Annotated in this window: 47 protein-coding genes and 3 pseudogenes (1 of these 50 running past the window's edge); 17 read left to right on the top strand and 33 right to left on the bottom strand. The window is 71.4% G+C overall.

What is annotated here, in order from left to right:
• Positions 1-113 precede the first annotated feature (113 nt).
• From ACGFNV_RS43485 to ACGFNV_RS43505, 5 genes are all read right to left on the bottom strand, one after another.
• Positions 114-512, bottom strand: coding sequence for a hypothetical protein (locus tag ACGFNV_RS43485; RefSeq protein ID WP_393630844.1), 399 nt, complete (start codon positions 510-512; stop codon positions 114-116).
• A 45-nt stretch (positions 513-557) separates the two neighbouring features.
• Positions 558-1,664, bottom strand: a complete 1,107-nt coding sequence (locus tag ACGFNV_RS43490) for a hypothetical protein (RefSeq protein ID WP_393630845.1) — start codon at positions 1,662-1,664, stop codon at positions 558-560.
• Between the two features lie 31 nt (positions 1,665-1,695).
• Positions 1,696-1,890 (bottom strand): hypothetical protein, encoded by a 195-nt coding sequence (locus ACGFNV_RS43495; RefSeq protein WP_393630847.1) that lies wholly within the window; start codon positions 1,888-1,890, stop codon positions 1,696-1,698.
• 104 nt (positions 1,891-1,994) lie between these two features.
• Positions 1,995-3,035: an alpha/beta fold hydrolase gene (locus ACGFNV_RS43500; RefSeq protein WP_393630848.1), complete on the bottom strand. Its 1,041-nt coding sequence runs from the start codon at positions 3,033-3,035 to the stop codon at positions 1,995-1,997.
• A 55-nt stretch (positions 3,036-3,090) separates the two neighbouring features.
• Positions 3,091-4,533 carry an aldehyde dehydrogenase gene (locus ACGFNV_RS43505; protein WP_393630850.1) on the bottom strand — a complete coding sequence of 481 codons (1,443 nt, stop codon included), beginning with the start codon at positions 4,531-4,533 and terminating at the stop codon, positions 3,091-3,093.
• Between the two features lie 192 nt (positions 4,534-4,725).
• Here ACGFNV_RS43505 and ACGFNV_RS43510 point away from each other — a divergent pair, with 192 nt between their 5' ends.
• A complete protein-coding gene (locus tag ACGFNV_RS43510; protein WP_393630852.1) occupies positions 4,726-5,793 on the top strand; it encodes an alpha/beta fold hydrolase in 1,068 nt (355 codons plus the stop codon).
• Positions 5,794-5,919: 126 nt separating this feature from the next.
• Entirely contained in the window at positions 5,920-6,780 is an 861-nt protein-coding gene (locus tag ACGFNV_RS43515; RefSeq protein ID WP_393630854.1) for an alpha/beta fold hydrolase, read from the top strand.
• Between the two features lie 123 nt (positions 6,781-6,903).
• Here the strand turns inward: ACGFNV_RS43515 and ACGFNV_RS43520 are convergent, their stop codons facing one another.
• On the bottom strand, positions 6,904-7,704 hold the full coding sequence (locus ACGFNV_RS43520; protein ID WP_393630856.1) for a GNAT family N-acetyltransferase: 801 nt from the start codon (positions 7,702-7,704) through the stop codon (positions 6,904-6,906).
• 211 nt (positions 7,705-7,915) lie between these two features.
• Between ACGFNV_RS43520 and ACGFNV_RS43525 the strand changes: the two genes are divergently transcribed.
• The 3 genes from ACGFNV_RS43525 to ACGFNV_RS43535 all read left to right on the top strand — a co-directional run bounded on the left by ACGFNV_RS43525 (position 7,916) and on the right by ACGFNV_RS43535 (position 14,179).
• A complete protein-coding gene (locus ACGFNV_RS43525) occupies positions 7,916-10,714 on the top strand; it encodes an ATP-binding protein (protein WP_393630858.1) in 2,799 nt (932 codons plus the stop codon).
• 123 nt (positions 10,715-10,837) lie between these two features.
• Positions 10,838-11,353 (top strand): SRPBCC family protein, encoded by a 516-nt coding sequence (locus ACGFNV_RS43530; RefSeq protein WP_393630860.1) that lies wholly within the window; start codon positions 10,838-10,840, stop codon positions 11,351-11,353.
• Between the two features lie 81 nt (positions 11,354-11,434).
• Complete coding sequence (locus tag ACGFNV_RS43535; RefSeq protein WP_393630948.1) at positions 11,435-14,179, top strand: AAA family ATPase; 2,745 nt, start codon at positions 11,435-11,437, stop codon at positions 14,177-14,179.
• Between the two features lie 11 nt (positions 14,180-14,190).
• On the opposite strand, the gene ACGFNV_RS43540 is transcribed toward ACGFNV_RS43535, so the two are convergent.
• Positions 14,191-14,997 (bottom strand): alpha/beta hydrolase, encoded by an 807-nt coding sequence (locus ACGFNV_RS43540; protein ID WP_393630861.1) that lies wholly within the window; start codon positions 14,995-14,997, stop codon positions 14,191-14,193.
• 302 nt (positions 14,998-15,299) lie between these two features.
• On the opposite strand from ACGFNV_RS43540, the gene ACGFNV_RS43545 reads away from it, so the two are divergent.
• From ACGFNV_RS43545 to ACGFNV_RS43555, 3 genes are all read left to right on the top strand, one after another.
• Positions 15,300-16,364 (top strand): LacI family DNA-binding transcriptional regulator, encoded by a 1,065-nt coding sequence (locus ACGFNV_RS43545; RefSeq protein ID WP_393630862.1) that lies wholly within the window; start codon positions 15,300-15,302, stop codon positions 16,362-16,364.
• Positions 16,365-16,589: 225 nt separating this feature from the next.
• Positions 16,590-18,647: an RICIN domain-containing protein gene (locus tag ACGFNV_RS43550; RefSeq protein ID WP_393630863.1), complete on the top strand. Its 2,058-nt coding sequence runs from the start codon at positions 16,590-16,592 to the stop codon at positions 18,645-18,647.
• Between the two features lie 290 nt (positions 18,648-18,937).
• Complete coding sequence (locus tag ACGFNV_RS43555; protein WP_393630864.1) at positions 18,938-21,655, top strand: BTAD domain-containing putative transcriptional regulator; 2,718 nt, start codon at positions 18,938-18,940, stop codon at positions 21,653-21,655.
• 74 nt (positions 21,656-21,729) lie between these two features.
• On the opposite strand, the gene ACGFNV_RS43560 is transcribed toward ACGFNV_RS43555, so the two are convergent.
• The 13 genes from ACGFNV_RS43560 to ACGFNV_RS43620 form a co-directional block, all read right to left on the bottom strand.
• Entirely contained in the window at positions 21,730-23,058 is a 1,329-nt protein-coding gene (locus ACGFNV_RS43560; RefSeq protein ID WP_393630866.1) for an NADase-type glycan-binding domain-containing protein, read from the bottom strand.
• Positions 23,055-23,612 (bottom strand): phage tail protein, encoded by a 558-nt coding sequence (locus ACGFNV_RS43565; protein WP_393630868.1) that lies wholly within the window; start codon positions 23,610-23,612, stop codon positions 23,055-23,057. The genes ACGFNV_RS43560 and ACGFNV_RS43565 overlap by 4 nt, the downstream gene beginning before the upstream one ends.
• Positions 23,613-25,559 carry a putative baseplate assembly protein gene (locus ACGFNV_RS43570; RefSeq protein WP_393630869.1) on the bottom strand — a complete coding sequence of 649 codons (1,947 nt, stop codon included), beginning with the start codon at positions 25,557-25,559 and terminating at the stop codon, positions 23,613-23,615.
• On the bottom strand, positions 25,556-25,969 hold the full coding sequence (locus ACGFNV_RS43575; RefSeq protein WP_133932537.1) for a GPW/gp25 family protein: 414 nt from the start codon (positions 25,967-25,969) through the stop codon (positions 25,556-25,558). The genes ACGFNV_RS43570 and ACGFNV_RS43575 overlap by 4 nt, the downstream gene beginning before the upstream one ends.
• 7 nt (positions 25,970-25,976) lie before the next feature.
• Positions 25,977-26,258 (bottom strand): PAAR domain-containing protein, encoded by a 282-nt coding sequence (locus tag ACGFNV_RS43580; RefSeq protein WP_393630871.1) that lies wholly within the window; start codon positions 26,256-26,258, stop codon positions 25,977-25,979.
• Between the two features lie 51 nt (positions 26,259-26,309).
• Positions 26,310-28,181 carry a VgrG-related protein gene (locus tag ACGFNV_RS43585; protein ID WP_393630873.1) on the bottom strand — a complete coding sequence of 624 codons (1,872 nt, stop codon included), beginning with the start codon at positions 28,179-28,181 and terminating at the stop codon, positions 26,310-26,312.
• A complete protein-coding gene (locus ACGFNV_RS43590; RefSeq protein WP_393630875.1) occupies positions 28,181-29,032 on the bottom strand; it encodes a peptidase M23 in 852 nt (283 codons plus the stop codon). Before ACGFNV_RS43590 ends, ACGFNV_RS43585 begins: the two co-directional genes overlap by 1 nt.
• Positions 29,029-29,466, bottom strand: a complete 438-nt coding sequence (locus ACGFNV_RS43595; RefSeq protein ID WP_393630877.1) for a phage tail protein — start codon at positions 29,464-29,466, stop codon at positions 29,029-29,031. The genes ACGFNV_RS43590 and ACGFNV_RS43595 overlap by 4 nt, the downstream gene beginning before the upstream one ends.
• 37 nt (positions 29,467-29,503) lie before the next feature.
• Positions 29,504-32,713 carry a hypothetical protein gene (locus tag ACGFNV_RS43600; protein WP_393630879.1) on the bottom strand — a complete coding sequence of 1,070 codons (3,210 nt, stop codon included), beginning with the start codon at positions 32,711-32,713 and terminating at the stop codon, positions 29,504-29,506.
• 12 nt (positions 32,714-32,725) lie between these two features.
• Positions 32,726-32,869, bottom strand: a complete 144-nt coding sequence (locus ACGFNV_RS43605) for a DUF6760 family protein (RefSeq protein ID WP_351917958.1) — start codon at positions 32,867-32,869, stop codon at positions 32,726-32,728.
• Entirely contained in the window at positions 32,866-33,351 is a 486-nt protein-coding gene (locus ACGFNV_RS43610; protein ID WP_393630881.1) for a hypothetical protein, read from the bottom strand. The genes ACGFNV_RS43605 and ACGFNV_RS43610 overlap by 4 nt, the downstream gene beginning before the upstream one ends.
• Positions 33,351-33,794 carry a phage tail protein gene (locus ACGFNV_RS43615; protein WP_133932543.1) on the bottom strand — a complete coding sequence of 148 codons (444 nt, stop codon included), beginning with the start codon at positions 33,792-33,794 and terminating at the stop codon, positions 33,351-33,353. The genes ACGFNV_RS43610 and ACGFNV_RS43615 overlap by 1 nt, the downstream gene beginning before the upstream one ends.
• 108 nt (positions 33,795-33,902) lie before the next feature.
• Positions 33,903-35,480, bottom strand: coding sequence for a phage tail sheath family protein (locus ACGFNV_RS43620; protein WP_393630883.1), 1,578 nt, complete (start codon positions 35,478-35,480; stop codon positions 33,903-33,905).
• 180 nt (positions 35,481-35,660) lie between these two features.
• Here ACGFNV_RS43620 and ACGFNV_RS43625 point away from each other — a divergent pair, with 180 nt between their 5' ends.
• Positions 35,661-39,575, top strand: coding sequence for a hypothetical protein (locus ACGFNV_RS43625; protein ID WP_393630884.1), 3,915 nt, complete (start codon positions 35,661-35,663; stop codon positions 39,573-39,575).
• Between the two features lie 11 nt (positions 39,576-39,586).
• Here the strand turns inward: ACGFNV_RS43625 and ACGFNV_RS43630 are convergent, their stop codons facing one another.
• The 5 genes from ACGFNV_RS43630 to ACGFNV_RS43650 all read right to left on the bottom strand — a co-directional run bounded on the left by ACGFNV_RS43630 (position 39,587) and on the right by ACGFNV_RS43650 (position 47,386).
• Complete coding sequence (locus tag ACGFNV_RS43630; RefSeq protein ID WP_393630886.1) at positions 39,587-40,171, bottom strand: SUKH-4 family immunity protein; 585 nt, start codon at positions 40,169-40,171, stop codon at positions 39,587-39,589.
• A gap of 250 nt (positions 40,172-40,421) precedes the next feature.
• A complete protein-coding gene (locus tag ACGFNV_RS43635) occupies positions 40,422-42,488 on the bottom strand; it encodes an ATP-binding protein (protein WP_393630950.1) in 2,067 nt (688 codons plus the stop codon).
• A 223-nt stretch (positions 42,489-42,711) separates the two neighbouring features.
• Positions 42,712-43,401, bottom strand: coding sequence for a DUF4255 domain-containing protein (locus ACGFNV_RS43640; RefSeq protein ID WP_393630887.1), 690 nt, complete (start codon positions 43,399-43,401; stop codon positions 42,712-42,714).
• A 19-nt stretch (positions 43,402-43,420) separates the two neighbouring features.
• Complete coding sequence (locus ACGFNV_RS43645; RefSeq protein WP_393630889.1) at positions 43,421-46,618, bottom strand: HYR domain-containing protein; 3,198 nt, start codon at positions 46,616-46,618, stop codon at positions 43,421-43,423.
• Between the two features lie 147 nt (positions 46,619-46,765).
• A complete protein-coding gene (locus ACGFNV_RS43650) occupies positions 46,766-47,386 on the bottom strand; it encodes a response regulator transcription factor (protein ID WP_393630890.1) in 621 nt (206 codons plus the stop codon).
• A 160-nt stretch (positions 47,387-47,546) separates the two neighbouring features.
• On the opposite strand from ACGFNV_RS43650, the gene ACGFNV_RS43655 reads away from it, so the two are divergent.
• Complete coding sequence (locus tag ACGFNV_RS43655; protein ID WP_393630891.1) at positions 47,547-48,959, top strand: hypothetical protein; 1,413 nt, start codon at positions 47,547-47,549, stop codon at positions 48,957-48,959.
• Between the two features lie 159 nt (positions 48,960-49,118).
• On the opposite strand, the gene ACGFNV_RS43660 is transcribed toward ACGFNV_RS43655, so the two are convergent.
• Both ACGFNV_RS43660 and ACGFNV_RS43665 read right to left on the bottom strand, forming a co-directional pair.
• The gene (locus tag ACGFNV_RS43660) at positions 49,119-49,892 is read right to left on the bottom strand and encodes a DUF4157 domain-containing protein (protein ID WP_393630893.1); all 774 of its coding nucleotides are present in this window, start codon (positions 49,890-49,892) and stop codon (positions 49,119-49,121) included.
• Positions 49,893-50,100: 208 nt separating this feature from the next.
• Positions 50,101-50,568: a winged helix-turn-helix transcriptional regulator gene (locus ACGFNV_RS43665; RefSeq protein WP_393630895.1), complete on the bottom strand. Its 468-nt coding sequence runs from the start codon at positions 50,566-50,568 to the stop codon at positions 50,101-50,103.
• 86 nt (positions 50,569-50,654) lie between these two features.
• Between ACGFNV_RS43665 and ACGFNV_RS43670 the strand changes: the two genes are divergently transcribed.
• Both ACGFNV_RS43670 and ACGFNV_RS43675 read left to right on the top strand, forming a co-directional pair.
• Positions 50,655-51,149 carry a PaaI family thioesterase gene (locus ACGFNV_RS43670; RefSeq protein ID WP_393630897.1) on the top strand — a complete coding sequence of 165 codons (495 nt, stop codon included), beginning with the start codon at positions 50,655-50,657 and terminating at the stop codon, positions 51,147-51,149.
• A gap of 110 nt (positions 51,150-51,259) precedes the next feature.
• Positions 51,260-51,445, top strand: a complete 186-nt coding sequence (locus tag ACGFNV_RS43675; RefSeq protein ID WP_393630898.1) for a hypothetical protein — start codon at positions 51,260-51,262, stop codon at positions 51,443-51,445.
• 297 nt (positions 51,446-51,742) lie between these two features.
• Here the strand turns inward: ACGFNV_RS43675 and ACGFNV_RS43680 are convergent.
• The 3 pseudogenes from ACGFNV_RS43680 to ACGFNV_RS43690 all read right to left on the bottom strand — a co-directional run.
• Positions 51,743-51,915 (bottom strand): annotated as a pseudogene (locus ACGFNV_RS43680) (PLP-dependent transferase); the annotation flags it as partial.
• 134 nt (positions 51,916-52,049) lie between these two features.
• Positions 52,050-52,262 (bottom strand): annotated as a pseudogene (locus ACGFNV_RS43685) (aminotransferase class V-fold PLP-dependent enzyme); the annotation flags it as partial.
• A gap of 100 nt (positions 52,263-52,362) precedes the next feature.
• Positions 52,363-52,593, bottom strand: a pseudogene (locus ACGFNV_RS43690) (SAM-dependent methyltransferase); the annotation flags it as partial.
• A 182-nt stretch (positions 52,594-52,775) separates the two neighbouring features.
• Here ACGFNV_RS43690 and ACGFNV_RS43695 point away from each other — a divergent pair.
• The 3 genes from ACGFNV_RS43695 (at position 52,776) to ACGFNV_RS43705 (ending at position 54,692) form a co-directional block, all read left to right on the top strand.
• Positions 52,776-53,111 (top strand): ArsR/SmtB family transcription factor, encoded by a 336-nt coding sequence (locus ACGFNV_RS43695; RefSeq protein WP_393630899.1) that lies wholly within the window; start codon positions 52,776-52,778, stop codon positions 53,109-53,111.
• Positions 53,111-53,830, top strand: coding sequence for a cation transporter (locus ACGFNV_RS43700; protein ID WP_393630901.1), 720 nt, complete (start codon positions 53,111-53,113; stop codon positions 53,828-53,830). The genes ACGFNV_RS43695 and ACGFNV_RS43700 overlap by 1 nt, the downstream gene beginning before the upstream one ends.
• Positions 53,831-53,909: 79 nt before the next feature.
• Entirely contained in the window at positions 53,910-54,692 is a 783-nt protein-coding gene (locus ACGFNV_RS43705) for a sulfite exporter TauE/SafE family protein (RefSeq protein WP_393630903.1), read from the top strand.
• A 192-nt stretch (positions 54,693-54,884) separates the two neighbouring features.
• On the opposite strand, the gene ACGFNV_RS43710 is transcribed toward ACGFNV_RS43705, so the two are convergent.
• From ACGFNV_RS43710 to ACGFNV_RS43720, 3 genes are all read right to left on the bottom strand, one after another.
• Positions 54,885-55,151: a hypothetical protein gene (locus ACGFNV_RS43710; RefSeq protein WP_393630905.1), complete on the bottom strand. Its 267-nt coding sequence runs from the start codon at positions 55,149-55,151 to the stop codon at positions 54,885-54,887.
• A gap of 112 nt (positions 55,152-55,263) precedes the next feature.
• Positions 55,264-56,280, bottom strand: a complete 1,017-nt coding sequence (locus ACGFNV_RS43715) for a zinc-binding dehydrogenase (RefSeq protein WP_393630907.1) — start codon at positions 56,278-56,280, stop codon at positions 55,264-55,266.
• A 47-nt stretch (positions 56,281-56,327) separates the two neighbouring features.
• Positions 56,328-56,711 carry a MerR family transcriptional regulator gene (locus ACGFNV_RS43720; RefSeq protein ID WP_393630909.1) on the bottom strand — a complete coding sequence of 128 codons (384 nt, stop codon included), beginning with the start codon at positions 56,709-56,711 and terminating at the stop codon, positions 56,328-56,330.
• Between the two features lie 179 nt (positions 56,712-56,890).
• Between ACGFNV_RS43720 and ACGFNV_RS43725 the strand changes: the two genes are divergently transcribed.
• Positions 56,891-57,451 carry an RNA polymerase sigma factor gene (locus tag ACGFNV_RS43725; RefSeq protein ID WP_393630910.1) on the top strand — a complete coding sequence of 187 codons (561 nt, stop codon included), beginning with the start codon at positions 56,891-56,893 and terminating at the stop codon, positions 57,449-57,451.
• Positions 57,448-57,671, top strand: the 5' end (the start) of a protein-coding gene (locus ACGFNV_RS43730) for a zf-HC2 domain-containing protein (RefSeq protein ID WP_393630912.1). 595 nt of this gene lie beyond the right edge of the window; 224 of the gene's 819 nt are visible here — the first part of the coding sequence; it begins with the start codon at positions 57,448-57,450; the stop codon falls past the right edge of the window. The genes ACGFNV_RS43725 and ACGFNV_RS43730 overlap by 4 nt, the downstream gene beginning before the upstream one ends.

Below are 57,671 nucleotides of genomic sequence, written 5' to 3' on the forward strand. Positions count from 1 at the left end.
CGCATACTGGATGTATGCGGACGTTCCGACAACGCGGCGAGGTGCCGTAGCTGTCGTCGCGCGCCCGCCAGGGATTACGGGACAGCCCTTAGGCGGGCGGCGCCTGCGGATCATCAGCTCCAGGTGCGAATCGACGAGATCGAGTCGTTGTACGGGTAATTGAGGACGTTCCAGGTGAAGTTGTTCTGGAACACTCCCTGAATCCCCTTGAAGTCGTTGTCATTCCACGTGTACAGAGTCCTGGCGCCGGAGATCTGGATCGAGGAGATCGTGTCCTGCATGCGCTGGTCGCCGGAGCTCGAACCCACTAACTTGCCGAGGTCGGCCGAGTAGGGGGCGTTGTCGACTGTCCAGTAGTCGCACTTGTTGAGGTAGTTGTCCACGCACAGCGACCAGCCATTGGCCGACGGCGCGGCCGACGCCGGTGTGGCGAGGGCGATCGCGGCCAAGCTCACGGCCGAGGTGATCACGGCCGTGGCGGCCAGGGACTTGGCTCGGTTCAGGTAACGCATGTTTGACTCCGATCGATGCATTGGTTGCGGTTTCTCGCCCGCGCACTACTCGTCGGCAGACGCGTCACGCCATGCTTCGGACAGCGCGATCCTCTTGAGCTGATCGACACCTAGCGCGGGTGTGCGACGTGTTCCCGGGAGCTTGTACGCCTTGGCATTGAGTTCGATCACGGCGATGCGCAGTCCGTCAGGCCGCCAGGTGTCGACCGACCATTCGACGGCTCCCTCACCCCCTTTCTCGGGGTGGCTCCGTGTGCTCTTCACACGCGTCCCGTCCGGGTTTCTGACGGCGCCCTCGAAGAGGCTCTCCAGGGCCGGGTCGTCCGGCTTCCACCGTTGGACCGTCACTGCGACCAGGCATTTCCCCGCTCCGTCGTCCACGGTGAGGTGGCCGTATCCCGGTGCTCCGCCTCTGTCGGCCGTGCGCAGGCCATGAGGTATCGACCGGCTGACGACTTCCGTGACCTTCTCGGCGGGCAGCGACTGGAAGGCGGCTGCCGGGGAGGGATCTCGCGGAGGTGCCGGCAGGGCGGCCACCACGGGCTTCCAGGCCGCCGAAACGGCGATGTCGGTGAGCTGCCGCTCGTCGAGAGGAGGAGTCGGCCGACTGGAAGCAGCATCCTTGTTGTTCCTGGTGTTGGACGCCGACACGGCGATCTGACTGCCGTCCTGATCGGTGCGTACCGCCGTCCACCGCTGACCCGCGGACGGTTGGGCCTCGTCGACAGGGGACGTGTCGAGGATGAGTGTGGCACCGTTCTCGAGGTGTGTCAGAGAGCAACGGCTGTAAGGGTGTTCAGAGGGGTCCGGACACCCTGACAAGTGCTCCGGGACGGGCACCGGCAACCGACCGACCGAGGCGGACACCAGACCGACACCTTTGGCGTCCTTGTAGGTGAGGATCACCGGAGCCAGTGGTTCGTTCTTCTCGACGCCGGTAGCACTGAACGTGCCCGCATCCCCCTGGGGGAGCAGTGTCCGCAGCGTGCGCGTCACCGAGTGCCCGTCTTCCCCGGCGGCGGACGATGAGGCACAACCCGCGGTGCAGGCGATTCCGGCCAGCGCCGTCGCCAGTGCCACATACGTCAGTGCCGCATGCCTGAAGGTACGCCGTAACGGCGGGTCATCGACCCGTCCGGCGGACACGCTCATGGAAGTCCCCTTCCGGAGTCGGGAGGCAGGCCTACAGACCGAGGTCGAGGGCCAGGCAGGAGTAGTACTTCCACGAGCCTTCGGGGGTGTACGCGGCGTTCGCCCCGACGCTCGGCGCGGCCTCCGTCTCTTCGGTCATGTCCTCGAAACCGATGCGCTCGGGGAGCTTGCCGAACCGTGTGTGCCGTGCCGCCGCGGCGGCATCCATCGTGAGTTCCTTGTCCATGACCAGTCTCCACTTCGTGGATCGCGTCCCGTTGTCGCCTTGGACGAGTATCAGAATGCATCCCCGATCGTCACCTGTCAAACCGGTGACGCAACACATGTGGGTCACCCCATGGCGTCGACCTCGAGGATCGCGTCGGTGAACGCCCCGGGCTTCTCCTGGGGGAGGTTGTGGCCGGCCCCCGGGACGACGTGGTGGGTCCAGGGGCCGGAGAAGTGCACCCCGTAGGAGCTTCCGTCGGTCGGCGGGGTGACACCGTCGGCCTGTCCGTCCAGGGTGACGGTGGGGACGCCGATCTTCGGTCGGCCCAACAGCCTCCGCTCCAGTGCGGCGTAACGCGGGTCGCCGGGGGCGGCGGCCAGGCGGTGACGGTAGCTGTGGATCACCACGTCGACGTAGTCCGGGTTGGTCCACAGCTCCGCCGCCTGCGCGAACTCGGCCTCGGTGAACTGCCATTCGGGCGAGTTGCGGTGCCAGACGACGCGCGCCAGCTCCTCCCGGTTGCGCTGGAGCCCCCGCCGTCCGCGCTCGGTGAGGAAGTAGAAGAAGTACCAGTAGCCCGACTCGACGGCGGGGGCCAGCGGCTCCTGGGCCACGGCGAGGTCCTGGACGAGGTAGCCGTTCACGGAGACCAGGCCGGTGCAGCGCTCCGGCCACAGCGCCGCGGCGACGTCACCGGCCCGTCCGCCCCAGTCGTATCCGGCGAACAGGGCCCGGGGAATGCGCAGTGCGTCCAGGAAGGCGACCAAGTCCGCGCCCAGCGCCGCCTGTTGACCGGAGCGGAAGGTGTCCGCATGGAGGAACCGGGTCTCTCCGTGCCCGCGCAGACAGGGGATGTAGCAGCGGTACCCGTGTCGGGCGAGTGCGGGTGCCACCTCGGCGTAGGAGCCGACCGGGCTGAAGGGCCAGCCGTGCAGGAGGAGCACCGGTTTGCCGTGGGCCGGACCCACGTCGTGGTAGGCGATCTCCAGCACGTCGGTGCGGATCCGGCGCAGCGGTCCCAGCTCGTGCGCGGGCCGGCCGGACGGGGTCTCGGCGGCCGCCGTCCCCGGGAGCGCCGACGCCGTGCCGGCCCCGGTGAGTCCGGCCGTTCCGACGACCGCTGTCGCGGTCATGGCCTGGGCCAGTCTCCGTCTGCTGATCATGTCGTTACCCCGCACTCAAACATGGATGCGTGTGACACATGTGCACACACCCGCCTCACACGGTGATGGTCTTGTACTCGGTGTAGGTGCCGAGGCCGACCGCTCCGTACTCGCGGCCGACGCCGCTGGCCTTGAAGCCGCCGAACGGGCCGTCGAAGGCGACGTAGGCGCCGTTGACAGTGACCGTGCCGGTGCGGATGCGACGGGCGACCGCCAGGGCGTGGGCCTCGTCGGAGGACCAGACGCCCCCGGAGAGGCCGTACTCGGAGTCGTTGGCGATGCGGACGGCGTCGTCCTCGTCGTCGTAGGCGATGACGACCAGGACCGGGCCGAAGATCTCCTCCTGTGCGATCCGCATGGAGTTGTCGACGTCGGCGAACACGGTGGGCGTGACGTAGTTGCCCTTCTCCAGGCCCTCGGGGATGTGTGGACCGCCGGTGACCAGGCGGGCCCCCTCCTCGATACCGAGCTGAATGTAATGGCGCACCCGCTCCTGCTGGTCGGGGCGGATCATCGGGCCGATGAAGGTGCCGGGGGCGCCCGGGTCACCCACCTTCAGTGACTCGACCAGCACCTTCAGCGCGGTCACGACCTCCTCGTACCGGCTGCGCGGTGCCAGGATCCTGGTCTGGGCGATGCATGACTCGCCGTTGTTGAGCAGGGAGCCGAACTTCAGGCCCGCCACCGCCTTCTCGAGGTCGGCGTCCGGCAGGATGACGGCGGCGGACTTGCCGCCCAGCTCCAGACTGACCCGCTTGAGCTGTTCGCCCGCGATCGAGGCGATGCGGCGGCCGGCGCGCGTCGAGCCGGTGAAGGCGATCTTGTCGACCTCCTTGTGGGAGACGAGGTACTCACTGGTCCCCCGGTCCGCCGGCAGGACGCTGATCACACCTTCGAGCAGGCCCACCTGCTCCAGCAGCCCGGCCAGGAACCCCATGCTCAGCGAGTTCTCCGGTGACACCTTGAGGACCACGGAGTTGCCGGCGAGCAGGGCGGGGACGATCTTCGCGGTGGCCGAGGAGAACGGCGAGTTCCAAGGGATGACCGCGGCCACGACGCCGACCGCCTCGCGACGCACCACGCTGCGCACCGGGGACGCCGGGTCGGAGGGCACCAGGGTCTCCTCCCAGCCGAACTCCTCCGCCGCCTTCAGGTAGGCGTTCGCCTGTCGGGTCAGGCCCTGCTGTCCGGCCCGGGTGAACCATTCCGCCGAGCCGTTCTCCAGCGTGATCAGACGCGCGACGTTCTCCGCGTTCTCCTCGCGCAGCGCGTTGAACCGCCTGAGGGCCGCGATCCGCTCCGCGGGCGGGGTCGTACGCCACACACCTGACTCGAACGACGCTCGCGCCGCCGCCACCGCGCGGTCGATGTCCGCCGGCTGCGCCTGTGCCGCACGGCCGATCACCGACCGGTCGTGCGGCGAGGCGATGTCGAGGAGCTCCCTGTCGCTCGGCTCCACCCAGGAGCCTCCGACGAAGAGCCGGTCGTAGATGATCATGCGATGTCCCTCTCCCGATGCTGTCGCCCCTACGATCCCGGCCCATGAGCAGCGTCGCTTCGGTTGAATGACTTAGGAGCGCCGCCCTGCCGCTCCCACCGTCATGTGACTGATGTGTCCGGATTCGCCGCGGGCGAGAGTATGTGCCGCCGGCCCGGGGCCGGTCACCGAAGACACATGACGGAGGCTCATATGATCAACAGGCGTACCTTCGGCAAGGCCGTCGGCCTCGGCACCGGGGCGGCCGCGGTCTCGCTGTCCGGCCTGCCGGGCAACGCGTCCGCGGCGACCGCCTCACCCGAGCGGAGCGGCACACCCGTTCCGACCGTCACCCCCGGCACCCACACCGGCTTCCGCACGCTCAAGCATGTCAGGGCGGGCGTCCTGGACATCGGCTACGCCGAGACCGGACCCGCCCACGGCCCGGTCGTCATCTGCCTGCACGGCTGGCCCTACGACATCCACAGCTACGTCGACGTGGCCCCGCTCCTCGCCGACCTGGGCTACCGCGTCATCGTCCCCTACCTGCGCGGCCACGGCAGCACACGTTTCCTGTCCCGCCACACACCCCGCACCGCCGAGCAGTCCGCCATCGCGCTCGACATCATCGCCCTGATGGACTCCCTCAAGATCCACGAGGCCGTTCTCGCCGGCTTCGACTGGGGCTCGCGCACCGCCGACATCATCGCCGCCCTGTGGCCCGAGCGCGTCAAGGCCCTCGTCTCCACCAGCGGCTACCTCATCACCGACCGCGAGGCCCAACTGGAGCCCGCCGCCCCGGTCGTCGAGCACAACTGGTGGTACCAGTGGTACTTCGCCACGGAGCGCGGCAAGAAGGCCATGGAGAACGTCGACGACCGCATCGCCCTGTGCCGCTACGTGTGGACCCTCGTCTCCCCCAACTGGACCTTCGACGACGCCACCTTCCAGCGCACCGCCGAGGCCTTCAAGAACCCCGACTACGCCGCCATCGTCCTCTACAACTACCGCTGGCGCATCGGCCTGATCGAGGGCGACCAACGCTACGACCGCTACGAGAGGCAGCTCGCCGCCCAGCCCCCCATCCACGTGCCCACCATCACCCTCGACGCCGCCCTCGACCCCTTCACCCCGCCCGGCGACGGCTCCACCTACCGCGATCACTTCACCGGCCCCTACCAGCACCGCACGATCGCGGACATCGGCCACAACCTGCCGCAGGAGGCGCCCACCCTCTTCACCCAGGCGGTCGCCGACGCCCACCACCTCGGAGGCCGGTGAACCACCCCGCCCCACGCGTCACCTCCTTGACAGGTGACGGACTTTGATGACAAGTTCATCACCAGTCAGGGCGGTGACGAGGCCGACGAGGCCGGGCCGCCCATCAACGCCTGAAAGGGGTTTGTCGTGGTGCGCATCAAGGGTGGACGCAAGCGGCTCGTGACGGGTGTGGTCTCGACGGTCACGGCGGGTCTCGCGGTCGGCGCGTTCGCCCTCGGCGGCACGGCCAACGGCGCGGCCGACACCGCCGAGGCCACCGGAACCGACCGACACGCCAAGCCGACCGTCGTCCTGGAACACGGCGCCTTCGCCGACGGCTCCAGCTGGAACGGCGTCATCGCCGACCTGCGCGCCGACGGCTACCCCGTCGTCGCCGCCGCCAACCCGCTGCGCGGGCCCGCCTCCGACGCCGCCGCACTGCGCACCGTGCTCGACCACGTCAAGGGCCCCAAGATCCTCGTCGGGCACTCCTACGGCGGCAACGTGATCAGCCAGGCCGGTACCGACGACCCCCAGGTCAAGGCCCTGGTCTACGTCGCCGCCTTCCTGCCTGCGCCCGGAGAGAGCGCCCTGGAGCTCACCGCCAAGTACCCGGGCTCCACCCTCCCCGACGCCCTCGACCCCGTCACCTACCGGCAGGCCGACGGCACCACCGCCACCGACCTGTACATCCAGCAGGACCAGTTCCACCACCAGTTCGCCGCCGACGTGCCCGCGCAGCAGGCCGCCCTGATGGCCGCCGAACAACGCCCCATCGCCCAGGCCGCCCTGGAGGAGAAGGCCGTCACCGCCGCCTGGAAGACGAAGCCCAGCTGGGACATCGTGACCACCCGGGACCTCAACATTCCCGCCGCCGTCCAGCGCTTCATGGCCGAGCGCGCCCACGCCCACACCACCGAGGTCGCCGCCTCCCACTCGGTCGCCGTCTCCCACCCCCGTCTCGTGGCCGACGTCATCGAGCGAGCCGCCCGCGCCACCGCCCGCTGAAACCCCGGAGACGGCGGGACCACCGTCCCGCCGTCTCGGCGACGCCCTGAATCGCCGGCCCCCTTCACACGTGTGCGGTTCACATGTCTACAGCGCCCGATGGTCCTGATCTCCGACGAACAGTCAGCCCGCCAACCCGTAGAAGCGCATCGGTGAGTTCGGCACGAAGCCGATCCGCGGGTACACGGGTGCCCCGGCGGCGGTGGCGTGCAGAGTGGCTCGGGTCAGTCCGGTGGCTCGGGCGCCCTCGTACAGCGCCTTGCGCGTCACCGTCTCGCCGTACCCTCGACGCTGCGCGCCCGGATCGGTGGCGACGAGCACGACGAACAGGCGGCCCGCCGCCTCGACCGTCGCGGCGCAGGCGACCGGGACACCGTCCCGCAGGGCCAGGTAGGCGTACAGCTCCTTCTTCCACAGCGTGGAGCCGACGATCCCGTCGCGGCCCTCCTCCAAGGGAAAGCCGTAGGCACGCGAGTTGAGGTCCGCGTATGCCCGCAGCTGTTCGTCGGTGGTCACCCGCTCGAACGTCAGGTCCGGATGGTGCGGCTCGGGGATCGGCAGCAGGTCGCCGGCCATGCCGGTGCCGGGGAAGGCGTAGGCCAGACCCGCGCGCTGCGCCGCCTCGTCCAGGGCCGTGCGCGCGTCGTCCGCGAGCAGGTCCTCGAAGAGCCACAGGAAGCCCGGCTGCTTCTTGGACCGCATGATGTCCGCCGCTTGGCCGAGCCGCTGTTCGAGGAGTGCCGCGTCCGCGCCGACGTCGGTCAGCGTCACCGCGTTCCAGAAGGCGAAACGGCAGTCCGCCCAGCGGACGACGACACCTGGAAGCTCCCGAATGTCCGCGTCCTTGTCCCGGTCGAGCACCATGGTGCGCCAGACCGTGGAGAGCTGTTCCACCGATTCGACCGCGGCCGCCAGATCCGTCACCGCGAACCCCCTCGTTTCGTCGTGTGCGCGCTGTCCCGCGCCGGATACAACGATGCCCTCCTGTGACGCCGTACCTGCCGCCCTTCACACGTATGGCGTGATCTCGTGGTCCAACCCAGGGAACTGCAGCGCGACTTGGACGTCCTTTACACTCCAGTGCCAGGTCGGCGCCGGTAGCGGGCCTCCTGACGCCGGACGTGGAGGCAGCCCGATGAACGACCTGGACCCGACCGTCTGTCCGGCCTCGACGCGACTGGTCGGACGCGACGAGGACCTCGCGTTCATTCGCTCCTTCCTCGGCAACTCCGAGGTGCAGGGAGCGGCCCTGCTGCTCTCGGGCGAGGCAGGCGTGGGCAAGACCGCGGTGCTCGACGCCGTGGCGACGGGCTCCGTGCGGGACGGCGTCCGGGTCCTGCGCGCGGCCGGGGTGCAGTACGAGGCGGACATCAGTTACGCCGGTCTCAACCAGCTCCTCGTACCGCTCTTCGACGACTTCGGCGTTCTGGACGCCGGCCACCGCGACGCCCTGCGGGTCGCGGTCGGCATCGGCGGCGGACCGGCTCCCGACCGACTCCTGACCTCCACCGCGGTTCTCCTGCTGCTGCGGCTGTTGTCCGTCGACACGCCCCTCCTGCTCGTCGTCGACGACCTGCCGTGGCTGGACCGGGCGACCAACGCCGTGCTCGGTTTCGTGGCCCGGCGGCTCGTCGGCAGCCGCATCGGCTTCCTCGCGGCGTCCCGTACGGGCTCCGACAGCTTCGTCGAGGCCGAAGGCCTGACCGAGCACCGGCTTCAGCCGCTGGACGACGCGTCGTCGGCCCGGTTGCTCGCCCTCGCTCATCCCGACGTCTCCCCCGCGGTACGGCGCCGTATCGCGGCCGAGGCGCGCGGCAACCCGCTCGCGCTGGTGGAGTTACCGGTCGCGCTCTCCGCCGAGCAGCGCACGACCCTGGCGGCGGTGCCCACGGTGCTGCCGCTGAGCGAGCGCCTCCAGGCCATGTTCGCCTCCCGTGTGGCCGGTCTGCCCGAACGCAGCCGGGACCTGCTGCTGATCGCCGCTCTCGACGGAACCGGTGACCTGGCCTCCGTCCTGGCGGCCGCGGCCGGTCGGGCCACCGTCGACGATCTCGCCCCCGCGGAGCGGAACCGGCTGGTGACGGTGTCGGCCGACAACCGACGGCTGTCCTTCCGGCATCCGCTGATCGGCTCCGCGGTGGTGGAGCCGGCGACCTCGGCGGAGCGCAGAGGAGCCCATCAGGCGCTCGCCGACGTGCTCGGCGACCAACTGGAGCGCCGTGCCTGGCATCTGGGAGAGGCAGCCGTGGGCCCGGACGAGACGGTCGCGGCCCTTCTGGAGGAGGCCGCGCGCCGCCGGCTGCGGCGCGGTGACGCGCTCGGCGCGGTGACGGCGCTGACCCGTGCCGCCGGGCTCAGCCCCTCGGCGGCCGACGAGAGCCGCCGGCTGGCCGAGGCGGCCTACGTCGGCGTGGACTCCGGCGGGGAACTGGAGGACGCCTCACGACTGCTCGCGGGGGCCCGGCTCGTCCATCCCACGACCGGGCAACAGTCGCTGCACGCGGCGGCCGCGTCCGCGTTCCTGCTGATCAACAGGGACGGCGACGTCGACACCGCGTACCGGCTGCTGGTCGGGGCGATCGAGGCGGGGGAGCACGGCTACGACGCCTCGGACGACGCCCTGGTGGAGGCCCTGCACCTGCTGGTGCTGCTGTGCTGGTACCGCGGTGAACCCGAGCTGTGGCAGCCGCTGTTCACGTTCGTGGACCGGCTGACCCCCGAACCGCCCGAGCTGCTGTGGGTGATCACGCGGACCTTCGCCGACCCGGCGCGCACCGGCCCCGCGGCGCTGCCCCGCCTGGCGGAGCTGATCGCCACCGTGGGGGACGATCCCACCCGAGTGATCCGCGTCGGCACCGCCTCGGTCTTCGCGGACCGGCTCGCGGACTTCCGGTGGGCTTCGCACCGGCTGGCCGAGCAGGGCCGCGCGGGCACCGCGCCCGCCCGCCGGCACCTTGGCGTGCTGATGCACCTGGGCCTGGACTACTACCACGCGGGCCGTTGGGAGGACGCCGAGGAGATGGCGGCCGAGGGGCTCACCCTGTGCGAGGACCACGACTACCGGTTCTTCGCCTGGTACTTCCACTACGTACGGGCGGTCGTGGCCGCGGCGCGTGGCGACGCGGAGACCAGTGACGCGCTGACCGAGGAGATCGTCCGGTGGGCGACACCCCGCGGAGTCCACGGCGCACGGTCCTTCGCCTGCCACGCCAGGGCTCTGGCCGCCCTCGGCAGGGGCGACTACACGACCGCCTACCGGCACGCCTGCGCGCTGAGCCCGGCCGGGACCGTGGCACCCTACGTCCCGATCGCCATGTGGGGCACGATGGACCTGGTCGAGGCGGCCGTACGGACCGGCCGGGACGAGGAGGCCGCCGCCCACGCGGCGGCGATGCGGGCGTCCGCGATGGCGCGGCTGTCGCCCCGGCTGGAGCTGCTGGTCCTGGCCTGCGAGGCGCTGACCACCCCCGGCGAGGGAGCCCTCGCCCTCTTCGAGCGGGCGCTGTCCCTGCCGGGGCCGGAGCACCGGCCCTTCGACGTCGCGCGGGTGCGCCTCTTTCATGGCGAACGCCTGCGGCGTCTGCGTGCCACGACGGCGGCCCGGGAACAGCTGGCGCAGGCGCTGGAGGCCTTCCAGCGGCTGGGCGCCAAGCCCTGGGCGACACGTGCGGCGGCGGAGCTGCGGGCGAGCGGCCGGGCCGCGCCGTCGCCGGCCGGGGCCGGGCCCGGGCCCGGCGCACTGACCGCTCAGGAACTGCGGATCGCCACGCTCGCGGCGACCGGACTGACCAACAAGCAGATCGCTGAACGGCTGTCCTTGTCTCATCGGACCATCGGCACGCACCTCTACCAGCTGTATCCCAAGCTGGGCATCACCTCGCGCGCCGCGCTGCGGGACGCCCTCTCCGGTCTCGACGGGAGTGCCGACGACTGACGAGACCCCGACGACGAACCCACGCCTTCGTCGCTCGCTCAGTCATCTGACCTATGCCTGCTCCTGAGTCCCCGCGCACAGTGGAGGCGGGATCACCATGCAGCGACACGAGAGGGGAACCGGATGCCCGGTGCATCAGACGGTCATCCGGACATCCACTGGCCGTCCGGTTTCTCGCCCGAACACGCCCACGGCTTCTGCCAGTCACAGGCCGTCGTGCACGCTCCGCCCGTCACGGCCTTCGCCCTGCTCGTCGACGTGACCCGGTGGCCGGAGTGGGTTCCGGGCGTCACCGAAGTGGTGGCCGGGCCGCTCGCCCGGACCTTCGAGGTGCGGTTCCACGGGCAGCGGTTCGAGATCTTCCTGGGGGAACATGTGCCGCCCCGCCGGCTCGGCTGGTCGGGCGTCGGCGCCGGTGTGCAGCTGTACCAGGCCTGGCTGCTCACCGCGGTCGACGACGGCACACATGTGGTGTGCGAGAACGTCGTGCGCAGTCCCGTGTCCCTGGGCGCGTCGTCCCCCCTGTGGGCGCGGCGCCTGAACACCCTGGGGACGACACAGCTCAGGAGGCTTTCGGAGAGCGCCCCGGGGGGCAGACCCTGCCGCGCGGCCTCGCCAGGTCCTGACACGAACGGCTGACGGAACGACAACATACCCTCGTCTTGGTGCAGTTCAGGGGGGTGGAGGGAGTGCGGGCAGGTGGAGTCGATCGTCGGGACCATGGTCGGTCGGGAGCGCGAGCGGGAGGTGCTGTCCGCCTTCGTGACGGCCTCGGGGGGCCGGGCTCTCGTCCTGCGGGGCCACACGGGTGTGGGCAAGAGCGCTCTGCTGGACCACGTCGCCGACCTCGCGACGGGCGAGCACCACAGGGTGATCAGGGCGGCAGGGGTCGAGGCCGAGTCGGAGCTCCCGTACGCCGGCCTGCACCAGTTCCTGTACCCGCTGCTGTCCTGCATCGACCGGCTGGACGACAGCCACCGAGCAGTGTTCGACGCAGTCTTCGGCAGGAGCGAGGGCACACCTCCCTCGGTCATGACCCTCGGCATCGCCGTCCTCGACCTGCTCTCGCTCGCGACGTCGCAGAACCCCCTCCTGCTGGTGCTGGACGACGGCCAGTGGCTGGACGCCTCCAGCACCGAGGTGTGCGGGTTCGTGGGGCGCCGGCTCACCGGCAGCTCGGTGAAGTTCGTCGTCGTGCTGCGCTCCGACGTCCCGTCGGGCTTCGACACCGCGGCACTGCCCGAACTGCCCGTGACGACACTGTCGGAGAAGGCCTCCGAGCAGCTCCTGGACCTGCACCATCCCGGGCTGGAACCCCGGATCCGCCGTCTCGTCCTGGACGAGGCCGAGGGCAATCCGCTGGCCCTGCTGGAACTGCCGCCCTATGTGCGTGGCAACCGGGCGAGACGCAACACCGAGGACTTGTTCGGATACACCGGCGTCCCGCTGCCGCAGCGTCTGCAGCAGGTGTACGGCGCCCGTATCGAGGCCCTCGGCAAGGCCGTACGCGCGGAGCTGCTGCGCGGCGCACTGGACGGCGTAGGGGCGGGTACGGCGGCCGACCGGCCGGGGGGTACGCGCTACCGCATGAGGGGCGCCGACGAGGCCGCGGCCTGCGGTCTGTTGGACATCGATCCGCTCAGCGGTGACTTCGTCTTCCGGCACCCCCTGGTGCGTTCGACCGTCGTGCAGATGGCGACCCCCAACGAGCGGCGCGCGGCGCACGCCGTGCTCGCGCAGGCACACGGCGAGGACCTGGAGCGGCGCGCCACGCACCTGGCGGCTGCGACGGTCGACCCCGACGAGCAGGTCGCGGCCACGCTGGAGGCGGCCGCGGACTCCGCCACCCGGCGGGGCGGCGCGCGAGCGGCCGTGGCCTGGCTGACGCGTGCCGCGGAGCTGAGCGAGAGCCCCGCGGAACGGTCCCGGCGGCTGGGCAGTGCGGCGTTCATCGCCGGGCACACCGGCCAGCTGGACCAGGCCCAGCAGTTGGTCCGCTCCGACAGCGGACACGGAAAGAGCGAGACTCCGGCGTCGGTGGTCACTTCGGGCTATGTCGCGCTGTACGAGGACGGAGACGTGCGGTCCTCGCAGCGTCAGGTCCGGATGGCGATCGAGAGCCTGCGCGACGGCGATGCACACGAGCCGGACGAGGTGCTCACACGACTGGTCAACCTGCTGCTGGCCATCAACCAGTACGCGAGCGACGAGGCATCGTGGGCAAGGACGCACGCGCTTCTCGGTTCCCTGGGCGACCTGCTGCCGTCCGCGTCGCGCATCTACCAGGACGCCTGGAGCGACGTGGTGCGCCACGGTGCGGGAGTGCACGAACGGGTGGAGCGCGCGTTCGCCGGCCTCCGCGACCTCGAGCCCTGGGACGTCACCCGGCTGGGAGTCGCCGCCTACCACGTCGACACGCTCAGCCGGTACCGGCCTCATCTCCAGCGCATCGTGGACCGCGAGGTGGAGACCGGGGCCATGGGGTCCGGCATGACCATGCTGCACCTGATCATGCTCGACCAGATGGCGGTCGGTGAGTGGGACGAGGCCGAACGCACCGGACAGCGTGGTCTGGAGCTGACGACATCCCGGTACAACTCCCTTTTCGCCCACCACACTCGGGCATATCTGGGCCTGCTGGCCGCGATGCGGGGCCAGGCCGACCGGGCGCGGGAACTGCAGGCCGTCGTCGACGCCTGGGCCCGTCCGCGCGGCCTCGGCTTCCTCACCCAGATCACCGACGCCATAGGCACCGCCGCCGCCCTCAGCGAAGGCGACTACGAAGCCGCCTACCTCCACGCCATCGGCATCACACCCCCCGGCACCTTCCAGCCCTACGCCCACCAGGCCTCCCGCACCCTCCTGGACCTCGTCGAAGCAGCCCTCCACACCGGCCGCACCGAACAGGCCCGCCAACACGCCCTCGCCGCACAGCGAACCGGCCTCCCCGACGTCTCCCCCCGCCTCGCCCTCATCACCTACGGCGCCCTCGCCATGACCACCACCGACCCGCAAGAGGCCCACGCCCTGTACGGCCGCGCCGAAAACCACCCCGCCGGCGCCGACTTCCCGTTCGAACTCGCCCGCATCCGTCTCGCCCACGGCGTCCACCTCCGCCACACCCAGGGCAGGAAGGCGGCACGGCTGCCGCTGACGTCGGCCGCGGAGACGTTCGAGCGGCTCGGCGCACCCACCTGGGCCGAGCGGGCCCGGGCCGAGCTCAGGGCCACCGGCGCGTCCACCCTTGCCTCCTCGGCGCATCTCGCGGCGCTGACCTGGCAGGAACGGCGCATCGCCGATCTCGCCGCCGGCGGCCTGACCAACAAGGAGATCGGTGAACGCATGCACCTGTCACCGCGCACGGTCAGCTCCCACCTCTACCGGGTGTTCCCGAAGCTGGGCATCACCTCACGCGCAGCGCTGCGCGACGCGCTGGGCAGGATCCCCGGTGATCAGAAGGTGTGACCACGGTGTGCTCAGCTCTCCAACGGGTGGGCGCGGATGCCGTGTTCGTCGAGCCAGCCGAGAACGTAGTCGGCGACGAATCGCCATCCGTTGTCGATGACCAGCGAATGGGCGCGGTCCGCGAACTGCTTCAGGTCGGTCACGGCCGTCGAGTCGCCGTACAGCTTGTAGACCGCGCGGGTGGCGGAGTCGGGCACCAGTCGGTCCTCCTGCCCGGAGATCAGCAGGAGCGGGCCACGCCCCGCATGGGCGACGTCCGCCACGGCGCGCGGGCTGCGCACCGCACCGGCGTGTCCGAGGTCGGCGAACAGACGGCGCGCCGTGGGCACTCCGTAGCGCTCGAAGAGCCGGTCGGACTCCTCCGCTTCGACGGTGTTGGCGAAGACGTCGTGGAACTGCTCCCGTGACAGGGACACCAACGGGTCGGCGCCATCGGTCTGGTCGGGGGTCCACAGCCGGGCCGAGGAGGCGGGCAGGGGCACGTCGTTGATGGGGGCTGGTGCGATGGCCACCGCCGCTCGGCCGACATTGGCGCCGATGAGATGCTGCGCGATGAGCCCGCCGACCGAGTGGCCGACGATCACCGGCGCGGTGTCGAACGAGCGGACGATCCCCGCGTAGTGGTCCGTCAGCGCGTCCAGCCCGATCCCGGCGAGTGTCTCGGGGGACTCGCGCACATCCCGCGCGGCGGCGGCCTCCCCCGGCCACCCGGGCGTGAAGGCGAGGAACCCACGGCCGGCGAAGCGCTCCGCCCACGACTCCCAGGACAGCGCGTGCAGCCACGCGCCACGGATGAAGACGACGGGAGTACGGTTCACGGCTGGTTCCTCCGAGCAGGGCGACCACCCGGCACCGGCACGCGGGCGACTGATCCAGGATCGTTCAGGCACCGGTCGCGGGCGACAGTCGAATGACTTAATGTCGGCGGCCCACGGCGCGCGCGGGACCGGGACCCGCGCCGGTCGGCAGAGTGACGTAGTCCTGGTCGATGCCGCGAGAACTCTTGACGTACGGCCTCTGGCTGCGTAGACATGACCGCGCGGTCTGACCGCGCGGTCAGACCGCGTGGTCATACAGTTGACCTCATTCGATGCAGGCGTACGGTCGGCAGGAGACTTTCATGGCACCAGTGGTGGGGCGGAGCGAGGGCTCCTCTGTGCCGCGCAGCGCGGACGTGGCCCGGGTCGCCGGGGTGTCCCGCAAGACGGTCTCCCGGGTCCTCAACAACGAGCCGTATGTCTCCGAGGAGGCCCGCAACAAGGTTCTCGCAGCCGCCGAGGAACTCGGCTACCGGCTGAACCAGGCAGCCAGGACACTGGCTTCCGGTCGTACCGGCTCCATCGGCGTGGTCGCCCTGGGAACCGCCGGATACGGGACCGCCTCACTGCTCGTGCACATCGAGCGGGCGGTGCGGGACGCGGGTTTCGCGCTCCGCGTGGTCAACACGCCGGACGGCGACCCGGTGGGTATCGCCGGCGCCGTGGAGTCCCTGCTCGAGCAAGGTGTGGACGGCGTCGTGGTCTCCGAACCCATCGTGGAGGGAGAGGTCGGCGTCCGTGTCGACGTGCCGGTCCTCTTCCTGGGGGCGCCGCCGGTGTTCGCCGCCGCCCGGACCATGACCATGGGGGTGGGCGCCCACGCACTGGCCCGGACGGCCACCGAGCATCTGCTGGACCTGGGGCACGCGACCGTCCATCACCTCGCCGGACCACGCCGGTGGTACGCCACCAAGGACCGCATCGAGGGATGGCGCGCGGCGCTCGCGGCGCGGGGGGCGCACGAGCCGCCGCTGCTCAACGGTGACTGGTCGGCCGCCTCCGGATACGCCGTCGGCCGGTCGCTGGCCGCGAACCGTTCCGTGACCGCGATCTTCGCCGCGGGCGACGAGATGGCCATCGGCCTCATCCACGCACTGCGGGAAGCGGGGCGTCGCGTGCCGGAGGACATCAGTGTCGTCGGGTTCGACGGCAATCCGGTCTTCGCCTACGTCTCTCCTCCCCTGACCACCGTGCGCCAGCCCTTCGAGGCCGCGGCCCGGGAAGGCATCCGCCTTCTCGTGCACGCGATCGAGAAGCCCGACACCGACCTGCCGCAGGCGAGCGACCCACCGGTCGAACTCGTCGTCCGCGGCTCGACCGCGCCTCCGCCGTCCCACCCCGACACACCGGAACAGCGCACCACCTGAGAGCACCCCGGCAGCAGCAGGGAGTACCCCCGAACGCCCGGGCATCGCTGTGCCACTCACCGGCTTGTCCCACGACGAGGACGGCCGGTCGCGATCCGCGCCGCCACGTCACCGAAGTCTCGTGCGCGGTGGCCGCGCCCGCCGGGCTCGCCGCTTCCCACCCGTATCCGTACCGGGGCGGCGCGCACCGAGCACCCTTTCCCTTCCCTGTCCTGAGAGCCGCACATGTCCCCTGCACTGTTGGGCGCCAGACCCGGCGCCGCCCGGCGTTCCCGCCCCACCACTCTCCTGCTCCTGTTCCTGGCCCTGATCGTCGCCGCGGCGACGGTGATGCTGCCCGCCGCGGAGCGGGCGCAGGCCCTCTCCCGTCCCTCGCAGACGATGTACACCCCGCCCTCGGGTGCGCCGTCGCCCGGTTCGCTGTATCCGCGGGCACTGCGTCTGCAGCACAACGGATCGGCCAACGGCACCATCCTCGCCACCTTCGAGCAGTACACCTCCGGCACACCCGTCTTCCCGATCTACCGCAGCACCGACAACGGCAACTCCTGGAGCAAGCTCTCCGACATCGCCGACACCCAGAACGGCTGGGGCATGCGCTGGGAGCCCGAGCTGTTCGAACTGCCCGCGGCGGTGGGCGGCTTCCCGGCGGGCACCATCATGGCGGCCGGCGCCTCCGTTCCCGCCGACCGCTCCGCCATCAAGATCGATGTCTATGCCAGCACGGACCGCGGACAGACCTGGTCGTTCGTCAGCAACATCGCCACCGGCGGCGCCGCCTTCGACACGAACGGGAACACCCCCGTCTGGGAGCCGTTCTTCCTGTACGCCAACGGCAAGCTGATCGTCTACTACTCCGACCAGCGCGACCCCGTACACGGCCAGAAGGTCGTGCACCAGGTCTCCACGGACGCCCGTACCTGGGGCCCGGTCGTCGACGACGTGGCGATGCCCACCTACAGCGACCGTCCGGGCATGCCGACCGTCGCGAAGCTGCCGAACGGCAAGTACGTCCTGTCGTACGAGTACGGCGGTGCTCCTGAGGGCAACTTCTCCGTCTACTACAAGATCTCTTCCGACCCGGAGGCGTTCGGCTCGGTCACCGGCATCCCGCTGCGGACGACGGACGGCGTGGTGCCCCAGAGCGCTCCCTACCTGACCTGGCTGCCCACCGGAGGTGCCAACGGCACCCTCGTCCTCAGCGCCAACAGCGCCGACGACCTGTTCGTCAACACGCAGAACGGCGCCGCCAACACCTGGACGCGCATCAACGCCAACGTGGCCGGCGGCTACAGCCGCGGTATGACGTCCCTGCCCGACGGGCACAGCCTGCTGGTGCTCAGCGGCGGACGCGGAGGCAGCAACCTGTCCAACCCGGTCACCTACAGCACGATCGACCTGGGCGGCGGCATCTCCGACGGCGCCACCTACACCGCCGCCAACGCGGGCAGCGGCTTGATGCTCACCATCGCGGGCGGCTCCACCACCAACGGCACCTACGCCACCCAGCAGAACACCGACAACGCCAACGACCAGAAGTGGCGGTTCGTCCAGCAGCCCTCCGGCTACTTCAAGATCGTCAACGTGGCGAGCGGCAAGGTCCTGGGCGTGGAGAACCAGTCCACCGCCAACGGCGCCAAGGTCCTCCAGTGGGACGACAACGGCACCCCCGACCACGAGTGGGCCGTAGCGCCCAACCCGGCGGGCGGTTTCACCGCGACCAACCGGATCAGCGGCAAGCTTCTGGAGATCCCCAGCGCCTCCACCACCGTCGGCACCACCGCCGGGCAGTGGGACACCACCAGCTGCGCCTGCCAGCGCTGGAACCTCGCCCAGACCGACCTGCCGAACCTGGCAACCGGCCAGTACGTGCTCGTCAACAAGAACAGCGGCAAGTACCTGGAGATCCCCGCCTCGTCCACCACTCCGGGGCGGGCGGCCGACCAGTGGCAGAACTCCGCCTGCGACTGCCAGCTGTGGACGTTCCAGGCCCAGAGCGGCGGCGCGTGGACCCTGCAGAACGTCCACAGCGGCCTGAGACTCGACGTCAGCAACTCCTCCACGTCCGCGGGCGCGAGCGTCGTCCAGAACACCTCATCGAGCAGCAGCTCCCAGAAATGGACCCTGAGCAGCGCGGGCGGCGGCTACTACAAACTCGTCAACGTGGGCAGCGGCCTGCTGGCCGCCGTGGCCCAGTCGTCCACCGCCAACGGCGCATCCGTCGTGCAGTGGAACGACGCCGGCATCGACGACCAACTGTGGAACATCGTCCGCGTCAACTGAGCTCGGCCCACACAGCCGGCTGACCATGGCGCCCGCTCCCCCGGCCTCGACCTGAGGGTCCACGGCCGGGGGAGCGGGCGTTCCGGGTTGCAAGACAGCACTCTCTTCGTCATCCGCCGTTTCCGGGCGCGCCGGATGAGGAAAAGCACGAAAATGACACCCTTCAGCAACGCAAGTCCTGCGCCCCATAATCTGCCGGGCTTTGTAGTACCAAAAAACACTACAAAAGAAAAAACAGTCGAAACGGGGCGCCCCTGCAAGAACACCCGGGAACCACGGAGATGAGGCATATGTCGAGTCTTTTACCGGCTCAGCAGTGGACCGCATTTCGGATACCGGCCTCCGACACCATGTCCCGGGGCCGTCTGACCGAGCAGTTCGCCCATTGCTCGTTGGGCCTGGTGATCGCCCCGCCCGGCTTCGGCAAGACCGCGCTGCTGGCGCAGGCGGCCAGGGCGCATACGGGCCCGGTGACGTGGTACCAGGCCCAACCCGGCACCGAACCGCGGGAGTTGCTGACCACACTCGGGTACCCGGCGGACGCGCTGGCAGGGTCCGCCGGACCGCCCGGCGCGACCCAGCAGGTGTCGCGGCTCCGGGACGCCAGGGACGGCGAAGCGGTCGGGCGACTGGTCGTCGTGGATGACATGCACCTGCTCTCAGTGGCCGCACGGGCGCTCGTGGTCCGGCTCGGCCAGCTCGCTCCGCCACACCCACGGATGCTGATCGGGACGCGCCCCGCCGCCGGGTTGTCGGTGGCCGCGCTGGAGGCGTCGAGCGCGACGGTGGTGACCGCCGACGCGCTGCGTTTCCGCTCCTGGGAGGTCGAGCACCTGTTCCCGCATCTCTACGACACGGCGCTGCGCCCCGGCATCGCGCTGCCCCTGGTCCGGGCCACCGGCGGCAGGGCCGCGACGCTGAGGCTGTTCGCCAGAGCCGTGGCGGCCCGCCCCGACACCGGTCAGGAACGGATCCTGGCCGACGGGATGTTCGGCCGCGAGTACCTGGAGCGGGAGGTACTCGCCCCGCTCCCCGACCGTCTCCGGCGTTTCCTGACGGAGACCTGCCTGCTGAGCCGGGTCACCGCCGACGCCTGCCACGCACTGACCGGCCGCGCCGACAGCGCCGAGATGCTGTGGTCCCTGGCCCATGAGCACGGGGTCCTGCGCGCCGACCCGGACGGACGGACGTACGTCGCCGAGCCACTGCTCCGCGAGTGCCTGCGCGCGCGGCTCACCCGCACGCTGACCGACACCGAACTGGCGCGGCTGCGCGGCCGGGCCGCCGCCTGCGCCGCCGCAGGCGATCACCAGGACCCGCCACCTCCGACGGTCCGCCGCCGCCTCGGCTCCGCCGACTGGCCCGGCCCCCTGCGCGCCGCCGTCGCAGGCACCCCGGACACGCGCCTCGGCCGCTCCGCCGGGCGGGTCGCCGAGGGCGGTTCCGACGGCTCCGCCGCCCTCCTCGTCCAGGGCATCGCCGCCGCCCTGACCGGTGACAGGACGGCCGGCACCACCGTGCGCCGGGCCTTGGCGGAGACAACGGACGACGCCCTGGTCGCGCTGTCCGGGCAGCTGGTCCGGGTGGCGCTGGCCGTGCTGGCCGGGGGCCCGGCCGGGCCGGTCCCGTACCCGGAACTCCAGCGGATCGCGTACGACGCCGAACGGCTGGACCTGCTGTGGCTGAGCCGGGCCGCCCGGTGCCTGCTGGGCTTGGGGCCGCACCCCGAGGACGCCGGGCAGCCGGGCGTCGTGCTGGACGAGTGCACCCGGCTCGGCGACGCCGAAGGGGCGGCGCTCGCGGCGTTGGCCGTATGCCTGCGCTCGGTACGCACGGGGCGTCCCGGCATCGGCGAGCTGGAGGACGTCGTACGGCGGTTCCGGGCGCTGGGCTGGGGCATGCTGGAGGCGTGGGGCCGGGCCGCCCTCGCCGTGGTGGAGGCCGCACACGACCTGCCGGACGCGGGGCAGCGCGCCTCGCAGGCGGAGGCGTTCGCCCGGTCGGCGGGTGTACCGGGCGCGCGTGCGCTGGCCATGGGCGCGATGGCCCTGGCCGCGCCCGACGCGGCGAGCCGGGCCGAGTTGCAGGAGGCCACCTGGTCGACGGCCCGCTCCGCGGGGCTGCCGGTGACCGGGCTGCGCTCCTGGCTCACCGCGCTCGCGGCCCCCGTCGGCCCGGTCGGGGACGGCGGAGCGGCAGCGGGCAGGACCAGGGCCGGCGGGCACCACACCACCGCGTCCGGACGCGTCCTCGGAGCACCGCAGGTGCCGGGCCTGACGGTGCGTTGCCTCGGTGGTTTCGAGTTCACCCTGGCCGGGCGCGAGCACGACTGGGCGAAGCTGCGCCCCAGGGCACAGGCGGTGCTGCGGCTCCTCGCGGTACGCGCGGGCCAGGCGGTCCACCGTGACCATCTGCTGCTCGCGTTCTGGGACGGCGTGCGGACCCCGTCCACCCTGCACAACCTCCAGGTGACGGTCTCCAGTCTGCGTTCCTTCCTGGAACCCGAGCGTCCCAGGGGCGGTTCGGGGGTCATCGCGCGGCAGGGCGACTCCTACCGGCTGGTGCTGGCGCCCGGTGACGTGAGCGACGTCGCGGCGTTCGAGCGTGCGGTGCGCGAAGGCCGACGCACCCGGGCGCAGCAGCGGCTGGAGGAGGCGGCGGACGCGTTCCGCGTCGCTCTGGACCACTACGCCGGTGAGCTGCTGCCCGCCGACGGGCACGCCGAGTGGGTGGTCGCCGACCGGGAACGGCTGCGCCGGGAAGCGGCCAACGCGGCCGTGGCCCTGGCGGAGATACGTCTCGCGCAGAGCCGGCCCGTGGAGGCGGTGGAGGCGGCCGAACGCTGTCTGGAGGTCGACGGGCACCGCGACGCCGCGTGGCGGGTCCTGATCCGGGCGTGCGACGCCGCGGGGCTCGCGGCCGACAGTGCGCGGGCCCGGAGTGGCTACTCGGCGATGCTGGCCTCCCTGGGAATCCCGCCGTCCGGCGGGCTCTCCCACCCGATGTAGGGCCTGTCCGGCGGACCATGCCGGACGGGCCCCACCAGGGAGGACACTCTGGCGCCGGGCGTCTTGAGCCGGCGTCATCGCAATCCGAAGAACTCGATTTCCAGGATCGCCGTGTGCCGGTTCTTCCCCTCGGCCGCGTAACTGGACCGGACGATGAACCGCACCGAGCCGACGTTCTTCCCTTGGAGGTCCAGCGTCTGCGGCCCCGGCTTGTCCTCCAGCTTGAGCCGCTTCTTCTGGACCTCGCCGCCCGGTTCGCCCAGCTCGACGTCGAGGACGGACGGCCTGGCCTGCTTGAGGAACTCGTCCTTGTTGACCGAGATCCCGGTGTGGATGATGAGTTTCTCGAGCGTGACGGGCTGTTCGAAGCGCGCCTCCAGATTTTCCCCCGCCCCCGCGCCAGCCGGCGCCGACGCCCAGTAGGTGTTGTTCGCCCCGTCGAAGGCCAGGTTCGGCCCGTGGTTCTTGAGGTGGCCGGACGCCTCCGCGAACTTCGGGTTGACGGGGGTGGGTTCGGCCGTGCGGTTGCGGAGGTTGTCGATGAGGTCGCCGATGTGGGGCCGGGCGAAGTATCCACCGCCGAGCAGGACGGCCAGCGTGATCGGGATCGCGAGGCTCGGCCGTCGCCATGCCCGGGCCGGAGGACGCTGCCCGGCCGCGAGCCGACGCGGTGGGCGGCGGCGGATCCGCCGCCACAGTCGCGCCCACCACGAGAGCCGCTCCTCCGCCACCACGGGCGCGGTGAGAACGGCGCCGCAGCGCGAACACAGGGTGCGCGTACGGGCGTTGGCCTGTGCGCATGCCGGACAGACCAGGTCGTCGACCGGCGTGCGGGGGCGGGGCGCGGTCGCGGTGGTGTCCGCCGTGTCCGGCGACGCGGGCAGGTCGTCCGGGTCCGCCGGCCGCTCACCGGGCCGCCGCACGGTGCCGGAGGACCCGGGTTCCGTCGGCGTCCGGGGCCGCACCGGTCCGGTCGGCGCGGCGGGGACGGACGGGCCCGCCGAAGTCGGGGCAGCCTGCTCCGGCGTGGAACCGGGCGGCTGTGCCCGGGGCCGCGTCGGAGCGGGTGCCGGAGTCTCCGGGCGGGGTGGGACGGGAGCGGTCCGGGTGGTCGCCGGCTCGGGCGCGGGACCGGCGGCCGCGGCTCCCCGGACCGACGGCCCGGAACCGGACGCGTCCGGTGTCACGGGGTCCGGCGCCACGGGACCCGGCACCGCGGGGCCGGAGACGGTGGCGCCCGCGACGGCCGCGCGGGTCGCCGTTCCCGTGCCCTGGCCACCGTTCGCGGAGCCCGCGCCGCTCTGCTCCCACTCCAGGAAGGCGCTGCAGGACGCGCAGAACGCCGCGTCCGGCGCGTTTCGGTGGCCGCAGTCCGGGCAGACCGCCCCGTCGGGGCCGCTCATGACGCGTCCTCGAGGGGCAGCAGTTCCGTGTCGTACCCGACGTGCGCCGGCACCTCACCGGCCACCAGCCGCCGCAGCCTCTCCGCGCCCGCCGCGTCCGGGTCGGCCACCCGCACCCGTACGGTGACGCGGGGCGGAGTACCGGCCGGCCCGGGCAGGGGGCTGTGTGCCGTCTCCGACCACGACGTGCCGCCCGTCTCCTCGATCTCCGCCTCCGTGCCGAACTCCAGCCGCACGGCTTCGGCGAGTCCGCCTCTCGTTCCCCGTCTGCGGTGCCGTTTCACCGCCCCGAGGACCGCGGCCCGGCGCTGTTCGACCGGCTGACCGGCGGTCGGGCCCGCGGCCACCCACTCGCCCATCCACGCCACGAAGTCCTCCGGGGCGGTTCTCGGGTCGAGGTGGGCGGGGAGGTTGTCGATGGTCAGCAGCACCGGCGCCAGTACCTCGTCCAGCGCCCCGAGGAACCGGTGGATGAAGTCCTCTCCCAGATACACGGCGGGGAGCTGGTAGACGAGTGGATGGGGCGTGGGCAGTCCCGCGACTGTTCCGCGCATTCAGGCCTCCCGCATTCGGAGTTGGTGCTCGTAGGAAAAGACCAGGGCGTGCGGGTCGAGCACGATCCTGGTGGCCGGTTCGGCGCGCTTTCCGGTCACCGGGTCGGCCGGGAAGAGCCTGACGTCCTCGACGAGGTCGACGCCCGGCACCCGTTGGAGGACGGCGTAGACCTCACCGGCGTGGATCGGCCGCCCGAACGGCCAACCCTGCCCGCTCGGGCCTCCGGTGATCGGGTTGAAGTACCCGTACAGGGCGGCCAGGGCGGCGGTGCGGACCGGTTCGGCGGCCGTACCGCGGGCCGCCAGGACGGACGCCACGACGGTGACACCCTGGTAGTAGGGCGGCTCGACCACCAGCCGGGTGCCGATGGGACGGCGCTGGTCCAGGTAGTCGGCGAGGCCCCGCAGCGTCTCCGGGGGCGGCACCAGGTCGTCGAAGCGCAGCCGCCCCCGGTCGTCGCCGCGCACGGCCGGCACCAGAAGCAGCCGCACGCCGCCCTCCTCGCCCTCCCCCGCGGGTACGCAGGCGACCCGCGCCGCGTCCGGGGCGACCTCCCGGGCCAGTACCTCGTAGTCGCGCGGGACGACCGCCCGGTACAGGGTGCTCAGCGTCATGGGGCCGCGGACCTTGGCGCTCTCCACGGTCTCCCCGTCGACCCCGCCGACGGCGGCCCGCACGTTCTCGGCCCGCGCGACGAACGGCAGCGAGGTGCGCAGCACCCGCAGCGTCCCCTTGGCGACGTTGCCGTGGCTGCCGCCTCCGGTCCGGTAGGCGCGGATCCGCACCGGGGCGCCCTTGGCCGGCACGGCGCCGTAGTAGCGGATCGTGCCGTCCGGCTCGCGAACGGCCGGGCCGAAGTCGATCCGGCCCGAGTTCGGATCCAGCGTCAGGTGCCGGTCGTCGGGGCCCGAGTGGGCGAAGTCGTCGACGCGGTGCCACTGCGACCAGTCCGAGCCGTCCGCCACCTCCACGACGAACGGCTCGTCGCCGGGGACGACGGGTGGCCGGGCGACGTGGAAGGACTGGCCGGGCAGGCCCTCGGACAGCCCCAGGACCTCGTCCGTCACCGTTTCGGCGTGTACGGCCTCCACCGTCGCGCCGATCGTGAAGGCCTCGGCCTCGCGGATGGTCGGTGACTGCAGGTAGGTGGGCTGGTCCGGCTCGGCGGCGACCAGGCGGCAGCGCACCCATCCCGCCGCTTGGCGCGCGATCGTGGATTCCGTGTGGCTGCCCGGCAGGTGCAGAACCACCTGGCCGGGGCGGTTGAAGCCGCCGGTCGTGTCCTCCTCGACGGCGCAGCGCGCCCACGCCGTGCCGTCCCACGCCTCCCAGCGCAGCGGCGGGCGCCGCGGGTCGACGCCGACGCCGTCGACCCGGCAGTCCAGACGCAGTACGACGACCCCGGCGGGGACGGGGTTGGTCAGGCCGACGTACAGGGCGTCGCCCGGGGCGGGCTCCGTGTCGAAGCAGGGCACGTCGCGGCCGAGGGCGAGTTCCTGCGTACGGTCGGTGGCTCCGCCTCCGGCGGGGCAGGTCGCCAGCCGGGCCAGCCCGCACGGCACGATCGGCAGGTCTCGGACGGTGGTGAACACCACCGCCTCCTCGGTCTCGGTGCGCACGCTGGCGACCTCGGCGCCGGCCTTGACCCGGACGGTCTCGGGCTGCGGCGCCGACAGCCAGAACGTGACGTCCGTACGGGCGGCGGTTGGCGGGTGCAGTCGGACGCCGATCAGGTCGAGGAAGGCCAGGTAGTTCTTCTCGGGCACGCGGTTGAGGCGGTAGAGGAGCTGGTCGACCATCGTGGCGAACGCCTCGATCAGGGTCACGCCCGGATCGGAGACGTTGTGGTCGGTCCACTCGGGGCAACGCTGCTGGACGAACCTCTTGGCGTCGTCGACGAGTCCCTGGAACCTGCGGTCGTCGAGATGGGGGCTGGGCAGCGTCACGGACCCGTTCCTTCCTCGTGCTCGGGGATCACATAGAACGGAAACACGAGGTTGCGGGGGTCGTTCGTGCCGCGCACGGTGTAGCTGATGTCGATGTACAGCACGCCGTCCTCCACCGCGTCGAACCGGACGTCGATCCCCACGACCTCGATCCGCGGCTCCCAGCGGTCCAGGGCGAGCCGGATCTCGTAGGCGACCTGGCCGGCGGTGCCGGCGTCGGCGGGGGCGAACACGTAGTCGTGGATGGCGCAGCCGAACTCCGGCCGCATGGGGCGCTCTCCCGGGGAGGTGGCGAGCACGAGCCGGATCGATTCCTCGATCTCCCGCTCGCCGCGCACCAGCGCGATGCTCCCGGTGGCGTCGGTGCGCGGCGGGAACGCCCAGCCCGCGCCGACGAACTGCTGTCCCATCAGCCGGTCACCCGCCGATCAGGACGGTCGGACAGCCCGCGATGATCGGCGCCCCGCAGGCGGCGGTGTCGCCCATCCGGGCGGCGGGCCTGCCGTTGATCAGGACGGTGGGGCACCCCGGCGGAATGATCACGGACGGCGGGTGCACGGCGGGCGGCGGGAAGGCGCAGGCGTGGGTGGTGCCGACGGTGGCGGCGGGCATGCCGCCGATGAGCACGGTGGGCGCGCCGGGCGGGCCGACCGTTCCCGGGTGGCCGGTGGGATCGCCGACGCGGGCGGCGGGTGGCATGGAGGTGGCTCCTTCTCGTCGGCTGTTCGTCCTGTCGGGGCTGGTCGTACGTCAGTTGATCCGGACCAGGCCCGCGTTGATCGTGCAGGTCGCCCCGCCCTTGATCTCCGTGCGCGCGGTGCCGTTGACCGCGACCTGGCTGCCCTTCACCTCCACTCCCCCGCTCGTCCTGAGCCCTACCTGACCGCTGCCGCCGTCGACCGAGACGCCGGTCTGCGCGGTCACCTTCACCGACTTGCCGGTCAGTTCGAGGGTGCCGTTGCCCGCGTCCATCAGCGCGCCGTTGCCCGCCTTGACGGTGACCTTGTCCTTGGCGTCGATCTCCACCGTGCCGTCGCTGTGCACGATGATCTTGGTGCCCTTGCGGTCGAGGTCGATGGTGAGCTTGCCGTCGCCTGTGACCATCCGTACGCCCTGCGGGCCGGAGGCGTTGTCGAGCAGTTCGAGCTGGTTGCCGCCGCGGGAGGAGAACGACCGCCGGTTGACGGCGCCGCTGGTCCCGTCGATCAGCTCGCCGCTCGCCGTGGACGGTTTGTCCTGCCCGTTGAAGAGACAGCCGAGTACGTACGGGTGGTCGAACCGGCCCTGCTCGAAGCCGACCAGCACCTCGTCCCCCACCTCGGGGACGAACGCGGAGGTTCCCTTGCCGTTCTTGCCCCCTCCTCCGGAGGTCTGCGCGGTACGGGCCCAGTCGCTGACGTAGTCGTCGGACAGCCAGGGAAACCTCACCTTGACCCGGCCGAGCTTGTCCGGGTCCTTGGTGTCGGAGACGAGACCGATGACGACGCCGTCCGCCCCGGGAAGCCGGCCCGCCCGGCCCGCAGCACCGCCGGCCAGCGCCGACAGGGACCGTTCCTGCTGGCCCGAGACGGTCACCCAGGTCTCGTAACCGCGCTCCGCGTCGAAGAAGTGCCGGGAGGCGGTGACGGTGTACCGGCCCTCGAACGGGGCTCCGACCCCGGACAGCGCGACCGCGCCGCCGGCCCGGACCTCGGGATTGCCCTGGATGACCGCCTCCATCTCGGCGAACGATCCGGCGATCCGCTGCGCCAGCGCCTTGGCGACCTGCTCGACGCGGGCCTGCGCGCCGTAGGTGTTGTCGGTGACGAGGTAGTCGGCCTTGCCGAAGGGGCGCACCGCGTCCGCCGGGCTGATGGCGAGCTGGACGGTGTCCGCCTTGCCCGCCTCCGCCGTGCCGACCAGGGCCCGTTTGGTCTTGGTGTCCCAGCCGCGCACCTGGACCTGGGAGACCTGCTCGGCGGCGGTCACCCCGGCGCGGCAGCGCACCAGGTTCTTCCCGAGTTCCAGCACGAGCGGGTCGCGGTCGGCACGGGCCGAGGAGCCGGGCGCACCGGACGCCGCGGTGGGCTTGGTGACATGCAGGGCGCCGTCGATCACGTACACCTGCGCCCCGGCGTCCTCGGCCAGGTCACGGACGAACTCCCAGTCGGAGACGTTCGCCTGGGCGACGTGTTCGAGGACCGGTCCGGAGACGTCGATCGTCCCCGTCCCGAGGCCCGCCTGCTTGGCGACGCGGCGGCAGATGTCCGCGACCGTCATGTTCTGGTAGGCGGTGACCCGACGGCCCCGGAAGAGCCGGTGCGCCTTGTCCATACCGCGGACCACGGTGAACGTCCCGGTCTCGTCGAAGTCCAGCTCCAGGGCGGTCACCTCACCCTTGAGCAGCGGTTTCGGCGAGCCGCCCGCACCGGACGAGGCCAGCAGCCGCGCCTCGGAGCCGATCTTGATACCGGCCTTGTCGAGCAGCACCCGGCTGGGATCGCGGAACCGCAGGACGAACGTGTCGGGCAGGGTCCGGCTGTCGTCGACGTAGCCGTCCACCAGCGTGTTGGCGAGGTCGGCGGGGAGCCGGGTCCCGCCGATCTCCACGACGAGGATCTTGGCGACGGTGTCCTTGGCCATCAGACGTCCCTCCGGCCGGCGCTCGCTCCGGCCCCGTAGGCGGACCCGTACGCGGCCCCGTGCACGACGGGCTCCGCCACGCCGCCCGGCACCGCGTCCAGTTCGTCGGCGGAGGGGAGCAGCAGCTCCCGTCCCTCGGTCAGCCGCATCGGGTCATCGATTCCGTTGGCCTCGGCGATGGCCCGCCAGGCCCCGGCGTCGCCGTACTCGGCCCAGGCGAGGCCCTGCAGCGTGTCGCCGGCGCGGAGCCGGTGCACACGGCGGGCGGTGAGCGCCCCCGAGGTCGGGTTCTGACCGGCTGTCTCTCCGCTGATCTCCTCCATCGTCACCTGGCACACCGCGCGGATCGGCACCCCGGACGTGGTGAACAGCGTGTACTTCACCTGGACCTGGCTGACGTAGCCGGGGAAGCCGGTGATGCCACCCCAGTGGAAGACCACCCACGGCGGCGAGGAACGCTGCGCCTGCCGGGTCTCGTTGGTCGGTACGCAGCACGCGAACAGGCTCTCCACCGCCTTGACGACACTGGTGTCCTGCGTGTCGCTCGCGTCGAAGAACATCTCGACGGTGAGCTTGCTGGGCTGCGGCCCCTGGTACTCCGGCGGGCCCGCGCTCCTGGCGCCCTTGGCCGGGGTGCGTTTCCAGGACGCCGACTTGCCCAGGCTGAGCTCCTTGGGGTTGAACTGGAAGTCGATCCGGCCGCAGGGTCCACCGGGGGTGAGGCTGCCGCCGGACGGCGGGGTGCGCAGTTCGAGGTAGGCGTGCTCCAGCTTGGGCCGCGCGTCACCGCCCCCGGCCGATGCCGACTTGGCGCCGCCGCCTGCCGCGCTGAACGCCACGGGGCCGCTCATGCTCCGGGCTCCATCATGTAGCCGTGGTGCGCGATCTCGATGGTCTCCGTGGCGACCTTGGGCGACTCGGGATTGAACGTCGGCCCGGTCCAGCGCACCGGCACCACCTCCAGCAGGCCCCAGCGGGCGACCATCACGCCGTCGCCGGTACGGGCCTCGATGTGCGCGGTCTTGCGGGCGAACCCGGTGGTCATGCTGGCGAACCACTTGGCCACCTTCTGGGTGTCCTTCGTCAGCGGCCGGGAGAGCTTGACGTTGGGGTACTTCAGTCGCGTCGGCAACTGCCAGACGTGGCCGTTGTTCCCGCCCTCCTCGCGCGGTTCGAGCACCACCTCGCAGCCCAGCCCCTCACAGGTGTTGAACGACCCGAGCTCGATCCCGTCGATGGTGACGACGAAGCAGACCGAGACCGCCGGGTCCTGGGTCATGGACATCCGATGCCCTGCCTTTCTGTCGGTGTCGGGTGCTCTGTCAATGCCGGGTGTTGATCAGGGAGCCGGTGCGTTCGCGTTCGATGCGGAGCTCCGCCTTGAGCAGCCTGCTGAGGGGGGCGACCAGGGCTCGGACGAGTTCGTCCGTGACCTTGGGGGCGGCGGTCTTCCCACCGGTGGCGGCCGAGGTCGAGGTGCCGGCGGTGTGGTCGGGGGTGTCGGCGGACGGCGTCGGCAGTCCGGCCGGCTCGGGCTGCGGCGGTGGGTCGGCGGGCGGCGGCTCGCTCACCGGTACGCCGTCCTCGGCACGTTGCACGGCGGGCGCCGTGAACTCCACGGAGCCGTCCGGCATCCACCGGGCCACCCCGGCGGCGACCGCCGCGGCCCCCGCGCTGACGCCGGGCGGCACCGACGGTTCCTGTCCGCGCGAGAGTGGGGACGGGGGCGTCTGCGGGGCGGAGTGGCGTACGGGCGGCGGAGCGACGCCGGGCCCGGGTTCGAGGCGTTGCAGCGGGACGGCGGGGCCGAGATCACGTGGGGCTTGAAACGGCCGGGGGGACGGGGGGAGGACACCAGTGGGGAGGGGGGCACCGGGGTCCGAGGGGGCGGGGAAAGCCGGGGGCGTGAGGAGCCCGGGGCCGCCAGGACCTTCGGGAAGTCTGGAGATGCTGGGCATGCCGGAGAAGCCGGGGAGGCTGGGGCCGCCGCTCGGAAGGCCGGAGACGCCGGCGAGGCTGGGCCCGCCGGAGATGCCGGGGAGGTCGGAGGTGCTGGCAAGCCTGGAGGCACTGGGGAGCCTGGAGATGCCCGGGCGACTGCGGCTGCCGGGACCGCCGGAGATGCCGGCGTTGTCGTAGGACCAGGCACGTGGGGAGCCGTCGGCCAGGGCCGACACATCGGCGCCCGCGACGCGCTGTACGACACCACCCGCTTGGCCGGGGGCGGCTCCGGGGTACGCGCTGCCGCCGGTCGCGCGGTGCCCACCGCCAAGGGGGCCGCCGTGGTCGCCGGGCCCGTCGGTGGGGTCGGATCCGGCGTCGGCGGACCGGGCACGGCCTCCGGAACCGCCGGACCCCGAGACGGACGCTCCGCCCCCGACCGGCTCCCATCGGACCGGGACGGCGGCCGGTGGCCGAGAGGCGACCGGTGCCTCGGCGGACGGTGCCGGAACCGTATAGAGCGGCAGCGACCGCTGCGCCACCAGCGGGAACACGGGGCCGGCGCCCCGGGCCGCCGACCCGGCACCGGCCCCCGCCTCGGGCACCGTACCGGGAAGCGTGGCGTCGTCCACGGCATCCAGCCGCCGCATCGGCATGGGGGTCGAGGCCGTCACCATCTCTCCTGGGCCAGGAGCCTCGACCACCGCCGTGTCACTCAGCGCGAGCGGTCCGGCGTCCCCGAGCAGCGGTGCCCGGTCGGCCTCCGCGGGCAGGGGCGTCTCATCGGTCGACGGGGGCGCGGGGGGCGAGCCGCCGGGAACGTCGAGTCGCTGCACCGCGACCGGCCCGGCGGACGCGGCGCCACCGGAACCGGCGGCGGATCCGGAGACGGCATCCGGTCCTGGGGGTGGACCGGTGCCCGAGCGGGGGCCGGTGCCCGGACCTGACCCCAGATCGGTACCCGAGACCGGGCCGGTACCCGAGACCGGGCCGGTGCCGGTGGCGGTGGCGGTGCCCCAGCCTGAGCCGGTGTCCGAACCCGGACCGATACCCCAGCCGGAGCCTGGACCCGAACCCGGACCGGCACCCCAGCCCGGGCCGGCGACCGAACCCAGCACCGGTCCGTCTCCCCCGGCTTCAGCGCCCGTGCCGGTCGCCGGTTCGGGCGGGAGCCCTCTGCCGAGGTCCACCGGGTCCGTGGTCAACGGTGGCGTGTCGCCGAGCAGCGGCGCGGTGCTCTCGCCGTTGGCCGAGGACACTCCGGGCTCAGCAGGGCCTGCCACGCCGTCCGGGACCGCCGACATCCCCGAAGCGTGCGGGACGTGCGGGTCCTCCGGAACCGCCGGTGTCTCCGGGGCCTCCGGCGCCTCCACACTTCGGGAGACCTGCGCGTCGGAGGGGACGGAAGGGGACGCGGCGGACTCGGCGGGCGGCGCCGCTGCACCCGGAAGCGGCAGGGCGGTGGGGGGCAGCGCGGAGAGCGGCTCGCCGAGACCCCGATGACGCGGACGGGGCGGAGCCGTGAGGTCACGCTGCACCACGGGCTGCACGGCAGGCCCGGCGCCCTCCGCACCGCCGATGAGCGGAGCGGCGGGGGTGCGTGGCGCGGCGAGCGGGAGCGAGCCCGTGTCCCGTACCGCCGTCGGGGAGTGCGAGCCGGACGGGAGTGTACGCGCAGGCGTCTCGAGCCCCTGCCCTGGGCCGCTGCCGAGCCGGTCGGTGACCGACTCCTCCGCTCGCTGGACGACGCCGCCCTCCTCGTCCTGCCCCGCACGTGTAACGGGTGTGGCGAGCAGGTCGGCGACCGGTTCGTCCGGGGTGCCCGGCGCCAAGGGGCCGTTATCCGCGGTCGGCGCGGAAGGAGGGAGCGACTCGAGTTCCCGCACCGGTGCGTCCACCGGTGGCTCCGCCACGACCAGCGGGCGGGAGGGCGCGGGATCCACGGGGGCTGCCGGGACGGACCGTACGCGCATGACCGTCACGGGAGCGGGCGGTGCCGTATCCGGTTCCGGGCCGGTCGACGGAACGGTCGCCCGCTGGAGTGGAACCAGGGGCAGCGGCGGCGTCGGCACGACCACCCGCACGCCCTCGGGTACCGACGAGCCCCCAGCCGGGGACACCGACCGCAGGACGACCGGGTCACCCGTGCCACGGGGCTCAACCTGCCGGTCCCCGGCCCCGGAAGCGACAGCTGAAACCGCGCCCGCCGAGACGCCGTCCACCGGCACCGAGGCGGGTGCATCCGGCCGTACGCCCGTCCGCTGCACCGGCGTCATGGGTTCCGCCAGCCCGTGGCCGACGCCGGACGGCGCCTGGGCGCTGACGAGATGGCCGAGTGGTCCGGTGACCGTGGGGTCCTGCCAGGTACCCAGCCGCCGGCCGAACCCGCCGGGGTCGCTGACCAGCCCCATGGACGCGCTCAGCGTCCGTTGCACGGGGGGCGTCGACCGCCACCCGGCCGTGACCGGTGCGTCCGTCGCCGCGTCCGGTCCGGGAGGCGTCGTCCCGGCGTCGGCGCGCGCTCGCGTCCCGGGCTCCGTGGCGCCCCGCGAGCCCGCACCGCTCCTCGTCAGCCAGGACAACAGTCCCATCTCGGTGTCCTCTCACCGCCCGTTGAAGCGGGCGATCTGCTCGACGTACCGCTGCCGTTCGGGGTGTTCCAGATCGAGCAGCTCTTCCAGCGGCCAGTGGAAGTGATAGGCCAGGTACGCGATCTCCTCGTAGAGGCGTTCGACCGCGTACGTCACGATTCCCCCAGGCGGCCCCCGGCGAGGTCCACGGCGAAGTGTTCCTGGCAGGAGGGGCAGGTGACCGCGGCGCGGGTGTGGCCCTCCGCGTTGATCCGCCGGTAGAAGTCCTGGAGGAAGGCGAGGTCCGAGGCGAACAGGTCTTCCACGACGCCCGCGTGAACGTCCTCGATGGTGCCGAGCCGAGTGATCACCCGGGCGATCAGGACCACCGACAGGTACGCGGAGTTCTCCCGCACCCGGTCGTCCCGCAGCGGGATGAGCTCGTCCCGGGCGGTGGCCAGCCGCATCACACCGTGCCGGTGCACGGTGCCGGACTCGTCCACGTACCCCCGGGGCAGTTCGAAGGCGAACTCGGTGCGGAGCGTGTCACGCCCCGCACCACTCGCGCTGTCGCCCGCTCCCCCGGTGTGGTCCTGCCCCGGTGCGCCCGGGAGCGGCTGTGCCGCCTGCCGCGCCTGGGTGGGCATCGTCCTGCGCATCACTCAACTTCCATGCTCTCGTACGTGATCGAGAGCTTCTCGGTGAGGACGGAGGTGTCGCCCGCCTTGAGGGTGCCGATCTCCAGCGACTTCGGCCAGGCGTTGATCAGCTGGTAGCGCTTGATCGCGCTGCCCTCGTAGTCGTAGACGATGATCGCGCCGTTCTTACGGGCGTCGCCCATCTTCCCGAACCGGGACGACTTGATCCACGACTCGAAGCTGTTGTCCTCGGTCAGACCGCGGGTGACGGTGACCTCGCCGGCCTTGGGGCGGCCCGGCAGCTTCTTGACCGCGTACTTTCCGTCGGCGGTGTTCTGCTTGAGCTCGATGACGTCCTGTTCCATCTTCAAACCGCTGACCTCGGTGATCTGCTTGATCACCACGCCGTCGAACTCCAGCCCGAAGGAGTGGCCTACAGAGCTGTCAAGTTCGGGGAGTGCCATCCCAGCCTCCATGGCTCATCGCGTGTGGGGAGCGGCGGTCTTCCACCGCCCCGGGACCGATCCGCGGGCGGGCCACTGCCGTCGGGCCATGACCCGCCTGTGTTGCTGCTACTCGTCGACCGATCCCGTTCCGCCCGACAGCTGTGCCAACCGGAACACCACGAACTCCGCGGGCTTGACCGGAGCGACCCCGACCTCGCAGACGACATGGCCGGCATCGATGCTCTCGGCGGGGTTGGTCTCCCGGTCGCACTTGACGTAGAAGGCCTCGTCCGGGGTCAGCCCGAACAACGCGCCCTTGCGCCACTCGTTGACCAGGAACGCCGAGATGGTGCGCCGGATACGCGCCCACAGGGCGTCGTCGTTCGGTTCGAAGACGACCCACTGCGTGCCCGTCAGGATCGACTCCTCAAGGTAGTTGAAGAGCCGACGTACGTTCAGATAGCGCCAGGCCGGGTCGGAAGAGAGGGTGCGGGCACCCCACACCCGGATCCCGCGGCCCGGGAAGGAGCGGACGCAGTTGACGCCGATCGGGTTCAGCAGGTCGTGCTCGCCCTTGGTGATCTGTGTCTGGAGGCCGACCGCGCCGCGCAGGACCTCGTTGGCGGGCGCCTTGTGCACACCGCGCGACTCGTCGTTGCGCGCCCACACCCCGGCTATGTGTCCGCTCGGCGGGACGAAGGTGTTACGCCCGACCGACGGATCGAAGGCCTTGATCCACGGGTAGTAGAGCGTCGCGAACTTCGAGTCGAAGCCGGCCACGTCCATCCGCCAGTTCTTGACCTGCTGCGGCGACAGCCCGGGAGGAGCGTCCAGGATGGCGACCCGGTCGCCCATCAACTCGCAGTGGGAGATCAGGGCCTGCTGCACCGAGATGACGGTCTCGTCGTCGATGATGCCGTGCTGGTGGGCGCTCATCAGGTCGGGCACGGCCACCATCGTGATCTCGTCGATGGCCTCGAGGCCGCCGAAGCCCGTCCGCTCGTCCGCGTCCCCGATGTAGTGGTCGGCCGACAGCGCGACCGTGCCGGAGCCGGTCGGAGCGGGGGCCGTGCCGGACTTGGCCGCGAGGACGACCGTACCCGTGTCGGGCTTTGTCGACGCGGCGGCCCGGCTGACCTCCTCCAGGGCGATGATCTGCGACTTCTCCTTGACCTTGGTGACGACGTTGTCCTTGCCGCGGCGGGTGGACACCGAGGGGTAGGTCTCCTTCTCCTCCCCGTCCACCTTGACCACCAGCTTGAACGCCTCGCTCGGCGGCGCCTCGCCGTCCGCCCCGCCGACCTCGACCGTGATCTCACCGGTGACGTTCGGCAGTGCCCGGACCCGGAACCCGCCGAGCAGCGCCTCGGCTGCGGAATCCCCACCGCCCGCGGTCGCGCCGGCGGACCCGCTCGGCAGTTCGCCCCCGACACCGTTCCCGCCATCTCCGATCCGGACGACGTAACAGTTCCCGCCCCCGTTGGCGAAGTACCCGTACACGGCGGACGCCAGGTAGGAACCCTCGACGAAGTCGCCGAAGACACCTACGTACTGGCTCCAGTTGGTGACAAGTGTCGGCTCGTTCAGGGGCCCTTGTGGGGCGAAGCCGAGAAACGCGGCGACCGAGGTGCCCACTCCCTCGATCGGTCGTGCCCCGGCCTCCACTTCTTCGACGTAGACGCCCGGGGACAGATACGACGGCATACCCACTCCTCCTATGACCAGCGGCCGAAGCAGATTCTGACTCCGGCCGCGATCACCCGGAACGTGTCGTCGTCCGCCTAGCGGTGCACAGCCCGCTGCCCGATCAGGCACGCCGGACTTCCCCTGGCCGTACCCACCGTTCCCGTGTACGAGTGACCACGAACCCGAACACTTGCGGCCATGAAGGCGGCGCCGGACAAAAAGACCAGCGCGAGGACCAGCGCGGGGCCGGCACGCCCGGCGGCCCCTGCCCAGGCCCGTCCCACGGTCGAGGAAACCACCTCGCCCACCACGGTGGCCGGGCCGGAGAGCGCCCCTCCGGCGGGCCTCGCCCCACAGCAGTTGCGTCTGCTGCAGGCACGGGCGGGGAACGCGGCGGTGGCCCGGCTGGTCGCACAGCGCCAGACCGCGGCTCCGCCCTCCACGGGTTCTACGGGCGCCCCGGCTCCGCCGGTGAAGCCGCCGCCGTCCGCGTCGCCCGCCTTCCAGGGCCTGAAGTCCGAGGTGCGGGCGAAGAAGACCGCGGCCTCCCGACACGCCCCCGCCGCCGCGGAGTCGAAGGCCGCGCAGGACGCCGCCGTCGCCCCGCCGGACGACAAGCAGGCCCAGGGCAAGGCCGCGCAGGCCGAGAAGATGAACGTCGCCAAGCCCGGCGTGTTCGACAAGGCCGCCTTCATCGCCGCCGTCAACCAGGCCATCGCCGCGCAGGCTCCGAAGAACCTCGACGAGGCCGACAAGTTCTCCGGGTCGGGCAAGGCGGAGGCCGTCAAGGGCCAGGTCAAGGGACAGGTCGCTCAGGGCGGGCAGACCTCCGCCAAGGAGATCGACACCGCGACGAAGGCCGGACCGGACCTGTCCAAGGCCAAGGACAAGCCGGTCACCCCCCTCACTCCGGACGCTCCCCCTCCTGCCCCCGGCGCCCCCAACCCGGCGGGCGCGGTGCCGGCCAGGCAACCGGACGCGGTCACCGACTTCTCCGGCGGCCCGCAGCAGGTCAACCAGCAGATGGCCGACGCCGAGGTCACCGAGGAGCAGCTCGCCAAGAGCAACGAGCCCCAGTTCACCGACGCCCTCAGCGCCAAGAAGGAGGGCGAGAAGCACTCCGCGGTGGCGCCGGGGCAGGCCCGCGGCGCCGAGGCCAGGCAACTGACCGCCGCCAGGCAGGGCGCGGCGGCCGTCGGCACCCAGGCCATGACCGGCCTGGCCGCCGCCCGGACCGCCACCGGCAAGCAGGTCGACGGCGGCAAGGGCGCCACCAAGTCCGCCGACGAACGCAAGCGGGCAGAGGTCACCGCCCGGCTGCAGAAGGTCTTCGACGCCACGAAGACCGACGTGGAGAGGACCCTGTCGGGCCTGGACAAGCTGGTCGACGAGAAGTTCACCGCCGGCGAGAAGGCTGCGCGGGACGCGTTCACGGCAGACCACAAACGCCGGATGGACGCCTACAAGGACAAACGCTACTCCGGCTTCACCGGCAAACTCCGTTGGGTCAAGGACAAGTTCGCGGGAATGCCGGAGGAGGCCAACCAGCTCTTCCAGGAGTCACGCAAGCTCTACGTCGCGCAGATGCAGCAGGTCATCTCCTCCATCGCCGACGTCATCGGCGCCGAACTCGGCAAAGCCAAGGACCGCATCGCGCGCGGACGCGCCGAACTCAAGGCCGAGGTCGACAAGCTCCCCGCCGACCTGCGGAAGTTCGGCCAGGAAGCCGCCAAGGACTTCACGGAGAAGTTCGACGGACTGGATGCCGACGTCAACGCGAAATCGGAGCAACTCGTCCAGGATCTGGCCCAGAAGTACACCCAGGCCCTGAACGCGGTCGACGACGAGATCAAGAAGCTGCAGGAGGAGAACAAGGGCCTCATCGCCAAGGCCAGGGACGCCGTCGTCGGTGTCATCCAGACCATCATCGAACTGAAGAACATGCTGCTCGGCGTCCTGGCGAGGGCCGCCGCCGCGGTCATGAACATCCTCAAGGACCCGATCGGGTTCCTGCGCAACCTGGTCACCGCCGTCGGCGCCGGCCTGCGGCAGTTCATCGGCAACATCGCCGACCACCTGAAAAAGGGCCTGGTCTCCTGGCTGCTGGGCACCGCCGCCGGCGCGGGCCTTTCCCTACCCGCCAAGTTCGACCTCAAGGGCATCATCCAGCTCATCGCCGGCATGCTGGGGCTGACCTGGGCCAACATCCGCGCCCGTATCACCCGCAAGGGCGTCCCCGACCAGGCGGTCACCGCCGCCGAACAGTCCGTCCCGGTCGCGCAGGCTCTCCAGAAGGAAGGCCCGGCAGGCGCGGTGGAACGCATCAAGGCCGAGGTCGGCGACCTCAAATCCACCATCCTGCAGAAACTGACCTCCTACCTCATCCCCACCGTCCTCGTCGCCGGCATCACCTGGATCGTCTCCCTCCTCAACCCGGCGTCAGCCTTCGTCCGCGCCGTCAAGGGCATCATCGACATCGTCACCTTCGTCGTGACCCAAGGCGCCCAGATCATCCAGTTCGTCAACTCGATCCTGGACGCGGTCGTCGCCATCGCGTCCGGCGGCGGAGGCAGCGTCCCCGCCCTCATCGAGGGCGCCCTCGCCGCCTCCATCCCCGTCCTCATCGGCTTCCTCGCCGCCCTGCTGGGCGTCGGCAATCTCGCGGGCAAGGTCAGGCAGGTCTTCCAGGCGGTGGCCAAGCCGGTCAACAAGGCGATCGACAGGATCGTTGATTTCATTGCCAAAGCAGCAAAGAGACTCTGGGCCAAACTCAAGGGCAAGGGCGAGAACAAACCCGGCGTGGACGGCGGTACCGCACAGCAAAAGGCGCAGACCGCGAAGGCAGCCTCTACGGAGGCCCGGAGCAGGCTGATCGACGGCGCGACTCCGGATCAAATGCACAACATCCTGGAGCAGGTCTATCACAAGTACGCGCCGCAAGGCCTCAAGTCCTTACGCATGGAACGTGCGGGCGAGCATCAGTTCCGCGTGGCCGCCAAGGTCAATCCGGAGAACGAGAGTGAACTTCTCTACCTGCCCGTCAAGGTCAAAGGTGACGAGCACGCGCTGGGCTGGACCCCTGAGGAGCTTCGGGTCTGGACCAGGGCTCAGGAAACGGGCAAGAAAGTCAGCAACGAAACGGCCGAGAAGCTGAAGAGCATCCTGGAGAACAAGGCCACCGCAGAGAAGCCGAAGCGGGAGCCCGACCCGCCGACGGTGGCCCGCGGCGTGTTCAGGTGGACTGCCGCTGAAAAGGACGACGTCTCGGTGGTCAAGGCTGCCAGCTCGCGACGGCTGAAGGATCACAGCGACGCGCACCGGGTGCGAGGCGCACACGCAGAAGAGCATCTGACGCTCTACTACAAGAATACGGACCTTCCGGATATCCCGACCGACAAACAGCTCGTCCCGTCAATGTCGCTCCGCTACGAGATCAACAGGAGCCCTTGCGTCAACTGCGCCACCTACATCGCCGACTTCGTGGATCGGGACCTGAGGCCGAGGACGCAGAATCTGTCCACGGTCGTGTCGGCCAGCGCGCTGTACCAGGGTTCCGTGGTCTTCACCGGGGAGATCAGACAGCGATACCGGAAGATCTTCGACGAGCTCATTTCTCCGGACGCGGTACAGACCTTCCAGGAGTTCGAGGCGGCCAAGAAGGCGCAGGCCGCCGCAAAAGGCCAGGAGGCCAAGGAACTCGACAAGAAAAAGATCTTCTCCGGCGTCCCGCGTACGCAGAAGGCGATGGGGGAGGAAACCGCACGCCGAACCGCGGACTGGGACAAGGCCACAGTCCCCGACGACGTCCGCCGCGAATGGTTCCGGATCAGGCCGATGGAGGATCATGGCGTGGCCGGTCTGGCGATTCTGCGGGCCCACGGCATCACGGTCGAGGCACTGACCGGAGCGGAAGCCGGTATCGACCGGCCCTTGACGGAGGAGGAGAAGAACGCGATGACCGAGGAGGACAAGGAGGCTCGCAAGCACTTCCTCCTGATGCTGCAGAGGAAGAACGACGAACTACTCAAGGCGCTCGCCAGGGTGGACAACGCGGGCGTGAACGCGAAGGACGACTCCTGGGTGGTCAACCACGGCTATGTCGGAGGACGCTGACCCACCCGGCATCACGCATCCGATGCGAGGGTCTCCAGCGCGAAGAGCACCACGTGCTGCCAGAACATGGCCGGGCTGTCGAAGGACGGCGGATCGATGTCGCGGATCTCCCCGACCAGGCGGCGCACCTCGTCCGCGATCTCTTCCTCCGATCCGTCTTCGTCCGCGCTGTAGAACAGGTCGAGGCCCTTGAACTTCAACCGGAGCTGGTACGCGATCTCGAGGAATCGCTCCAGGGACGTGTTGACCAACGCGAACTTCCGTTCGCTGCTCCCCGGCTCGTACCAGTAGATGCGGTTGTCCGCCCGAGACATGCAGGCCAAACCGCCCATGCCGGCGGTGATCACGATGTCGTCCCGGACATCCGGCGGGAACTTGTCCGGCGTCCCGGTGTCCTGGGCCTGGCTGATGGTCTGCGGCGGGTCGGTCCGAATGTTTCCGAAGTACAACTGGCCCAAGAGTGACTGGGGCATACCGACCTCAGTCAGCAGCCGCCGGTCCTCGGGGTTGGCGAAATACCGTTCGGCGACTTCCGGCGGCATCGTCTCAACCCAGAGCGAGCCGAACGCCGACACTAATTCCGCGTGCGTAACCATCTCTGGGCTCCTCAGTCGGCTATCGCTCCGAATACCGTAGCAAGCATGCGCGGACCGAACCGTCCCTTGTGGTCGGTCGCCGTCGCTGCCGCCAAGTGCCGTGCCTGCCAATGGACGGTGTCGAGGTACCTGACCTCGTAGACCCCACTCGGTGAATCTCGAGCCGTCCGGAGTGTGCTGGTGGCGGTCGTGGCAGGGCAGGAAGCGGGCTCTGGTCGCGCTGGCTCGCGCCGGGGGCGTTCACGTCGGGTCACAGGACCAGTAGGTCGACATAGGGCCCGAACTCGCTGGCCAGGGTCAGCCGGCCCAGTTTCTGGTATTCGCGCTGGATGGCGTGGATCAGCTGGCGCATGGTCAGGGGTGATCCGGCGTCGGCGGTGAGGTAGGCGGCCGTGACGGCGATGGAGCGGATGTTGCCGCCGGCGAGTTCGAAGGAGTCGGCGCAGAAGGGGAGGTCGAGGTCGACGGTGCCGGGGAGGAGGGGGGCCAGGCAGCGGTGCCAGAGGGCGAGGCGCTGGGCGGGGTCGGGGACGGGGAAGTCGATGACGAGGTCGAGGCGGCGGGTGAAGGCGTCGTCGAGGTTGGCACGGAGGTTGGTGGCGAGGATGGCGAGGCCGTCGAAGGACTCCATGCGCTGGAGGAGGTAGGCGCTCTCGACGTTGGCGTAGCGGTCGTGGGCGTCCTTGACCTCGGAGCGTTTGCCGAAGATCGCGTCGGCCTCGTCGAAGAGGAGGACGCCGTTCACCCCGGCCGCCTCGGAGAAGATGCGCTCGAGGTTCTTCTCGGTCTCGCCGACGTATTTGTCGATCACGGTCGACAGGTCGACGGTGTAGAGGTCCAGGCCCAGGTCTGCGGCGATGACCTCCGCCGACATCGTCTTGCCGGTGCCGGAGTCACCCGCGAACAGGGCCACCACGCCGCGGCCGCGGGCGCCGCCGGGGCGCATGCCCCATGCGCCGAGCACGAGGTCGCGGTGGCGGGCGCGGGCCGTGAGTTCGCGGAGCTGGGTCAGGGCGTCGGGGGGCAGCACGAGGTCGTCCCAGTCGACGGCGGGTTCGATACGGCGGGCGAGCAGGTCGAGTCCCGCGGAGTTCTGGGCCCGGGCACCGCGGCGTACGTGCTCGGGGCGCAGCCCGGCTCCGTCCAGGACGGCGTTCTGGGCGGCGCTCCGGGCGGCGCGGGTGATCTGTTCGGGGGTGAGGAGGAAGGGGGCCAGGAGGTTCGGGACGTCGATACCGGCGGGCACGGAGGGCCCGTACGCGGCCTGCCACAGCGCGGCTCGCGCGGTCGGCTCGACGCGGGGCGCGTGCAGCAGCAGCGGGGGCCGCGTGGACCAGGCGGCGTCCCACGGGGTGTGACCGACGAGGACGACGGGGACGGGTGCGTCCGTCAACTGCCTCAGCAGCACGGCACGTTCGCGGTCCCGTTCCCGGTCCAGGGCGTCGACCGGGGCGCAGACCAGACCGGCACCGGTCAGCCGGGCCTCGCGTACGGCGGCGCGTATGGCTTCGGCCGGAGCCGGGTCGCGGGCGAGGCGGGCCAGGTCCAGGGCGAGTGAGGGACGCCCGGCCCGGGTGAGGGCGGTGGCGGCGAGGGCCGGGCCCGCGCCGCCCTGGTCCTCGCGCAGGTAGGCCAGGGGAACCTCGGCCGCGAGGGCCCGGGCCAGCGGAGCCGCGTCGCCCACGCCGGGCACGGGCGGGGCCGGAGTCAGCAGGTCGGCGACCCGGGGGTCGGGGGTGTCGTCGCCGAGCAGGTGCGCGGTGACCCGGTCCGGTACACGCAGGGCGCGCCCGAGGAACGGGCGGTCCGGGTCCTCGGTGAGCAGCAGGCCACCGGAGAGCAGGGGCGCGGTGGCGCCGAGGCGGGCGCGTGCGGAGGCGTCCGCCGGGGACAGTCCGCACAGGTCCAGGGCCAGTCCGATGGAGGGGCGGCGCCGGGTGACGTCGTCGTTGAGATAGCCGTAGAACGATTCGAACCGGGCGTCCAGGTCGGGCAGGAGGGCGATGAGCAGGATCTCGACGTCGAGGTCGGTCAGCCCCAGGTCGGCCGTGAGGCGGCGCAGGCTGGTGGGCGGGTCGGCGGTGTCGGCGCGCGTCTCGGCCTCCGCGTGCCGGGCGTCGTCCGTGCGGTCGGGGGCAGCGGGACGGGGCGGCGTGTCGAGGAGACGGTCGATGGCCTCGTCGGTGAGGTAGAGGCCCCGGAAGGCGTCGTCGGGGTTGGGGTCGGTCCGCCTGCGGGCCGCGACGGCACGGCGTACGCGTTCCTCGACGAGGACCACCCGGTCCAGCAGGTGGCGAAGGCTGGGGTTCTCGGCGATGGGATGCTCCTCGCTCCTCGCTCCGCGGGTTTCGATCCGCTGCGTGTGCGGTCAGAGAGGCGCGGGCCGGTTGTGGCTGGTCGCGCAGTTCCCCGCGCCCCCTTCGGGGCGCGGTACCTCGCCGAACCGGGCGGCGCCCCAGCCCCAGCCCCAGCCCCAGCCCCAGCCCCAGCCCCAGCCCCAGCCGACCTCACCTCTGCCCCGTCCACTCCGGCCGCCGTGCTCATTCGCGGACGCGCCGGGACAGCGCCGGCCGTGTGCGACGCGCCGCCGGCTCGTCCGCCGCCTCGGCCTCCCGGGCTCCGGCGGTGCCCTGGCCGGTCTGCCGGGTCTGCTCGGTGTTCTCCATGCCGAGCCGCAGGCCGCCCTCCTCGGTGACCGGCGGCCCGACCGGAACGGTCCCCGTGCCGACGAGGGGGACGCTGATCACCAGGTCGAGGGAGGGTTTCAGCTCACCGCCGAGCGCGCTCCACACGTCGGCGAACGACCGGTCCTCGGGGGGCGGCAGGGCGATCGTCATCGGCACGGGCAACGGCAGTTCGGCCAGTGAGCCGGTCAGGTGCTCGGTGGGCATGGCGTCGCTGCGCAGCAGGCACAGCAGGAGGGACGACAGCAGGCGGTGTTCGTCCTCGGGGCGCCGGGTCCAGGCGGTGATCAGGTAGGACAGCTTGAAGTACCGGGGCGGGCGGTGCCGGGCGACGACGGTGCCGCGCTCGTCGTACTCGTTGGAGAGGCCGCGGGAGCGGCGCCGCATGTCCTCCCGGATGTCGTAGAGGTACAGGTTGACGGTGGGGGCGTTGACCTTGGCCGCCCACTCCCGGGTGGGTGCGTCGAACACGACACTGACCTGTGTGCCGCCCAGGGCGTCGTTCTTGACGAGGGCGCGCAGTGCGTCGTCCACCTCGTGGATCACTGTTCCGCCTCCGCCCTTCTCATCCGCGGCCGATGAAGTCGGGTGGCTGGAGGCTGCGGGGCACGACGAGGATCTTCGCGGTGAGCGGGTCGTATCCGGGCCCTGTGGCGCGCAGCAACCGTGGCCCGGTCCGGTCCTTGCGCAGGACGAGGACCTGCGTACGGAACGTTCCGTCGGCGCTCACCCGCACCGGAGCCGTCGCGGCGGTGATGCCCTGGCTCCACTTCAGTCGTACGACGGTGCCGGCCGGGAAGTCGCGGCCCTCGGCGAGGACGACGTCGCCGAGCCGGGCGACGACGGGACTCGCGGTCAGCACGGGCTGGAGGACGCGGAGGCGGAGCGTGTCGGTGTTGTTGGCGGTGCGCGGGTCGGTCGGTTTGCCGGCGACCCGGGCCGTCAGGGTGCCGCTGGTGGCCTTGTCGTACGACAGCCGGGTGGTGACCTGGATCCGGCCGCCGGCCTTCAGGGTGCAGGGGCTGCCGGCGGTGCAGCGGTCCTGGGGGCTCACCATGGTGGCGGCCCCGGGTGTCCCGGTGGTCAGGACGATGTCCGTCGCGTTGTCCGGTCCGGCGTTGGTGAGGGTGAACGTCGCCGTGACGGTGCCACCGGTGAAGGCGGGCTGCGGGTCCGCGGCGACGGTCACGGCGAGGTCGGCGGAGGGCGCGACCGGCACGGGAGGGATCAGGACGACGGTCACGACGGCGGTGTCGGTACCGGTGTTGCCCGCGTCGTCGGTCGCCGTGCAGGTGACGGTGGTCTTCCCGATCGGGAAGTTCGACCCCGAGGGCGGGGTGCAGGTGGTGGGCAGGATGCCGTTGACGAGGTCCTGGGCGGTGGCGGTGTAGGTGACGGGTGCGCCGTCCCGGCTGAGGGTCCGTACGGTCCGGTCGTCCACCTGGACGACGGGCTTGCCGTCGTCGACGACGGTGAAGACCGCGGTGTCGGTGCCGGTGTTGCCGGCGGCGTCGGTGGCGGTGCAGGTCACGGTGGTCTCGCCGACCGGGAAGGTGGAACCGGACACGGGCGTGCAGGTGACGGACACGGGTCCGTCGACCAGGTCCTCGGCCGTGGCGGTGTACTCGATCACGGCGCCGTCGCGCCCGGTGGCCGGCTCCGTGCGGTCGTCCACGGTGACCCTGGGCGCGGTCGTGTCGACCACCGTGATCACGGCGGTGTCCTCGCCGGTGTTCTCGTGCGCGTCCGTCGAGGTGCAGGTCACCGTCGTCTTCCCGACCGGGAAGGTGGAGCCGGGAGGCGGCGTGCAGGTGACCTTCGTCGGTCCGTCCACGGTGTCGACCGCCGTGGCGTCGTGCTCCACGACGGCGCCGTCGGGGCCGGTGGCCTCGACCGTCAGGTCGTCGACGGTCACGACGGGGGCGGTGGTGTCGACGACGGTGATGACGGCGGTGTCCTTGCCGGTGTTCTCGTGGGAGTCCGTCGCCGTGCAGGTCACCGTAGTCTCCCCGATCGGGAACACCGAGCCCGACGGCGGTTCACAGGTGACCGGCAGCTTCCCGTCGACCGTGTCCTGCGCCGACGCGGGGTATTCCACGACCGCGCCGTCGGGACCGGCCGCCTCCGCGGTGCGGTCCTCGACGGTGACGGCGGGGCCGGTGGAGTCGGTCACCGTGAACTCGGCCGTGTCGCGGCCGGTGTTGCCGGTCTTGTCGGTCGCCGTGCAGGTGACGGTGGTCCTGCCGATCGGGAATGTGGAGCCGGAGGGCGGCTCGCACGCCACCGGGACGTCGCCGTCCACGAGGTCCGTGGCCGTGGCCGGGTACGTGATCACGGCGCCGTCGGGACCGGACGCCTCGGCGGTGCGGTCGTCGACGTTCACCACTGGCGCGGTGGTGTCGACGACGGTGATGACGGCCGTGTCGCGCCCGGTGTTGCCCGCCTTGTCGGTCGCCGTGCAGGTGACCGTCGTCCGCCCGAGGGGGAAGCGCGACCCGGAGGGCGGCTCGCACGCCACCGGGACGCCACCGTCGACGTTGTCCTGCGCGGCGGCCGGGTAGTCGACTACCGCGCCGTCCGGGCCGGTGGCCTCCACCGTACGGTCGTCGACGGTCACCGCCGGGCCGGTCACGTCGTTGACGGTGATGCGGATCTGCTCCCGGTAGGCCGGGTCGGCTGCCGGGCCCAGGGCGAACTGGACCGTGCAGGACAGGGTGGTGCCCTGGGGCGCGTCCGGGGACACCGTGATCTGCTCGGTGAAGGAGGCGGTCTGGCCGCTGGTCGCCTGGACGCTCGTCGGGGAGAGGGAGACGCTCAGCGAGCGGTCGCAGTCGACCAGTCGGTGGCTGACGGTGACAGGCAGGTTCGTCAGGCCCTGGACGATGGCGTTCGACACTTCGCCCGGCTCGATGCCCTGGAGGTACGTACCTCCGGTGGCCTGGGTGACCTGTCTGGCTTGCCCGTTCGCGTCGAGGCCGTTGCCGCCGACCCCGACAGCGAGAACCTTGACGCCGTGCTCCTTGAGCGTCTGTATGACGTCCGTCAAGTGGTGCTGGTTGCTCGGTTCGTGGGTGGGCGCGTCACCGACGAGGACGACGATGGGTGTGGCCCCTTCCCGGAAGGTGTTCCGGCCGCCCGCCCCCGTCGCCACCTCGTACAGCCCGTTGCCCCAGTCCTCCGGCACGTCGTAGCCGTGGTTGGCGTCCAGTTGATCGACGCCGCTCTGGATGGCGGCGCGGTCGTTGGTGAACGGCTGGTGGAGGAGGAAGAGTCGGTCGGAGCCGACGTCGGGGTCGTTCTGGTCACCGAAGCTGGCCACGGCGAACCGGGAGTCGGGCTGCACCGCGAAGACCTGGTCGACGATCGCGGGCAGGTTTTCCTTCACGTTGGTGATGGTGCCCGTCATGCTCCCGGTGTTGTCCACCAGCAGCACGACATCCGGCTTGGGCGGCACCGCCGGGGTCTGCACCTGCTTGTCGACGGTGATCGAGGCGCCGGGGTTCAACGCCTGCTCCACCAGCGACGGCGTGACCGGGGAAACCGGGGCCGAGGACGCCGAGGTCGAGGACGCCGCAACCGCGGAGGCGGTGGCCGGGGACGCCTTGCCCTCGGAGGCGGTGGCCGAGGCCCCCGTGGCCGTCGGCGGCGGGGACGTCGAGTCCGCCGTACGGGCCCGCGGCGCCGTGTCTCCGATGCCGGCCCCTACCGCGCCGAGCGCGAGGACCGCGGCCATCAGGCCCGCCCGCAGCCGGAACAACCGCACGACATCCCCTCCCAGATCGGCGTCTGCCCCACCGTTCCCGGCGCCGCTCTTCGACGGAGCGGCGCCGGGGACACCCCGAGGGGAAGAGCGGATTGCCCGGAGGGGCAGTCCGCCTCTCCCTTCGCCCGCCGAGGCGGACCGGCGCCTTCAGATCAGTCCCTGCCGGAGCGCGTAGGCAACGACGTGAGAGCGGTTGCGCAGGTGCAGCCGGGTGACGAGCTCATGCAGGATGTTCTTGATGGTGCGTTCGGAGTACGCGAGTTTCGAGGCGATGTCCCCCGTGTCGTACCCCTCGGCGACGAGTCGGACGACCTCGATCTCCCGGTCGGTGAGCCCGCTGAAGTTCAGGCCGCGCGGCGCCAGGACCTGGCTCTGCAACTGGCCGACCTGCTCCAGGAGGCGGCCCAGCAGGTCCGCGGGAACGCTTCCCTCTCCCCTGGCCACCGCGTTGATCACCTGCACCAGCCGCTCCGGCGTCGCCTCGGCCCGGCGCAGGATGCCCGCCACTCCGCACTCGGCGGCACCGACCAGTTGCTGGTCGTCGATGCGGGTGGCGATCAGCGCCATCCGGGCCGCCGTCGTCCGCCGGATGTGGCGAAGGGTCCGCAACGACTCCTCGTCTATGGTGTCGATGACGACCACCACCACGGCGGCCGGTTCCTCCCCCTCCTCCTGCAGCCGGATCTCCGGCCGGGACCGCAGCTGGGTGGCGACCCCCGTTCTGGAGATCGGGTCATCCGCGCGCAGGCACACAACTATCCGGTCCACACCAGTCTCCCCCCTGGTCGAGCGCATCGCGGCGCGTCGAGCAGTATGCGGCAGGCGACTCCACGCACAGTCAACAAGGCGTCAATGGGCACATCAGCTTCCCGAAAGTCTTCCTGCGAGGCCCCTGCCGCCCCCTGCCACCGCCCCTATGGTGCCGATCATGACAACTGCGGCGAGCCTGGACACGACCGCTGTGACCGCCGAGCCTGGGGCGCGGGTCGAAGTCCCCCTTCAGGTACGCAACTCCGGCAGCACGGTGGAGGAGTACCGCTTCGACGTCGTGGGCCCGGCAGCGGCCTGGGCGACCGTCGAACCGACGAGCCTTTCGCTGTATCCGGACAGTACGGGCACCGCGGTCCTCACGCTGAGCCCGCCCCGGAGCTCGGAGGTGCCGGCCGGGGACGTCCCGTTCGGCGTGCGGGTGGTGCCCACCAGTGCCCCCGACACGGCGGTGGTGCCCGAGGGCGTCGTCACGGTCCTGCCGTTCGCCGCGATCACCGGGGAGCTGGTGCCCCGCGGGTTCGACGGTGCTTGGCGCGGCCATACGGACGTGGCCGTCGACAACCGGGGCAACATCCCGGTGACGGTGCAGCTGGCGGCCCAGGGGGACAGCTCCCGGGTGCGGCTGCGCTTCGCCCGCGAGACCGTCGAACTGCCGCCGGGTGCGGCCGAGGTGTCGCGGCTCACCGCGCGTCCGACGCGACGGCTGTGGCGCGGCACTCCCGTCGTGCATCCCTTCCAGGTGGTGGCGACACCCATGGGCGAGGTGCCGCACGAGTCGGTTCTCCTGGACGGCACGTACCAGCAGGACGCGATACTGCCGCGCTGGCTGCCGCGCGCCCTGATCGCGGCGGTGGCCGCGGTGGCGGCCCTGGCCATCGTGTGGTTCGCCCTGCTGCGCCCGGTGGTGAAGTCTGCCGCGCGGGAGGAGTCCAAGAAGCAGGTGGCCGCCGTGCTGTCACCCAGCCCCGACGCGTCCGGCGCCGCGGGCGGCGGTGGCTCGTCCGGTACGTCGGCGGGCGCCGCCGGAACCGGGAAGGACGCGGCGGCTGGTGCGCCGAGTTCCGGCACCGCGGCGGGCTCGACGGGCGGAAGCACCGGCGGGGGCACGGGCGGAGCGGGCGGCGGGGGCACGGGCGGAAGCGGGGGCACGGGTGGCAGCGGTGCCGGGGGCGGGGGTGCGGGGGATCCGCGCAGCGCTCAGGTCGAGGTCAAGGACTCGGTGGGCGGCGACCCGGCGTCCGACACGGTGTACAAGGTCCCGGCCGGCCAGGCGCTCGACCTGACGGACCTCGTGGTGCAGAACCCGCAGGGCGACTCCGGCACCGTCGTCATCGCGTCCGGGAGCCGGACCCTGCTGAGGCTCGCTCTGCAGAACTTCCGTGACCAGGACTACCACTTCGTCACCCCGATCGTTGTGCCCGCCGGTGGGCAGATCACCATGACGGTCACCTGCAGCGCGGTGGGACGGCCGGTGGGCGGTCCGACACCGGCCCAGTGCGACGAGTCGGTGCTGGTCGGCGGGACGCTGCGGCAGGCGCCGAGCGCGACTCCCTCCCCCGCCGCGGGCTGAACCGGCGGCGGGCGGCAGCCGAACCCGCCCGCAGCGGTCGGCGTTCGGGCAGGCGGGGCTGAGCCGCCTGGGACAGCGAGCCGGCACGGTCCCCGGGACGTATCCGGGGACCGTGCCGGTCGGGCGTCTCCCCCGCGACGCGCACGGGGGAGATGCCTGTCATGCGTCGCCCGGCTCCTCCTGCTGCTCCTCCTCGGCCCGTTGCACGAAGAGCCCCTGCACATCGGCCGGTTCCTCGTCCTCCTGCTCCGCCTGCCGCTGTACCGCTGCGGACGGCCCGGGAGCCGCGGCTGCCTGCTCCGCGGCCTGTGAGGCCGGGGCCGGGGCGGACATGACGCGTTCGGCATTCGCGCTGGCCTCCCGCTCATACCGGTCCGAGGGGTCGCTGACCCGGATCCCACCGGGTGCCGCGGCCCCGTCGACCGGGCCGTGGCGCTGCTGGATCACGTGGGTCAGCTCATGGGCGAGCGTCGTGCGTCCGGCCTGGGACGACGTGTCATAGGCATCCCGCTGGAAGACGACGTTGTTGCCGACGGTGTAGGCATGCGCTCCGACGGACTTCGCGGACTCGTGCGCCGCGTCGCCCGTGTGCACCCGCACGTCGGAGAAGTCCGCGCCGAGCCTCGCCTCCATGTCGGAGCGGACATCGGCGCCGAGGGTCTGCCCGGAGCCGGATCCTATGACGTCGTGCACGGGCGAGCGCTGCGGCTTGGGGTCCGACGGTGTTTCCTCGTCCTGCTCCCGCTGCAGCATGGCGCCCACCGCACTGTTGCCGACGGCACGCTGCAGCGTGCCCATGCCGGACGGGCCCAGAACATCCGGGCGACCCGCGGCTGCCGCCTTGAACAGCCGCGAGTCGTCGGCCTGGGACTGCCTGTGGCCGGCTTGTTGGTGGTCCTGGTCGTGCTCGTGGTCGTGTACGTGGTCGGGCATCCTCGCTCCCTGGGACGTCCAGCGCATACCTCTTCTGACCCTGACACTCCCTCAGTGTGCGCCCCGGGTACAGGCGTGCCGCTGCCTACGCGAGTGCAGCCACCGCTGCCCGATGGGGCAGACGCCGACCCGGGTGCGCGTATGCCGGCCTGCCCGTTCGGCGCCGGGTGCCGGGATCCACGCCACTGCGCTTCGTACTGTCGGCCTGTCAGCCGAGGGGCTGCGCGGAGGGGCCCGGGCGGCTATGGGCCTCCGGAGGAATCAGCGGCCCGTGGCCCTCCCCGCAGACGACCACAGCGCGCAGAGCTTCGCCGCAGTCCTCGTGGTGAACCGTCAAGGGCGGGCCCTGAGGGTCCGCTGCGTACTGGTCGCCCCACTGCTTGAGGGCGATCATCGCGGGCCATAGATCCCAGCCCTTGCGAGTGAGGCGGTACTCGTGTCGGGTGCGACTGCCCGGCTCACGGTAGGCGACGGTCTCCAGGATCCCGGCCGCGACCAGTTTGCGCAGCCTGTCCGCCAGGACGGCCTCGGACAGCCCGATGTGCCGGCGGAAGTCGTCGAAGCGCCTGACGCCGTTCATGGCGTCCCGAAGCAGCAACAGCGACCACTTCTCGCCGACCAGGTCCAGTGTCCGCTGGACTGTGCAGTTCTCGGTGCTCGTCTCCAGCCACCTCATGCGCCCATCCTAGGCTGACTTCACCATTGACAGCCAGCTGGCGGCCCAGCTAGCTTCGCCAGCAGAAGCCAGATCCAGGAGTGGGAATGCGCAGGTCACGTACATTCGAGTGGGAAGACCCCGTCATCTCCGCCAGTGCCGTCGCTCACCACAGCGGTCTTGGCTTCCTTCGCGAGATCCTGGCCGAGCGCCTGCCCGCTCCGCCGATCGCCGCAGCCCTGGGCTTCACCCTCGACGAGGCCGAGCACGGCCGGGTGGTCTTCGTGTTGGTGCCGGGCGAGGAGCACTACAACCCGATCGGCAGTGTCCACGGCGGCGTCTACGCCACGCTCCTCGACTCGGCGGCCGGCTGCGCAGTGCAGTCCGCGCTCCCCCAGGGCATGGCATACACCTCGATCGACCTGACCTTGAAGTTCCTCCGCCCGATCACCGTCGATACCGGCAAGGTCCGCGCCGTCGGCACGGTCCTCAACATGGGCCGCCGCACCGCCCTCGCCCAGGCAGAGCTCCGCGACTCCGACGACCGTTTGCTGGCCCACGCCACCAGCAGCTGCATGCTCTTCCCGGTCCCGTCCCGCTGACCGCCCTGCGCGGCGCGACCGGCCGAGCCGACAGGTGAGGATACGCCCGCCGGTCAGCCCGGTCTCCTGCTCGATGATGGTCGGCGAAGCCGCGCTTCGAATGGAGGCCGGTGAAGAAAGAGCGCCTCCGTCCCGACGGCGCAGATGTCTCCGCAGCCGGGTGCGGATGGCTGCTGATCACGGCCGTCATCGCGATCCCCGGATTCGTCCTGAACGACGGGCCCTTGACTCTGTACCTGGTTGTCGTGGGCGGCGTGATCGGGTCTCTGTGGGCGCGCAAGAGACTGCGCCGCTGACCCAGCGGCGCACCTTGGACCTCAAGTGCAGCACCTTCTCGCCCTTAATGACCACATGTGGATCGATGCGTCTGTTCGGGATCACGGAGAAGACCGCCATGAACTACGTGGAGACCGCACATCCCGAACGCACGGCCAAGCTGCCGAGGTGAGGCGGCCGTCAGCCTTCCGGGTCCGGATGCCAGGGGGCGCCTGTTCGGGTAGGGCGGGCACCGGCAGCGATCCGCAGTGCGTACCCAGGTCGGCGATCAGGTCGTCGGAGTCTTCGAGGCCGACGGACAGGCGGGCCATGCTGTCGGCGATGCCGCGCTTGACGCGCTCGGCCGGTCCAGGCCGTGGTGGGTGGTGGTGATGGGCTGGGTGACCAGTGACTCGACTCCGCCGAGGCTGGGCGCGATGGCGAACAGCCGGAGCTGGTCCACCACTGCGGCGGTCCGGTCGGCGTCCGCGTCCAGGACGGCACTGAGCATGCCGCCCCCGGACGGCGCCCCCGAGCGCGACGGCCAGGGCGACGTTCTCCGTACCCACGCAGGCCGCGCTCCCGCCCGCCGCCGTAGACGAGCGGCTCCAGCCGCACCCCGTGGCGCACGTACAAGGCGGCCGCGCCCTTCGGCGCGTACATCTTGTGCCCCACGACCGTCAGCAGGTCCACGCCCAGCTTGCCGACGTCGAGGGGAATCTTGCCAGCGGCCTGGGCGGCGTCGCAGTGGATGTCGTCGCCGTGCAGCGTGCCCGCGCCGTACTGGGCGTCGCCCGTGTGCCGCACGGTGTACACGAAGATGCCGCCGGGCCGCAGCACCCGGCAGACCTCGCCCACGACGGTGTGGATCTTCTGCGCGGACAGGACCGTACACGGCAGGGTGCGCGAACACGGCGTCGACCGAACCGTCCGGCAGCGGCAGTGGCTCGCGGACGTCGTACCCGGCCGTGGTCACCCGCTCGGCCACTTTGCGGGCGAGCGCGGCCCGGCGCAGCTGCTCCAGGCCGGTCGCGGAGAAGTCGGTGGCCTGGACGGTGAAGCCCTGCGCGGCGAAGAACAAGGCGTCGTGGCCATGCTCGGCGCCGAGTTCCAGCACCTCCCGCGCCCCGGCTGCCCGGAACATCCCGGCGGCATGGACCGCAGGCGCGGACGGCTCCTGCCCGTACATCCTGGGGTCAGCGGAGCACGTGCTGTGCCAGTGCGCGTTCTGTGCCTCGGCCAGATCCCGGTCGTCGCCTGCCACGGCTTTCGCCCCTTATGTGCTGATCAGTGGGCTGAGCCTAGGCGGCGCACACCTCCCAACCATAATCCATGATTCCGTGAATTCACGAGTTGATGTACTGTCGGGTTGTGCTGACCGTTGCCTCCGACATCGAGGTGCTGGCCCGTTTCGGCCGCGCGCTCGCCGACCCGATCCGCTGCCGCATCCTCCTTGCCCTACGCGAGGCGCCGGCCTACCCGTCCGACCTCGCCGACATCCTCGGCATCTCCCGCACCCGGCTGTCCAACCACCTGGCCTGCCTGCGCGACTGCGGCCTCGTCGTTACGGCCCCCGACGGGCGCCGCACCCGCTACGAGCTCGCCGACGAGCGCCTCGGCCACGCCCTGGACCACCTCCTGGCAGCCGTGGTCGCCGTCGAGACCGACAAGACCTGCCCGGACGCCGCCACGAAGGACTGCTGCTGATGACCGCGGTATCTCTCGGGCCGTCGCTGGCCCGCCGCGACGCGCTCGCCAGGCGCATACGCTTCCTGGTCGCCGCGACCATCACCTACAACGTCATCGAGGCCATCGCCGCGATCACCGCGGGCACGATGGCCTCCTCCACGGCACTGATCGGCTTCGGGCTGGACTCCGTGATCGAGGTGTCCTCCGCCGCGGCAGTCGCCTGGCAGTTCTCCGCCCGCGACCACGCCCTCCGCGAAGCGCGCGAGCAGCGCACCCTGCGGATCATCGCGGTGTCGTTCTTCGCCCTCGCCGCGTACGTCGCCTTCGACGCCATCCGCGCGCTCACCGGGACCGGCGAGGCCGAACGCTCCGTCTCCGGCATCGTCATCGCCGCCCTGTCGCTGGCGATCATGCCGTTCCTCTCCTTCGCCCAGCGCAAGGCCGGACGCGAACTCGGCTCCGCCTCCGCGGTCGCCGACTCCAAGCAGACGCTGCTGTGCACCTACCTGTCCGCCGTGCTGCTGGTTGGCCTGGTCCTCAACGCCACGCTCGGCTGGTCCTGGGCCGACCCGATCGCCGCCCTCGTGATCGCCGCCATCGCAGTGAAGGAGGGCCGCGACGCCTGGCAGGGCAAGGGCTGCTGCGCACCCACCGCCCACACGCCGGTCCCCGTCGGGGTGGCCGCGGCCGAGGCAGACGCATGTGGCTGCAAGCCGGGCTGCACCTGCTGCTCGTGAACATCTCATTGCCGCCCCGCCCTCCGTCTGGGTGCTCCGTCGATACTGACCTGGCAATCACGGAGCGGCGGGGGCAGCAGTGGAGTGGACGATCTGGGCCGGGTTCGCGGCCGGCCTGCTGATCTCGACGGTGACCGCGCCGGTCGGCGTGTCCGGCGCGGTCTTCCTCCTGCCGGTCCAGCTCAGCGTCCTCGGCGTCCCGAGTCCCGCCGTCACGCCGACGAACCTGCTGTTCAATGTGGTGGCCGGGCCAGGCGCACTCTGGCGCTACCGCCGCGACGGCGCTCTGCGTGGCGGACTGGCCCGGCGCCTCGTCGCATGGACACTGCCCGGCGTCATCGCCGGCGCCGCCATCCGCGTCTTCGCCCTCCCCGGCCCCGACGTCTTCCGCATCCTGGTCGCCGCGCTCCTACTGCCGCTCGGCGCGTGGCTGTGCCTGCGCACCCTGCGCCCCGCCCGGCGGCGGCCGGACGCGGCCGAGCCGTCGGCTCGCGTACTCGCTGCTCTCGCCATGACGGTCGGGGTGGTCGGCGGGATCTACGGGATCGGCGGCGGTTCCCTGCTCGGGCCCATCCTCGCCGCGCGCGGCATGCCCGTGGCCCGCATCGCACCGGCCACCCTCGCCGCCACCTTCACCACATCCGTCGCCGGGGCCGCCGCGTACGCCGCGCTGGCCCTGGCGAGTCCCGGGCCCGTCGCGCCCGACTGGTGGCTAGGTCTGGCCTGCGGCGCCGGGGGACTGATCGGCGGCTACCTCGGCGCACGGCTCCAGCCTCACCTGCCCGAAACCGCGCTCCGGCTCCTGCTTGGAGCCCTCGCGGGCGCCCTCGGCGCGGTGTACGCCGCCCAGGCCCTGGCCTGATCCCCGAGGCGGCCGGCTCGGGCGACGGAGGCTCCGCCAGCCCGAACCCGCGCGCTCGTCCATTTCTGAGCGCCGCACACGATCCGGTTCCGGCGTCATCACGTCCGGGAAATCCGCAAACCCGCGCGCTTCCAGCCGCGCGAAGCGGTAGATCCGCGCCACCCGTTTCGGGGTGACACCGACATGAGCCGCTCACCCCAGCGGCATCGGCCAGCGCGCCGGCCGGAATCGTGCCGTGCGAGGTCTCCAGACGCTCGCCTGCCCGCTGGACCAGGTCGAGACCACGCGCCGGGGTCTCGGCTCCCACAGGCGGACGGGCCCTCCCAGGTGCAGGAACAGGTGTGCCGATGGCATCGGCGGGACGTTCATCAGCCGGTGGTGCGGCACCCCGGTCAGACAGTAGATGTCGTCGATGAACCGGTCGAGCGGCGGAGCGGGCACCCGGCGGACGTATTCCATGGACGCAGTGTGGCCGCCCGACCGCTCACTTCGCGAGGATGGCGTCGCCGGCCCTGCCATCGATCGTCTCCGAGCCCGAGATCCCCCTCTTTCGGTGAGCCGCAGCCCGTTCTCAGAGCCACGGATCGAGGGCGTGCTTGCCACGCGTCCGGCCCGCTTCGAGTTCCTGAAGCACGGCCGGCCCCTCGGCCAGGGGATGGACCTGAGGGGTACCGGGCGGATACACGCCGTCGGCGATGAGTGCCTCGATCTCGGCGAGCAACTCACCGTAGATGGAGGGGGCTGCGGAGGCCAGCGCGCCGATGTGCAGGCCCTTGACTTGGACCTGGTGAGCAAAGACCAGGTCGTGTGTGGTCAGACCGGCGTCGCCGGAGGCGGCCCCGAACACGACGACGCGTCCGGTGAAGGGTTTGGTGACCGCCAGGCTGACCTGGAACGTGGCTTGTCCCACGGACTCCAGGACCAGGTCCACGCCTCCGGTCAGGCGGGTGATCTCAGCGGCCAGGTCGGGGTGCGCGCTGTCCAGGACCGCGTCGGCGCCGAGCGCCTTGACGGTGTCGTGCTTGGACGGTGAGGCCGTGGCGATCACCCGTGCGCCGTAGTGACGTGCGAGGCGGACAGCGGCCTGTCCCACACCGCCGGCCGCGGCGTGGATGAGCACCGCGTCGGCCGCCTTGAGCTCACCCAGCGGCTTCAGCGCCGCCAACGCGGTCGCCCAGTTCAGCACCAGACCGAGGGCTTCGGCGTCCGTCCAGCCGGACGGGACGGGTAGCACCTCCGCGGCGGGCATCGTCATGTACTGCGCGAAGGCGCCTGGGCCGGTCCCGACGACGTGGCTGCCGACCTTGAGGGGACGTGCGACCTCCGGTCCGACGCCCACGATCTCGCCGGCGGCTTCGAAGCCCGCGGCGTAGGGCGCCTGTGGTCCTCCAGCGTAGGTTCCACGGGTCTGCATGACGTCGGCGAAATTGACCCCGGCGGCGCCGACGCGGATCAGGTACTCGCCCGGGCCCGGGGCGGGGCGGCGTCGGCCGGTCGTGTGGTGCAGGTCCTTCGGCCCGCGGCGCGAGTGCTGGACCAGGGCCCGCATCGTCTGCTCGGCGCTGTGTTGCTGCTCGTTGATCTCCATGTACGGGAACGTAGAAGCTTCACACCGGTGGCAAGGTCAAGCGGTGATCATGCGTCAGTGGATCGGGCGTGTCGCAGATAGGCGTCGAGCGCTGCCTGTTGAGCACGGAGATCGGCGATGCGGGCATTGAGCCGATCGCGATAGCTCCGCACCTCCAGAAGGAACTCCGCGCACACCAGGCCCGTGCCGCCCTCATCGCGACCGTCCGTGAGGTGAGGCAGGATCTCCTTGATCAACCGCACCGGCAGTCCGGACTCGAGCAGCGAGCGGATGGCGAGGACCCGGTCGATGGTCGACCGGCAGTAGTCGCGGTACCCATTGCTGAAACGACCAGGGACGATCAAGCCCTCATCCTCGTAGTACCGCAACGACCTCGCACTCGCGCCGCTGATCCGGGACGCTTCGCTGATCCTCATACCTGGTGGCAACATCCGGGCGCTCCGCGAACTTCCACGCGACGCCCCTGCGGGAGCCGTCCGGAACAGGGCGGCGGCCTCGTCACTCCCGGGCCTCGGACGGGCCGAACGGGTGGGGACTCTCGGGGCACCCATGTGTGACGGGGGTCACGCCAAGCGGAAAACCTGACGGCCGTGCTCGGCGTCTAGCGGGTGTGAGATCAGTCAGGAAGGCACCGGGCGAGCTGGACGAGGAGCGTCTCGTCCGGCTGGTGGCCAGAGGTGACCGGGCCGCGTTCGAGGAGTTGTACCGGCGTACGTCGCCGTGGCTGGCGGTGCGCTTGCGGCGCCGCTGTGCGGACGAGCAGATCGTCGCCGAGGTCATGCAGGAGACGTATCTGGCGGTGTGGCGCGCGGCGGGTGTGTTCATCGGGACCGCGGCCGGGGGAAGCGCCGTCGGCTGGTTGTGGACGATCGCGGCGCGCCGGCTCGTCGACGCGTTCCGGCGCAGGGCCCACCACGCCGAGCCGCCGCTCGCGGCCGCCCCGCGGCCGCTGGCGCCCGCCGCCGAGGAGGAGGCGCTCGCGGCGACCGTCGGCGGTGAGGTCGGCGACGCGCTGCGGCGCCTCGCACCGGAGCTCAGAGACGTACTGCAGGCCATGGTGCTCGACGGGCTGTCCGTCCGGGAGACCTCGGTCCTGCTGGGACTGCCCGAGGGCACGGTCAAGACGCGGGCCCGCCGGGCCCGGCTCGAGATGCGGAGGGCGCTGGCATGAGCGGGGAACACGCGTCGGTTCGGATCATCGACGGTTACGCGCGCGGCGACACGGACCTCGCCGCCGACGAGATGTGGGCCCTGGAGGCCCATCTGGAGGCGTGCCGGGTCTGCCGTGACCGGCTGTCGGCCTCCGTCACGGCACAGGCGCCCGCCGTCGCGGCACTGGTCGGCACCGTGTGGTCCGACCTCGAACCCCTGCTCGCCGGCACCGCCCCGAT

Origin of the sequence: Streptomyces sp. NPDC048751 (genome assembly GCF_043198595.1) — a bacterium.
Taxonomy (GTDB): Bacteria; Actinomycetota; Actinomycetes; order Streptomycetales; family Streptomycetaceae; genus Streptomyces.

Coding starts and splice junctions, on each gene's coding strand:
- ACGFNV_RS43575 (WP_133932537.1), bottom strand. CDS start 25,969: ATGGGACAGCAGTTCGTCGGCGCGGGCTGGGCGTTCCCGCCGCGCACC.
- ACGFNV_RS43585 (WP_393630873.1), bottom strand. CDS start 28,181: ATGGCCAAGGACACCGTCGCCAAGATCCTCGTCGTGGAGATCGGCGGG.
- ACGFNV_RS43555 (WP_393630864.1), top strand. CDS start 18,938: ATGTCGAGTCTTTTACCGGCTCAGCAGTGGACCGCATTTCGGATACCG.
- ACGFNV_RS43700 (WP_393630901.1), top strand. CDS start 53,111: ATGACCGCGGTATCTCTCGGGCCGTCGCTGGCCCGCCGCGACGCGCTC.
- ACGFNV_RS43715 (WP_393630907.1), bottom strand. CDS start 56,280: ATGGAGATCAACGAGCAGCAACACAGCGCCGAGCAGACGATGCGGGCC.
- ACGFNV_RS43710 (WP_393630905.1), bottom strand. CDS start 55,151: ATGGAATACGTCCGCCGGGTGCCCGCTCCGCCGCTCGACCGGTTCATC.
- ACGFNV_RS43530 (WP_393630860.1), top strand. CDS start 10,838: ATGCCCGGTGCATCAGACGGTCATCCGGACATCCACTGGCCGTCCGGT.
- ACGFNV_RS43595 (WP_393630877.1), bottom strand. CDS start 29,466: ATGTCCATGACCCAGGACCCGGCGGTCTCGGTCTGCTTCGTCGTCACC.
- ACGFNV_RS43500 (WP_393630848.1), bottom strand. CDS start 3,035: ATGATCAGCAGACGGAGACTGGCCCAGGCCATGACCGCGACAGCGGTC.
- ACGFNV_RS43720 (WP_393630909.1), bottom strand. CDS start 56,711: ATGTTGCCACCAGGTATGAGGATCAGCGAAGCGTCCCGGATCAGCGGC.
- ACGFNV_RS43630 (WP_393630886.1), bottom strand. CDS start 40,171: ATGGTTACGCACGCGGAATTAGTGTCGGCGTTCGGCTCGCTCTGGGTT.
- ACGFNV_RS43670 (WP_393630897.1), top strand. CDS start 50,655: ATGCGCAGGTCACGTACATTCGAGTGGGAAGACCCCGTCATCTCCGCC.
- ACGFNV_RS43625 (WP_393630884.1), top strand. CDS start 35,661: ATGAAGGCGGCGCCGGACAAAAAGACCAGCGCGAGGACCAGCGCGGGG.
- ACGFNV_RS43565 (WP_393630868.1), bottom strand. CDS start 23,612: ATGCGCGGAACAGTCGCGGGACTGCCCACGCCCCATCCACTCGTCTAC.
- ACGFNV_RS43665 (WP_393630895.1), bottom strand. CDS start 50,568: ATGAGGTGGCTGGAGACGAGCACCGAGAACTGCACAGTCCAGCGGACA.
- ACGFNV_RS43560 (WP_393630866.1), bottom strand. CDS start 23,058: ATGAGCGGCCCCGACGGGGCGGTCTGCCCGGACTGCGGCCACCGAAAC.
- ACGFNV_RS43660 (WP_393630893.1), bottom strand. CDS start 49,892: ATGCCCGACCACGTACACGACCACGAGCACGACCAGGACCACCAACAA.
- ACGFNV_RS43600 (WP_393630879.1), bottom strand. CDS start 32,713: ATGGGACTGTTGTCCTGGCTGACGAGGAGCGGTGCGGGCTCGCGGGGC.
- ACGFNV_RS43550 (WP_393630863.1), top strand. CDS start 16,590: ATGTCCCCTGCACTGTTGGGCGCCAGACCCGGCGCCGCCCGGCGTTCC.
- ACGFNV_RS43655 (WP_393630891.1), top strand. CDS start 47,547: ATGACAACTGCGGCGAGCCTGGACACGACCGCTGTGACCGCCGAGCCT.
- ACGFNV_RS43510 (WP_393630852.1), top strand. CDS start 4,726: ATGATCAACAGGCGTACCTTCGGCAAGGCCGTCGGCCTCGGCACCGGG.
- ACGFNV_RS43545 (WP_393630862.1), top strand. CDS start 15,300: ATGGCACCAGTGGTGGGGCGGAGCGAGGGCTCCTCTGTGCCGCGCAGC.
- ACGFNV_RS43590 (WP_393630875.1), bottom strand. CDS start 29,032: ATGAGCGGCCCCGTGGCGTTCAGCGCGGCAGGCGGCGGCGCCAAGTCG.
- ACGFNV_RS43495 (WP_393630847.1), bottom strand. CDS start 1,890: ATGGACAAGGAACTCACGATGGATGCCGCCGCGGCGGCACGGCACACA.
- ACGFNV_RS43505 (WP_393630850.1), bottom strand. CDS start 4,533: ATGATCATCTACGACCGGCTCTTCGTCGGAGGCTCCTGGGTGGAGCCG.
- ACGFNV_RS43610 (WP_393630881.1), bottom strand. CDS start 33,351: ATGCGCAGGACGATGCCCACCCAGGCGCGGCAGGCGGCACAGCCGCTC.
- ACGFNV_RS43485 (WP_393630844.1), bottom strand. CDS start 512: ATGCGTTACCTGAACCGAGCCAAGTCCCTGGCCGCCACGGCCGTGATC.
- ACGFNV_RS43525 (WP_393630858.1), top strand. CDS start 7,916: ATGAACGACCTGGACCCGACCGTCTGTCCGGCCTCGACGCGACTGGTC.
- ACGFNV_RS43615 (WP_133932543.1), bottom strand. CDS start 33,794: ATGGCACTCCCCGAACTTGACAGCTCTGTAGGCCACTCCTTCGGGCTG.
- ACGFNV_RS43535 (WP_393630948.1), top strand. CDS start 11,435: ATGGTCGGTCGGGAGCGCGAGCGGGAGGTGCTGTCCGCCTTCGTGACG.
- ACGFNV_RS43620 (WP_393630883.1), bottom strand. CDS start 35,480: ATGCCGTCGTATCTGTCCCCGGGCGTCTACGTCGAAGAAGTGGAGGCC.
- ACGFNV_RS43490 (WP_393630845.1), bottom strand. CDS start 1,664: ATGAGCGTGTCCGCCGGACGGGTCGATGACCCGCCGTTACGGCGTACC.
- ACGFNV_RS43580 (WP_393630871.1), bottom strand. CDS start 26,258: ATGCCACCCGCCGCCCGCGTCGGCGATCCCACCGGCCACCCGGGAACG.